Genomic DNA, 57,671 nt, shown 5'->3' with positions numbered 1-57,671 from the left:
TCCTATTCTATTATCCTTCTTTAAAATATTAAATAACAAATAAAACAATAATTTCTAGTTTTTATCAGTATAACAATCAGACAATTTTTGCATTCACCTGTCTTTTTAAATAACTAACAATATAAAAAAGCACAGAATTTAATTCTGTGCTTTCGGTTTATTTTTTTGGTTTAGCTTCGTTACTTAATTCTTTACCCAGTGCAATGATATAATCTTTTAATTTTACTTTGATTTCAGGATGCGTTAAACCATATTCGATGCTGGTTGTCATAAATCCAAATTTATCGCCGACATCATAACGTTTGCCGTTGAACTCATGGGCAAAAACTCGCTGTGTGCGATTCAATGCATCGATGGCATCCGTTAATTGGACTTCTCCACCTGCACCTGGTTTTTGTTTTTCTAAGACTTCGAAAATCTCAGGGGTCAATAAGTAGCGACCAATGATTGCTAAATTACTTGGTGCTTCCTCTGCTCGTGGCTTTTCAACGAAGTTTTTAACATTGAATAAGCCTTTCGATACTTCTTCGCCTGGATTTATGATGCCATATTTGGATGTATCTTCTTCTGGAACACGCATCACAGCAATGGTTGATGCATGTGTTTTTTCAAAGTCATTCATCAATTGTTTCGTCAATGGCACGCGGTCTTCCATCAAATCATCACCCAGCATGACGACAAAAGGTTCGTTTCCTACAAACGCGCGAGCTTGCAGTACCGCATCGCCTAACCCTTTAGGATGTGATTGACGAATGAAATGCAGATTGACATTGGTTGTCTCTTCAACCAATTTTAAAAGATCTGTTTTACCTTTTTCTTTCAAATTCATTTCTAGTTCGACATTTGAATCAAAATGATCCTCGATTGGACGTTTTGCTTTTCCAGTCACGATCAAGATATCTTCGATTCCAGAATTCAATGCTTCTTCAACAATAAATTGAATCGTTGGTTTATCAACAATTGGTAACATTTCTTTTGCCATCGCTTTTGTTGCTGGTAAGAATCTTGTACCCAGACCAGCTGCTGGAATAACTGCTTTTTTCACTCGCATATCTACTACCCCACTCTTTCTATTAAAATTCATTTTCAAATGTTCCTTCACGCATCATCAGTTCACGACACGCTTCTCGAACGTCTTTATCATTGTAAAGTACATCGTAGATTGTTTCAGTGATCGGCATACTTACATCTAGGCGATCTGCCAATTCTTTCGCCGCTTTTGTTGTTGAAACACCTTCTACGATCATCCCCATATTTTCTAATACTTCATCTAATTTATGGCCTTTGCCTAATAAATTACCAGCGCGCCAGTTTCGTGAATGAACAGATGTACAAGTTACGATCAAATCACCTACACCACTTAAGCCGATAAACGTTAATGGGTTGGCACCCATTGCAACACCTAAACGGCTGATTTCTGCCAAACCACGGGTCATAATGGCTGCTTTAGCATCATCGCCGTAAGAAAGACCATGTAATGCACCTGCACCTAAAGCAATAATATTTTTTAATGCCGCACCAGTTTCTACCCCGATCACATCCGGATTGGTATAAATCCGAAAATAATCATTCATGAATAATTTTTGAACATACTCTGCTAATTTTTTATCTCCACAAGCAGCAGTGATCGTTGTAATATCATGAACTGCTACTTCTTCCGCATGGCTTGGTCCAGAAAGAACAACTACACCTTTGCGATGTTCTTCAGCAATTTCTTCGGTTAAAACTTCAGAAATACGTTTGTGAGAACCTTGTTCTAATCCTTTACTAGCATGGATGATCACTGGTTGATTTTCTGCCACACGAGAAAACTCTTGTGCAACTGAACGAATCGCTTTTGTTGGAACAACAAATAGTACCGCATCAACATCTTTCACAGCAGCTTTTAGTTCTGTTTCACCTTTAATCGTGGCTGGAATTTTTAAATCTGGCAGATAATGACGATTTGTATGATACGTGTTGATTTCATTGATTTGCGCTACGTTATTTCCCCAGAGTCTTACTTCATGACCATTTTCAGCAAGAACTTGCGCTAACGCGGTTCCCCAAGATCCTGGTCCTAAAACTGCAACTTTTTGTTTCACAGAGACTTCCTCCTAGTTTCTATTAAGGGATGTGTCCATTAAAAATGAGACGAGCATAATGATTCCCTGTGTTGATTTTCTTTTCTAATATCATAGCATAAATAACATTATATTTGTCTTAAATTAAAGCCTGATTAGTTCCTTTATCCCGCTCATAAGGCTTGATATTCACTAACCTTTTGCGGCGATAGACCAATAAGATGATGGCGCCTACAAAAAGAATCAATGATAACATTTGCGACACACGGATACCGCCAAATAAATAGAGGCTATCTGTCCGCATTCCTTCAATAAAGAAACGACCGAAACTATACCACGTGACATAGGTCAAAAAGATTTCGCCGCGTTTCAAGGACATTTTTTTTCGTAATACAATAATGACGATGAATCCCAATAAACTCCACAGTGATTCATATAAGAATGTCGGTTGGCGATAAGCACCATCGATATACATATTATTGATGATAAATTGTGGCAAATGAAGACTTTCTAAAAATTGGCGAGTAGTAGCCCCACCATGAGCTTCATGATTCATAAAATTTCCCCAACGGCCGATTGCCTGAGCGATAATCACGCTAGGAGCTACAACATCAAGAAAGAGCCATGGATCAATAAAATGATGGCGAGTATAAATGATCAGCACAATAATTGCGGCGATCAAACCGCCATAAATCGCTAAGCCGCCACTTCGAATATTGAATATTTGAATCGGATCAGCAAGGTACGGGCCTAGATCAAATAAAATATAATATAGGCGGGCACCAATGATCGCGATCGGTAATCCCCATAAAATAAAATTCGTCATATCGTCTTCTTTTAATCCGACTCTGACTGCTTCACGGCTTGCTAGCCACAATGCTAAGGCAATACCTGAAACAATAATGATCGCGTACCAATAGATTTGAAGACCAAACAATTCAAATGCTACGCGATTTACTTGCCCAGCCATTTTACTGCCCTGAGTTTTCTTCGATTAATTGGGTCAAACGGTTTTCAAAGGTCTTAGTTGCGTCATATCCCATCGTACGTGCTCGGAAATTCATTGCAGCTACTTCAATAATGATCGCCACATTTCGCCCAGTTTTTACTGGAATTTTAACTTGTGGGACTTTGACTTCAGCAATTTCCACTTCCGTATTTCCACTACCTAGACGGTCATACTTTTTATCTTTCGACCAATTTTCTAAGTACACGACTAGTTGGACCGGCATTGATCCGCGAACGGCACTCGCACCGAATAAGTTCATAACATCGATGATTCCGATTCCTCGAATCTCGATCAGATGTTGTAAAATCCTTGGTGGTTCACCCACAAGCGTCAATTCATCTTGTTGATAAACGTCCACTCGATCATCGGCAATCAGACGATGGCCTCGTTTCACTAATTCTAAAGCTGTTTCACTTTTCCCGATGCCGCTATCCCCTTGGATCAAAACTCCTAAGCCATAAACATCGACCAACACACCGTGGACACTTGTCCGTGGTGCCAAGCCGCCATTTAAGAAACTTGAGATTTCACCGAGTAGACGCGATGTTGAAATCGGTGAACTTAAGACTGGAATATTTCTTTCACTCGCTGCTTGGATCATTTCTTTAGGTGGTGTCAATCCACGAGAAATGATAAAGGCAGGTGTATCATCACTACACATCCGACGCAATACCATTAATCGTTCTTCAGGAATCATTCGCTCGGCAAATGTGATTTCTTTATTTCCAAAAAGTTGTAAACGATCGTGGGAATAATAATTGAAATAACCAGTCAATTCTAGTCCGGGACGTGAGATATCACCCGTGGTGATCACTCGTTCCAAGCTTTCTTCATCACCAGTTACTACTTCCAACGAAAGTTTTTCAACAAGTTCTTTTACTTTTACTGTTTCAGCCATATTATCCCTCTTTTCTACACTACCGCTCTATTTTATCATTTTATCAAGAGAGTGACTAGGTGGATGGCATCATCTGAGACAATAAAAAAAGCGCTCTATAAATTGGACGCCGGCAATCACTAAAATAAAAAACGGACAGACTTAATGTCCATCCGTATATTTATCCATATTATGTTCAGAGACGATTCCATTGATGATCGCCATAACGATCGAAACTAAGATCGAGACACCAAAACTTGAGAAACCAAAACGATAATTTCCTAATAAGTGGGAAGTCAATTGCAACATACCAGCGCTGATCACAAAGCTGAACAATCCAAACGTTAAAATATTCAACGGTAGCGAAAGCAATGTTAAAATTGGCTTGACTAGCGTATTTAGTAAGGATAGAACAAAGCTTGCGGCAATAGCTATTGTTAAACTCTCTACAAAAACTTGTTGTGGAAAGAGTACGGACAGTGATATAAAAATCAATGTATTAGCTATTAAGCGCTGTAGGTAAGTCATTAAAAGTCGCTCCAGTCATCATCGTCGATTTTCTCCGCTTTCTTGCGTTGAGTAGACGATTTTTTTTCAAACTTATTGTAATTATTGTTCCCATAATAGGGATTATTGTGTCCATAAGAATCACTTTTTCTTGAGCCTGCTGGAATCAAAAGTGCCAACAAGATATATAAGATGACCGGTGCGCCGATCAAACCAAAACTCAAGAAAACATAAATCACTCGCACGATAGTAGGATCAATTCCGAAGAATTCAGCGATACCAGCTAGAGTCCCAGTTAATACCACATTTGATCGTGACTTTTGTAATCTTTTTTGCATATGAATCTTCCTTCCTTATTATTTCTTATTTATCGAAATCTTTCAAGAATATACTACCTGTTGTTGTTGAGAGATCCAACTTAGCCATTTCATCAGCTACTCGACGAAATTGCAATAAACGATTGGTTTTTTCCTTTTTCTCACGTACAACTTCGTAATCTGATAAGCGATCATTGATGCTGCCTAGACTTGTCTTGGCTACACCTTCTAATCCGATTTCTTTATTCACAGATACTTTTACATTTCCATTGACCGAACTTGCTTTGATTTTTTGCACGTTCGAATGTCCTGCTGTTACTTTGATATCGCCATTAACCAATGAGATCCCATAATTTTGAATAGCAGCTTTTGTTGAGATCGTTCCATTTACGGTTTCAATGATCGAGTCTAAAATCTCACCTTTATCAATCTCGATATTTCCATTCACACCTTGGATTTCTACCATCGTTGCATTGACTTTTTCAAAATCGATATGGCCATTCGTTGATTTAGCATATACATCTTTAGCATCTAATTCTTCAACGATCAAATCACCATTCAATAACTTAACTGCTACGTGATCATAAGTGCGTTTTGGTAAATAGAAAACTAGATCTGCTTGGACACGTTTATTAGGGATTTGGAATGAAATATGTTCATCGTTCACTTCGATCTGACTACGTTCCATCAATGATTGTAAAGGACTTGCTTCACTCATTTTACCATAAAGTTTTACTTTGGCATCGACTTTGATAGCTTCATCGTCCCAAGATTTCAAAGTTACTTTTCCGTTTGCTAACTTGATATCCAACAATGTTGGTTCGACATCCGTATATAAAAATTGATGTTCAAACTTAGACGTAACTAAACCGGGAACTTTTAGATTGAAATCTTTCCAGTCAACATTTTCTTCGACAGTCTCAGAAACAGTCTTGAATGTTTTTTTCATCAAACGACCTAATTGAATTCCAGCTTCGCCCAATTTTTCACTCATTTGATTGAATGTTTCACTAGCTTGATCTTTTAAGTCATCTGGAATATCAAAACGGGCACGAGCTCGTTCCTTGCGAGTATTACTTTGGTTGTCTTGAACATTTTTCAATTGTTCTTCTTGATCATCCGCATTTGCTTTTAATTCAGCGATTTGTGCTTTTAATTCATTCACTTCTTCAGCTACGCTTTTGCGGATACTTTCATCTTCTTCAGATAAGGTATCAAGTTCTTCTTTAGTATCTAATTCCATCAATACTTCTTCTTTTTCATGAAGTGCTGCTTGTAATTCTTTCTTTTGTTGATTGATTTCATCAAGATGAGCAGACAATTGATTAGCTTCTGTTGCTAAATCATCAAAGTAAGCTTCTAAATCTTCCAAGTCCTGTTCGTCAGAACGAGAAGCTGATTGCTGGTCTTCTTCTGTTTCATTGCTCGTTTGGTCACGGTGATAAGAATCCACTTTATCTGCGGCTTGTTTGATCTGCGCTTCATCCTTTGCCTTGGCCATACTTTCTAATAAATCTAAACCTTCTTCAGTTGATAAGATTCCTTTTTTAACTAATTCTAAAATTCGTTGTCTTTCATTCATAGAAATTGCCTCCTTCAAAAAGCAAATACATTACTGTTGTTTACATTACATATTATGCCTTCTTTTTAGTTGTTTGTCATAGGACTAAAGACCCATCTTTTTATCCGACTTCCTAAATAGCTAAATAAGTATAAAAAAAAGATAGGAAATTTCCCTATCTTTTTAAACTTAAAAATTCTCGTTATGATTACTGTTTAATTCAGTGATTTTTCCTGTTGCTAGATAAACGATCCATTCACAGATATTGGTCACATAGTCTCCTACACGCTCTAAATAACCTGCTACATGTAGATAATCAGTCCCACTGATGATCGTATCCGATTCTTTTTCCATCGTATTTGTAGTCATGTCATAGATTTTTTGGAAATAATCGTTCACTCGTTCGTCCATTTGGGCGATCATTCGAGCATCTTTTTGATCAGTTTTAACATAAGCGACTAAAACATTATCGACCATTTTCTTCACATAGTTAGACATCTCGTTGATTTCTTTTTCAACTTCTAAAATACGTGGCAAACCTTTTAACCGAATCGTTGATTTAGCGACTGAAACTGCATGATCTCCCATACGTTCCAAATCAGAGCTGGCTTTCATGATTGTAATGATCGTTCGTAAATCCGTCGTTACGGGTTGTTGTAATGCAATCATCTCAAAGCTTTTTTTCTCTAATTTAACTTCCATATTGTTGATTTCAATATCGTGATCGATGACCTCTTGTGCTAATTTCTTATCGTGATCGATATATGAACGAACAGATTTATGCACAGCGCTAGAAACCATCATACCCATTTCGTAGAACTGATTGTGAAGATTCAATAAATCTTCTTCAAATTGTGTACGTAACATCGTTGCCCTCCTTCAGTATATTGTTAAACGAATTATTTTCACCTGTCTAAGGTTCTAGCTAAAAATAAATACTAGCCAAATTTGCCTGAAATATAATCTTCTGTTTCTTGTTTTGCCGGGTCTAAGAAAATTTTCTTCGTTTTATCGAACTCAATCAACTCGCCTTGTAAAAAGAAAGCCGTACGATCAGAAATACGAGAAGCTTGCGACATATTATGTGTTACAATGATGATCGTATAATTTTCTTTCAATTCTAGTAACATGTTTTCGATTTTACCAGTTGAAACAGGATCCAACGCACTCGTTGGCTCATCCATTAAAATCACTTCTGGATTGACGGCTAGTACCCGTGCGATACACACCCGTTGTTGTTGTCCGCCAGATAATGATAATGCACTTTCATGTAATTTATCCTTCACATCATTCCACACAGAAGCGGCTTTCAGACTCTCTTCGACTACTTGATCCAATTTATTTTTGTCTTTTTCGCCTTTTAATTTTAACCCATAGATAACATTCTCGTAAATAGAAAATGGAAATGGATTGGGTTGTTGAAAAACCATCCCAATTTCTTTGCGTAGTTCTACTGTATCTGTTTTGGGGCTATAGATATCTTTTCCCTTATACATCACGCTGCCAGTGATGGTCACACCAGGAATCAAATCATTCATTCGATTCAAGGAACGTAAGTAAGTAGACTTACCACAACCGGAAGGTCCGATCATTGCAGTGATTTCACCTTTTTCGATTTCCATATCGATGCCTTTTAACGCTTCTTTTTTACCATAGTATAAATGAAGGTCTTTTGAAGTAATAATCTTCGACATTCAATTTCCTCCGTCTCTTAACCAAAATGTCCTGATACATAATCTTCTGTCGCTTGAATCTTAGGTCGAGTGAAGATTTTTGCTGTTTCATCATACTCGATTACATTTCCTAAATAGAAAAAGGCGGTGTAATCACTGATCCGTGCTGCTTGTTGCATGTTATGAGTCACGATGATGATCGTATAGTCTTCTTTTAATTTGATCAATGTTTCTTCCACTGTCCCAGTAGAAATCGGATCTAAGGCACTTGCAGGCTCATCTAATAATAAAATATCTGGTTTCATGGCTATCGCACGAGCGATGCATAAACGTTGTTGTTGTCCACCAGAAAGCGCCAAAGCACTTTTATCTAAATTATCTTTTACTTGATCCCATAAAGCGGCTTGCTTCAAACTTGTTTCTACGATTTCATCTAATTGTTTTTTATCTTTTAATCCATGCTGCTTCAAAGCAAACGTAATATTTTCACGAATCGATTTACTAAATGGATTTGGCCGTTGGAAAACCATTCCGATACGTTTACGCATTTCATAAACATCAACGTTTGATGCATTGACATCGACATCTTTATAGACAATTTTTCCGGTCACACTTGCGCTAGCAATACCATCGTTCATTCGATTTAACGAACGTAAATACGTCGATTTCCCACAGCCTGAAGGACCGATCAAGGCAGTGATTTTATTTTTTTCAAATTCTAGATCAACACCTTTGATGGCTTCGTTGCTGCCATAATACACGTGTAAATCTTCTGTGTGCAACGCAATTTCACCAGGCATTCTAATGATGTTGCGTTCCTCCCAATTATATTCTTTCATCGAATTTCTCCTTGCTCAGAGTAATCATTTTATTCTTTGATTTTCAAATAGCTCATTAGCTACCGTGAATTTTACTATATCTTACTTTCAGCCAATAATTTTTCAACGTGAATTATTTGAAAAATCAAGCAGATGTCATTCTTCTGTGGAGACGTTTGCCGATAGCACGTGCGCCGAAGTTAAAGAGTAAGACTGCTAAAATCAAGACAGCAGAAGCACCTGCAGAGACGGCATTTCCATCTGGCATCGTTCCTTCTGTATTGATTTTCCAAATATGAACTGCTAATGTTTCCGCCTGACGGAAAATACTCAACGGACTTGAAACACTTAAAGGATTTAAGTTAGTAAAATCTAAAGCTGGTGCACTTTGTCCAGCTGTATAGATCAAGGCAGCAGCTTCACCAAAGATACGCCCTGAGCTTAAAATGACACCCGTCAAAATTCCCGGTAACGCGTCAGGTACAACAATTTTGGTAACTGTTTCCCAACGTGAAAGTCCTAAAGCTAAACCAGCTTCCCGCTGTGTATAATGAATCGCTTTTAACGATTCTTCAATATTTCTAGTTAAAAGCGGCAAATTAAAGAGTGTCAGTGCTAATGCCCCTGAAAGAATCGAGAAACCATAACCAAACTGGATAACAAAAATCAAGAAACCGAACAAACCAACTACTACTGATGGCAATGAACTTAAGATTTCGATCGACGTACGGATTAAACCAGTGACCCAATTTTTCTTGGCATATTCCGATAAGTAAATCCCCGCACCTAGTGAAATCGGTAGACTGATCAGCATCGTAATAAACAATAGATAAATCGAATTGAATAATTGAATCCCGATTCCGCCGCCTTCTTGATATGCTTTAGACGTTGATGTCAAAAACTTCCATGAAACATGGGGCAATCCGCGAATCAAAATATACAATAATAGGAAAGCTAAAATCGCTACGATCAAACCAGAGACAGCATATAGGACAGCCGTAGCGATTTTGTCTGCGCGTTTTGCTTTATCCATGTGTTATCTCCCCTTTCTTTCCGATGTAGCGAATCACGATATTGAATACTAAAGACATAAATAATAAGATCAAAGCCAATGACCATAAAACATTATTTTCAACTGTTCCCATGATCGTATTCCCGATACCCATCGTTAAAATCGACGTCAATGTCGATGCTGGTGTGGTTAAGCCCGTCGGCATCAACGCAGCATTTCCGATCACCATTTGAATCGCTAATGCTTCACCAAAAGCCCGAGCCATCCCAAAGACGACTGCTGTCAAAATTCCCGGTACAGCCGCTCGCAATACTACTTTGTAAATCGTTTGCCAGCGCGTCCCCCCTAATGCGAGAGAAGCTTCACGATAATGACGCGGTACTGACTTTAATGTATCGACAGTCATCGTCGTAACTGTGGGTAAAATCATAACAAATAATACGAATGTTCCTGATAAAATACCAAATCCTGTTCCGCCAAAGACTGAACGAATAAAAGGCACGATGACAGACAAACCGATAAAGCCGTAGACGACTGAAGGAATCCCAACAAGCAATTCAATAACTGGTTGTAAGAATTTTTGCCCTTTAGTGGGCGAGATCTCTGTCATAAAGACTGCTGCTCCAATCGCAAACGGTGTAGCTACGATCGCTGATAAAAAAGTCACCATAAATGAGCCTAAAATCATCGGCAACGCACCGACCATAGGTTTTCCATCTGGTCCGGTTGCACTTGGATTCCAAACTGTACCAAATAAAAAGTCGAATACATTGATTTTATCTACAAAAAAGGTCGATAACCCTTTACTAGCTACAAAATAGAAAATCGCTCCTACCACAAGTACGATCAGTGCGATACAAATAAAACTGATAAAACGGCCACGTTGTTCGATTCGGGCGCGCTTTGATTTTGTTGTCAGTGCTTTTTTTACATCTTCATTATTCAAGGCCTAATCCTCCTGATTCTTTCAAACTTGTCTACTCGGTTTTTACAAACCAACAAAACCATTTTACCTGTTGAAAATCAATTTCTCTTTAACCTACTGTAACGCTTCCATGACAATTGTAAAGAAAGTGTAAACCACAGAGAAGGCTCTCTGCAACTGAACTGCTTACTCGGGAAAAATAAGCAGAAATATATATCTATCAATTATTGAAAAAAAATAAAAAGCACAGAAAAAAATCTGTGCTTTTTATTCGTTTATTTCATTTCCTTGCCAATCGCGTTCAACTTTCATATCTGAGATCGGAATATATCCTAATTGAGGGACTACTTTTCCTTGGACTTCTGTTGAAAGCATGTAATCAAGAAAATCTTTGACTAATTCAGTCGGTTGACCTTTTGTATACATATGTTCATATGCCCAAATCTTCCATTTGTTAGTCGTAACATTTTCATCCGTAGGTTCAATATTATCAATACTTAATGTTTGAACGTCTTTTGTAACATAAGAGAACGCTGTATAACTGATTGCTCCTGGCGTATCAGAAACAATTTGGCGAACCATCCCACTAGAATCTTGTTCTTGTGCACGGACGGCTGTTTTACCATCTAAAACCCATTGTTCAAAAGTTGAACGCGTTCCACTACCAGTCGCACGATTCAAAATAACGATGTCTTGATCTTTACCACCAAGCTCTTTCCAATTTTTGATTTCACCTAAAAAAACTTTGCGTAGGTCGTCTAAGGAAATATTAGTAATGCCTACACCTTTGTTAACAATTGGAGTAATTCCAACTACGGCTACTTTATGATCGACTAGTTTGTTAGCATCGATCCCATTTTTTTCCTCAGCAAATAAATCTGAATTACCAATATCTACCGCACCAGACTGTACTTGACTCAAACCAGTCCCGCTTCCGCCCCCTTGAACATTAATAAAACGGCCAGGGTTTTTGTTTTGATATTCTTCTGCTACCGTTTCAACTAAAGGTTGCAATGCCGAAGAACCTACTGCTGTGATTGATTCGCCTCGATCGATCCATTTTGAACAACCAGACAAAAGTAAAAGTATTCCAAACAGGGGAATTAACCATTTCTTCATGAGAAATCTCCTTAATTATAGTTATCTTTTTAAACAAGCTAGTCTATTTTATCCTATCAAACCATGAAAGCGCAAATAATTTTTATAAGAGCGGCGAAACCAAACGGGCAATTCCCTCTTTAAACTTGATAACAAGGCCTCGCTGATCATATTTTTCTTGAGTCAATATTTCTGATTTGAGAGAATCACCATAGAAATCTGTCCGTAGTTCGGTGGCAAAGACTTCATCGTAAATCAGCGTATTGACTTCAAAATCAAGTTTAAAAGAGCGGACATCGATATTTGCCGAGCCAACAGATGCGATTCCAGAATCAATGATCATCGTTTTAGCGTGAATAAAACCATTTTCATACGTTTCTATAATAGCTCCATACTCCAGTAATTCTGCTGAAAATGAATACGTCGCCCAATAAACCAGCGGGTGATCCGGTTTGTTCGGAATCTGTATCCGGACATCTACGCCAGACAATAAAGCTAATTTTAACGCTTCATGAATCGAAGCGTCAGGAATGTAGTAAGGCGTTTGAATCAAAATTTCTTTTTTAGCTAAATTGATCATTTTTAAATAGGTCAATTTGATTTGTTCGTGTTCGCTATCTGGCCCACTGCTAACGATCTGTAAGGCTAATTTACCATCTGAAGAGAAATCAGGAAAATAATCGGATTGAAAAGCTATATCATTCTTTTGTTGAGAATTCCAATCCATCAAAAAACGATTTTGTAATGTATAAACGGCATGCCCTCTGATTCGCAGATGGTTGTCCCGCCAATAGCCAAATTTTTCGACCAATCCTAAATATTCATCTCCGACATTAAAGCCACCAGTGTAGCCGATCTCACCGTCGATAACTACGATTTTCCGATGATTACGATAATTCATTCGTGGATTTATGTAAGGTAAAAATAGCGGAAAGAAGAATTCTACTTCGCCACCAACTGCCGTCAATGGTGCAAAAAAGTGTCGATTGGCTTGTGTGGAACCCCATGCATCCAAAAGCAGACGGACCTTTACTCCGCGCTTCGCTGCTGCAATCAATGCATCACGTACTTCATGACCTAAATTATCCGCTCGATAAATATAATATTCCATATGAATATGGTACTGTGCTTCACGAATATCGGTTAATAATGCATCAAATTTTTCACGCCCATCAGAATATAATTTTACTTCATTATTGGTCGTGTATAGTGAACTTTCAAACATCGTCAACATATAAATCAGTTGACGGGGATCGACCTGATTGGTCGGTGGTTTTGGGAAAAGTCTTCGTGCGAGTGCGCGTTGCTGCCGTTGGACCTCTACGTTCATCCCGATTTTTGTTTGCATCTTCAAATCAAAAATTCGTTCTTTAGAGATCCCGCGTCCTAAAAAGATGTACAGGATAAAACCTACTACTGGGATAAACGTCAAAACTAATAGCCAGGCCCATGTATTGACCGTGTCTTTTCGTTCTCGAAAGACAATAATAACTGATAAAAATGTATTGATAATGACAAAAACTAACCCTAAGTGTTCTGCCAAAAACGACATACCTTACAACTCCTTCAACTAAAGAATAGCTGAGAAAAAGTCGATTGTAAACAAGCGACTTCTGCTTTATTTTTGTAAGCGCATATCCACATGAGGAATATCATCTTCTAAATAGACATCTGAAGTAGTTAGAAAACCAAATGCCCCATAAAATTTGGTTAAATGAGCTTGCGCCGAGATAATGATTGGACGTTTTGGATATCGACGTTCGATCTCAGCCAGTGTCTCAGAAACAATTTTTTTGCCTAGTTGTTTTCCGCGAAACTCTTTCAAAACTAAAACACGTCCAAAATGAATGGCCTCTGGTTCTGCCAATATGCGTGCATAAGCAGCTAGTTTTCCTTTTTCTTCTAAGCAAACATGAATCGCTTCACGATCAGCTTCATCGACTTCTTGATAAGGACATTCTTGTTCGACTACAAAAACAGCCGTCCGCGCTTGAAAAATCGTGATTAATTCTTGTGGGGTCAATTCATTCGTTGATTTGATCATTTTTTACTTCACACCTTTTCAAAATTATTCTTATGATTCATTGTAGCTTATTACTACCTTAATGTCCGCTCGTAAATTTGATTCCGATAATTCCAATGATTAATAAAATGACAAAAAAGAGCGTTACTACCGATAATCGGTCTTTAAATAATAAGACACCAATCAAAATTGAACCCACTGCTCCAATACCTGTCCAAACCGGATAGGCCAAACTCATCGGTAACGAATGCAATGCTTTTGCTAAGAAATAAAAACTAGCGATCATTCCGACTACTGTCAGAAGGGAATAATTTAATTTACTGAAGCCTTCACTCAATTTCATTGTCGTTGCCCAAAACATTTCAAAAAATCCTGCTGCAATCAAAGATACCCATGCCATAATTCATTCTCCTTTTCGCCAAAGAACAAAAAAAGGGAGACCAATTTCTTCAAAGACCTACGAAATTGGCTCCCTTGCTCGGTAGCGTTTATATTTATTTGATTATTATCCTAATGCTTTTGATTAAAAAAGACAAGTATAAGCACTAAAAAAACTTCTTCGAAAAAATCCGAAGAAGTTTTTTATTATATTTTTAAGAAACGACGCATTGAAATAACTGAGCCTAATGAACCAATCAAATAGCCGCCGACTGCCATAACAATATCTAAGATCCAAACAACTTGATTTGGACGCAATAAAGCTAAATTAGATTGCAATAGATACGGTGCTGCAAGACCATAAACTTGTTGGTACCCATAGGTTAAGATCAGAATTGGAACGATTGAGCCGATCAAACCGATCCAACCACCTTCTAGGAAGAATGGCCAACGAATATAACCATTTTTCGCTCCCACAAGTCGCATGATTTGGATTTCTGTTTTTCTTGAAAGGATCGTGATTCGAATCGTATTTGAAATCAAGAAGATAGCGACGAATACTAACAAAGCAGCCGCAGCTAAGCCCCAAGTACGAACGAATTTAGCCATTTGAATGATGCGGTCGGCAGAATTACCGCCATAATTCGCTCGAAAAACATTGGTCATTTGACTAGCTTCATTAGTGATTGAACGAATGTATTGAGCATCTGTAGATTCAACGACGTACACATCGTAAAGCGGGTTGCTGTCCCCTTCAAATAAATCCCAGGCATCGCCCATTTGTTCTTGTAATTTTTTCAATTGATCTGCTTTACTTGAAAAAGTTACTTTGTCCACATGGTTGATATCTTGTAATTCTGTTTTTAGTGTTTTTAATTCTTTTTCCTTTGTACCAATATCAACAAAAACAGTCACTTCAACATTGCCTTCAACATCTTGGGCTAATTTTGTTGCATTCATGATCACTGCTAAGAAGATCCCAGCGAGTGTCAATGTGATTGTTACCGCACTGACAGAAGCCAACGTCATCCAGCCATTACGTTTCACACTCTTGATACTTTCCAACAAGTGCCGGAAGAAATTTCTAATCATCAAACTCGTATTCTCCTTCCGCTTCATCTCGTACGATCAACCCATTTTCAATCGCGATCAAGCGATGACGCATCGTATCAACGATCGTTTTATTATGAGTGGCCATTACGACAGTTGTTCCTTGGTTGTTGATGCGTTCTAACAAATGCATGATTTCCCAAGAAGTTTCCGGATCCAAGTTACCTGTAGGTTCATCTGCGATTAGAACTTTTGGTGTATTTACGATGGCACGAGCAATCGATACACGTTGTTGTTCCCCACCAGATAATTCACTTGGAAAGACACGAACTTTATGTTTCAGACCAACAAGGTCCAAAACTTCCATGACTCGTTTTTTGATTTCACGTGGTTTACGCCCGATTACTTGCATCGCATAAGCAATGTTTTCATAAACGGTTTTTCGTGGTAATAATTTGAAATCTTGGAATACAACACCGACGTCACGGCGTAAATAAGGAACATCTTTATTTTTGATTTTCAACAAATCATGACGTGCAACTTCAAGCTTTTGACCAGAAGTCGCTTTTTCTTCGCGATACATTAACTTAATGAAAGTAGATTTACCACTTCCAGAGGGACCAACAACATAGACAAATTCGCCTTGGCTTATGTGGACAGAAATCCCACGAACCGCAGTTGTCTTGTTAGGATATTTTTTTGTTACATCCTGCATTTCAATCATGCTTTATCTCTCCAAATCCTTTAAATTCTTTGTTATTATAGCACGTCAACATTGCAACTGGCTTTCACAACTTTACAATTTGATTTCAATTTAGTTTAGGCTTGCTGACCCAAACGCCATTTTAAGTACGCATCGATAAACGGATCCAAATCTCCATCCATTACAGCTTGGACGTTCCCCGTCTCATAATCCGTCCGATGATCTTTTACCATTGAATATGGGTGGAAAACATAGGAACGAATTTGCGAACCCCAGCCAATTTCTTTTTGCTCACCACGAAGAGCGGCAGCCTCTTGCTCTTTTTTCTCGATTTCTAATTGATATAGTTTTGCTTTCAACATCTGCATTGCTGTTTCCCGGTTATGAAATTGCGAACGCTGTGCTTGACTTGCGACAACGGTTCCTGTCGGTAAATGAGTGATCCTTACAGCAGAAGAAGTCTTGTTGATATGCTGTCCACCAGCACCACTTGCCCGATAAACATCGACTTTTAAATCATCTGGATTTACGTCCACCTCGATCGTATCGTCTAATTCCGGCATAACATCAACGGAACAAAATGACGTATGACGACGGCTCGCTGAATCAAAAGGAGAAATTCGGACTAAACGATGAACACCTTTTTCAGATTTTAAATAGCCATAAGCATTAAGTCCTTTGATCATCAAGGTCACGCTTTTGATTCCCGCTTCGTCACCAGATTGATAATCAAGTGTCTCAACCGAAAAACCATGTTGCTCTGACCAACGTGTATACATTCGTAACAGCATCGAGCCCCAGTCTTGTGATTCCGTTCCGCCTGCACCTGGATGCAATTCGATGATTGCATTATTTTTGTCATATGGTCCGTCTAATAATAAAGACAATTCAAAAGCGGAAACTTTTTCTTGTAGCTTCTTCAAGCGTTCTTCGAGTTCAACTTGCAATTCTTCATCAAAATCTTCCTGCTGCATTTCCCACATTACATTTAATTCTTCGGTCTCATTAGCAATAGCTTGAAATTGATCATAAGTGTCTTTCGCTACATTATTTTGGTTGATCAAAGCTTGGGCTTTTTCAGTGTCGTCCCAAAAATCAGGCGCACTCATTTGATTTTCAGCTTCTGCGATATCTTCTTCTAGCTGTTCAAGGTCAAAGAGACCCCCTGAAACTAGTGACTTGCTCTTGCATCTTATCTAATAAATTTCGTATTTCTGCATTTTCCAAATTTATTCCTTCTTTCTACCGACTGATCACTCATTCGGATAACTCAACATTACTTTATTAACTGATTTTATCTGCTAAACTTTCGACTAATTGCCTTTTTTATTATACTATCCCAGAAAATTATTACTACTGATAGTCAGTAAACTGTTCCAAGTTTAAGAAATTATTGTAGTTTAATTCATCTCTCTGATAAATAATTGGCAAAAGACGAGACATAGCAACTATGTCCCGTCTTAAATAATCATCGATTGATTGGCCGATTACAAGCCTTTACCATGACAATTTTTATATTTTTTACCGCTTCCGCATGGACATGGATCATTACGTCCAACTTTTTCTACATGAACCGGTTTTGATTTTGTTTCAGTCAAATTTTTGGGATCGCCATCTGTTTCGACTGGATGTTCTTCTTGTGTTTGAGCAACTTGTTCTCTTTGAACATTTTGGCGGATCTCAGCCTTCATAAAGAGACGTGTTACTTCAAATTCGATGCTACCAACCATATCTTCAAACATCTTGTAACCTTCTGTTTGATATTCAACTAATGGATTGTTTTGTCCATATGCACGCAAACCAACCGATTGACGTAATTGATCCATCGCATCGATGTGATCCGTCCACTTCATATCTACCACACGTAAGATAACAACTTTTTCAAATTCCAATAATTGTTCTGGACTTTGTAATTGGGCCACTTTTGCATCGAATACTTCTTTCGCACGGTCATACAAGTATTCTTTCATTTCTGCTGGTGTCTTACCTTCAAAATCAGCTTTAGAAATACTTTCTTCATGAACTAATGTTGAACCGGCAAAATCAACCAAGGCATCTAAATTCCAATTATCTTTATCTAACTGAGTATGACTATCGACCACACGTGAAATCGTACGACGAACCATATTCAATAGTTGCGGTGATAAATCTTTTTCACCCATGATGACATCTTGACGTTGTTTATAGATGACCTCGCGTTGTTCACGCATTACATCATCATATTGCAAGACATTTTTACGCGTATCGTAGTTATTACCTTCTACTCGTTTTTGGGCAGACTCTACTTGACGACTCAACATCTTACTTTGGATCACTGCATCTTCATCTTCCACTTTCATTCGGTCTAAGAAAGCTTTGATCCGTTCTGAACCAAAACGTTTCATCAAATCATCTTCCAATGATAGATAGAATTGAGAAACTCCTGGATCGCCTTGACGACCGGCACGTCCACGTAACTGATTATCGATCCGGCGCGATTCGTGACGTTCAGTACCAATAACAGCTAATCCGCCAACTTCGACAACTCCAAGACCTAATTTGATATCCGTTCCTCGACCAGCCATGTTGGTAGCGATCGTAACCGCGCCTTTTTGACCGGCGTTCATAATGATCTCTGCTTCTTTGAAGTGATTTTTTGCATTTAAGACTTCATGCGGCACTTTTTCTTGATTCAATAAGTTTGAAAGCAATTCTGAAGTTTCTACCGCAACCGTACCAACTAAGATTGGTTGACCTTTACGATGACGTTCTTTGATATCTTGAACTACCGCTTTAAATTTACTTTCTAGAGTTGGATACAATAGATCCGCATGATCTTCACGCAAGATCGGACGGTTCGTTGGGATTTGAACAACTTCAATATTATAGATTTCGCGGAATTCTTCTTCTTCAGTTTTCGCTGTACCAGTCATCCCAGATAATTTTTTATACATCCGGAAATAGTTTTGGAATGTAATAGTAGCCATTGTTTTTGATTCGTCTTCGATTTCGACGCCTTCTTTGGCTTCGATCGCTTGGTGCAGTCCATCCGAATATCGACGGCCATCCATGATACGTCCCGTAAATTGGTCAACAATCAAGACTTTACCTTCTTGAACAACGTAATCAAAGTCACGAATCATAATAAAGTTCGCACGTAAGGCTTGATCCAAATGATGTGTCAACGCTGTATTTTCTAAATCATATAGATTCTCTAAACCAAAATTTTCTTCAGCTTTTTCAATCCCTTGCTCTGTCAAACCAATCGTTTTTGATTGGATATCGATTTTGAAATCATCTTCCTCTTTCAAACGTTTTACAAAATTATCTGTTCTGGTGTATAGCGCTGTTGATTTTTCAGCTGCACCAGAAATAATCAATGGTGTCCGAGCTTCATCGATCAGAATCGAATCCACTTCATCGACGATGGCATAGTTCAATGGTCGTTGAACCATTTGGCTTTGATAAACTACCATGTTATCACGTAAGTAATCAAATCCTAATTCATTGTTCGTGCTATAAGTGATGTCGCAATTATAAGCTTCACGTTTTTCATCCGCTGTTTTAGAGTTGATATTCAAACCTACGCTCAAGCCTAAGAAATTATACAGTTCGCCCATTTCGGTTGAGTCACGTGTAGATAAGTATTCATTCACTGTCACAACGTGGACACCTTCGCCTGATAAAGCATTTAAATAAACTGGCATCGTTGCTGTTAAGGTTTTACCTTCACCAGTTTTCATTTCAGGAATATTTCCATCATGCAAAACGATCCCGCCCATCAATTGTACATGGTATGGGTATAAACCTAAGACACGTCGTGCAGCTTCACGAACTACTGCGAACGCTTCAGGTAAAAGTTCATCTAATGTTTCTCCAGCTTTATAGCGCCCTCTGAACTCGTCAGTTTTCCCACGTAATTGTTCATCGGTTAGCTTTTCCATATCACCAGAGAATTCTTCGATTTTATCAGCAATACTGCTTAATCGTTTTAATTCTTTTTTATCATTCTCAATCATTCTTCTTAGAAAGTTCGCCATTCGTTTTTCTTACTCCTTTGTGTCAATTCATTTTCTATTTTATGATAGAAACCCGCTAGTCTATTTTATCATTAGTCTTTAAGAAAAGAAACTTTTGGTAGCGAATAAACTGCGACTTATAGAATGATTAAGTTTTTTATACTTTTCGCTAGCTTTAAAAGCTTTTCTATCATCTTTTTTATTTTCAAAAAAAGTAAATATTCTAAAACTTTATTCCAATTGAAAATAAAAAAAGAAAGTGAGCCAAAAGTAGCTTCTACCTTTGGCTTACTTCCTCTAAAATTTATGGTTTTAGAACAACTTTGATATTTTTATCGGCTTTTTTATCAAAAATATCATACGCGGATGCTGCTTCTTCTAATGGCATCGTATGTGTAATAATCGCCGTTGGATCAATGTCGCCTTTTTGGATCATTTCGTAGATTTTAGGCATCAAATGAATTACCGGTGCTTGCCCATGTTTCACCGTCACATCTCGCATAAAGAATTCCTGTAATGGATAAGATGAAGCCGGTGTCATATACACTCCAGTGATTTGAAGTGTTCCAAATTTTTTGACTGCTTTAGCTGCCATTTGAATTGGCGAAATCGTACCGCTTTGAAGACTGACTAAATTTTTGGCCTTTTCTTTGGTCGGTTCGATTCCATCCATCCCAACGCAATCAATAATCACATCTGCCCCACCTTTAGTTAGTTCATATAAATCATCTCCACTAGTGGATAGATCATCTAATTGGAAGGTTTCTACTTGATTGTAACTACGGGCTTTATCCAGCCGGTGGGTCACCGGATCCACCGCAATCACACGTTTTGCTCCAGCCATCACAGCAAATTTTTGAGCAAATAATCCAACTGGCCCAGAACCTAAAACAATAACCGTATCGTCTTTTTTGACGCCTGCATTTTGAACACTCCAATAAGCTGTCGGTAAGATGTCGGATAAAAACAATACCTTTTCATCTGCTATTTCTGTATCTGGTACTAAAAAAGAAGTAAAATCCGCAAAGGGAACCCTTAAAAATTCGGCTTGACCTCCCCAGTGATTGCCGTTCAATTTACCAAACCCAAAAAGTCCGCCATAAATTTGATCGGGGTTGGAATTATCGCATTGGCTTTCCATCTCGTGTTGACAAAAATGACAATGTCCACAACCAATATTAAAAGGGATGACGATTCGATCGCCTTTTTTCAAGGTTGTAACTTGAGATCCTACCTCTTCCACGATACCCATTGGCTCATGACCCACGACATAGCCTTCTTCTAATACTGCACCGCCATGATGGTATAGATGTAGATCCGAACCACAAATCGCCGTTGCTGTGATCCGAATGATGGCATCTGTTGGTTCTAAAATCGTTGGATCTGCTACATTCCGAACTTCCATTTTCTGTTTTCCTTGCCAAGTTACTGCACGCATTTAATTTCCTCCTTTGATTAGATCATTTTTAGCACGATGTTCTGCAAATAATTTTCGAAAGTGTCAACCAAATACATATACCTTTGTTTCATTATTAATTGTGGCTTAAAAACGTTCTTTTAGCAAAAAAATTGCTCAAAAAAAGGAATGGCTGATTTTTTTCGGCCATTCCTTTTCATTAGATGCCTTAATTTTAAGGCGTTACATTTTTAATCAGTCTCAATCAATCCGTATTTTCCATCTTTACGACGATAGACAATGCTTGTACCGTTTGTTTCTGCATCTTCAAAGATGAAGAAATTATGGCCTAGCATATTCATCTGTAAAACAGCTTCTTCGCTGCCCATTGGTTTCAATGACAAACGTTTTGTACGAACGATTTCTAATTCAGACTCTTCAGTGTCTTCTACTTCTGCGTTCACTAATACTTCAACGTCACGCTCAGGTACACCTGTTTCGCGCGCTTTGCGATTAATTTTAGTCTTGAACTTGCGGATCTGACGTTCTAATTTATCCACAACCAAATCAATACTTGCATACAAATCTGGTGAAGTTTCTTCCGCACGTAGAACTAAGTAAGGTAATGGAATCGTTACTTCTACTTTAGCTGTTTTTTCTGTATAAACTTTTAAATTAACATAAGCAGTTGCGTCCGGAACATCAGTGAAGTAGCGTTCTAACTTTCCTACTTTCTTTTCAACGTAATTGCGGATAGCCTCTGTAACTTCGATGTTTTCTCCACGAACATTATATCTAAACATACGTATTGCCCCTTTCGTCTTACCAACTGAAGATGGGAGGAAGGACCACTCTTACCTCTTCTTCTTAACACCATTATATCGAATTCTAATCCGTTTGCAAAGTAAATCGCTATCAATTTCATAATTTAAAAAACGCACTTTAACGCGCAAAAGTCAAGCTATTCACCACTTTAGCTCCATTTTTATAAAGTAATTCCGCTCCATGGAGCAATGTTCTTCCAGTCGTGTAAACATCGTCGACTAATAAAACTTTCTGATTTCTAATCTTTTCAGCTGGTTGAATTAAATAAAAAACTTGCGGCATATTTAAACGCGCCACTCGTGTTTTTTCTGATTGAGGTGGCATTTCTTGACGACCTAACAATAGTTGATGCGAACAGCCCGTTATAGCTAAGCAGCCGCTGACTTGATTGAACCCCCTGGAAGAAAAGCGCTCAGCAGAAAGGGGCATCGGGCAAATAATGTATTGTCGATAAGCTTTTAAGCTTTGTTGAAGTTCTGTAGCAAATGCTCCCCGCAAGCGATAATCCCCCTTAAATTTATAAGCAGTAATCCACTCTTTAAAGCCTTCAGTATAAGAAAACAAGGCTTTGTTATTCAATACAAATCCAACTTCTTTTTCCCATTGTTGACAATCATGACAAAGTCCACTAATATCTGGCCGCCCACACCCTGCGCATGCTGAAGCTGGATCGATTTTAGAGAAATATTTTTCACAGTGAAAACAACGAAAACTGCCTGTAATAAAAATTTCTCGCAAGGTATAATTACGTATAAGTATCGTTTGGCAACAACTACAACGCATCGATTAAGCCCTCCGCTAGTGCACGCTGGTTATTCTGCTTGATTTCTTTGATCGCTTGTTTGATAGAATATGTCATTTCACTAGTAACGAATACCACTTCTCCACAACTCGTTTCCCCTTTACGATCCACACGCCCGGCAATTTGAACCAGTGCGGCTTTGGTAAAAATCCGATGTGAGGCTTGCAATACCACAACCGAAATGTTTTCAAAAGTCACTCCTCTTTCTAAAATCGTGGTCGTTAATAACAATTGATACTTTCCTTTACGCATATTCTCTACTTTAACTAAACGTTCTTGATCTTGTGAAAAGACAGTTGTCAAAGAAACCTCCGACATGAGTGTTTTTAAATAATTGCCAAGTTGTTCGATCAAAAAAATATTTGGACAAAACAATAATAGATTGGTTTCTTCTAGCAATGAAAAGAGTCTATCCAAAATTTTTTTAGGCAATTTATTTACCTTCAGCTGACGTTCTAAATTCCAAGAAAAAAGCAATCTCGGCACTGGCAATGGACGACGATGGTAACGTGCCGGCAAATGGTAGCAATGTTCAACTACTTGTTTGATTTCTTTAGAGGGGGTTGCGCTCAAGTAAACTAAACGTCCATCAACTGCCAATGCTCGCTTGACTGCTTGCGCCAAGAAAGGATCGCCCGCATACGGAAAGGCATCGACTTCATCGATGATGATCACATCAAAATAAGCAAAATAACGAAATAATTGATGGATCGTACAAACACTAAATGAATCTCCTTGATCTTTTCTTGTTTGACCATGAAATAAATTGATGGCTTCTTTAGGAAAAGCTTGGCAAAACCGTAAATAAATTTCATTGCAGACATCCACACGGGGTGAAGCAACTGCGATTCGTTCACCATTTTCCAACGTATTTTTTATCAAAGCAAATAAAAGTTCTGTTTTCCCAGCACCGGTCACAGCCCAAAGTAAAAAACGCTTGGCAGGTTGCTGATCAACTACTAATTTTTTTGAGATCTCGGCCTGAGCCGGAGATAGTTTCCCTGACCACTCCAACGTCACTTCACGCGAATTTTGTTTATTGGGCAAAAAATAATATAGAAACTCTTGACTGCTGATACGACCAAGATCGATGCAATAAGGACAGTAGTAAAAATCAGCAGGTAATTTTTCTACTGACAAACTTCCACACCGTTGGCAAAACCATTGGTCATCCCTTTCAATCATCGCCGGTACTCTTCTAGCTGCTTTTAAATCGATCTGAGGATAAAACAATCGCCATTCATTCAGTAATAAGCGCTGACCTAAAATATTCATCATCTTCTTTCGGACTTTTTTTTAAAGGTACGCAGAAGGTATAAGGATGAAAATTTGCAATTGAGATAAAAAAATAGCTAAGCTTAGAGAAGCTTAGCTATAGAACCAATTAGATTTCACTAATTTATTGAAGACGATATATTCTTTGGCTAAATTGACCTGAACTACTTCATAGTTTGCATTGAGCCAACCGTAAGCGCCTTTTTCTGGATGACGATAATCATTGGCCCACCAATCCAAATCTTGTCGTGCTGTTTGCGGCAATCCACTGCGTGGAAAAAGTAATTCATCAAACTGAGTGAACGTTAATGTCACTTGAGAACCATTGTTCATTTTCAAGTAGTGAGTGATGCCATCGTATTTTTTTGCCCGGGTCATCTCTGCACCTCTCCTTTCAAGACACAAGCAGTCTTTAGTTGAAACCTCACCTACTTTTCTCCTATACTATCATTAAGAGACACAAACAAAGCGAGGCAAAAATATGTTGCAAACTTATCGAACCATCAAAGAAGATTATCAACACGAGATCGAAATCAAAAAATCTCGATTTATCTGTTTTTTAAAGCGCATCTCTTCTGAAGAAGAAGCCAAAGAATTCATCCAGCAAATCAAAAAGGAACATTGGAAAGCCAACCATAACTGTAGTGCGTTTGTGCTAGGTGAGCGCAATGAAATCCAACGCTCTTCTGATGATGGTGAACCTAGTGGAACTGCCGGAGTTCCTATCTTAGAAGTTTTGAAAAAAAATGACTTGATCAATGTCTGCGCTGTCGTCACTCGGTATTTCGGCGGGACGAAATTAGGCGCTGGCGGTTTGATCCGTGCTTATTCCGGAGCTACAGCTCAAGCAATTTCGACTGTTGGGATCGTTGAAGGACGATTACAACAAGAAATCATCGTTCAAATCGACTATCAAAACTGGGGAAAATTAGAGAATTTTCTTACGCAGGAAAAAATTGCGGTCAAAGAAACTCAATTTACTGAACAAGTAATGCCTACTTGTATGGTAGATGAGTCTTCAGTCGCAAACTTTGAATCCCAAGTGACTGATTTATTGAATGGACAAGCTCAATTTACGACTGGAGCTGTTACCTACTTTGAACAATTAATCCAAGAAGACTAACTTCTTGGATTATTTTTCTAAATAAAATTCAAATCGACTGCCAACATATTGCGTCCGTACATATTCGAATGGACGTCCATCCGCTAAATAAGAAATTTGGCGCAAACGTAAAATGGCATCACCGCGTTTGACAGCTAAATAATCAGCGATTTGTTCCGAAGCTAAAATAGCAGTCACGGTTTGGTTTGCTTGCCCGATTTCTAATCCTTTTTCTTTTAAAGTATGATAGAAAGATTCCGTAATTTCTTCTTTACTGAATCCCTCGACTAATTCAGCCGGAATACTCGCTTCCTCAAAACAAATTGGTATATCATCCGCATAACGAATCCGTTCCATCCGTAAAACTTGGTCTCCTTTTTCTAAACCCAGTTTTTCAGCTTCACTTGAACTAGCCCGTGAATGAAAGAAAGAGATAGTTTTACTAGATGGCACCTTATTCAAGGACTCCATAATATCGGTAAAACTTGTCGTTCCGCTCATTTTTTCTTGAACTTTTTCACTTGCAACGTACGTTCCGGAGCCAATCTTCCGTTCTAAGATTCCTTCATCAGATAACGTTTGGACCGCTTGACGCAATGTCATCCGGCTCACACCAAATTTCACTGATAAATCACGTTCAGAAGGTAAGCGATCGCCCACTTTCCATAGACCATTTTCAATTTCATGTTTCAATTGATCATGTATTTGAATATAAACAGGCACTTGATTCGCCATGTCTCATCACCTCATTAATTTATTAGTTTCATTATAACTGGTATATACCTAATTCACAACAATAACCGTGTTGTCTGTAATTATTCATAATAATTAAAAAGAGTAGACCTATTTGACAGGTCTACTCTTTTGCTTAATTTTTAACTTCTTCTTTTAGTTGTTTATTGGCTGTTGCCATCATCAAACGGATTCGATTCAATTGGTTAACGATGGAAACACCTGGATCGTAATCGATTGCTGCAATATTGGATTTAGGGTATTGGTGACGTAATTCTTTAATTACCCCTTTACCGACAACGTGGTTTGGTAGACACCCAAATGGCTGCATGCAGACGATATTATTGACACCGGTCTTCAAAAGATCAATCATTTCACCGGTTAAGAACCAGCCTTCACCTGTATGATTTCCGATAGAAAGAATCTTACTAGCATCTTCAGCCAATTGATAAATCGAGTGGATTCCAGTAAAACGTTCTGAAGCACGTAAGGCTTTATCCATTGGTTTTTCGACAACTTCAATTAACTTGATAGCCATTTCAGCAAGATTTTTACTCTTCTTCGGCATCCCCATATTGTCATATTTCCAAATCTGATTATACAGCGAGTAATTCATAAAACCGATCAAATCAGGTACAACTGCTTCAGCACCTTCTTCTTCTAATAAACGAACAATATCATTATTGGCTGTCGGTGAATATTTGACTAAGATTTCTCCCACCACACCGACTTTCGGCTTGATCTCATTTGAAATCGGTACAGTATCAAATGCTTTAACAATTTTTTTCATATTACGATTAAAGATCGTCAAAGAACCATTACGGACGTTACTCTCGACTTTTTTCAACCATTCTTCATGTAAAGCATCGATTTGGCCTTTTTCTAATTCATATGGACGTGTCCGATAAACCACTCGCTCAAATAGATCTCCATAAAGAATCGCTACAACGATCCGTTTTAACATCGGTAACGTAAATTTGAATCCTGGGTTACTTTCCACCCCTTTATTACCTAATGAAACAGAAACAACGGGGACTTGAGGGAAGCCGGCATCATTCAGAGCTTTTCTCAATAATGGGATGTAGTTTGTCGCACGACAACCCCCGCCAGTTTGACTCATCATGACACTTGTATTGTTTAAATCATATTTTCCACTTTCCAAAGCTTCTACTAATTGGCCAATTGAAATGATTGCTGGATAACACGAATCATTATTGACATATTTCAAACCGACATTAACAGCTTCACGATCCATTGCTGGCAAACAAACCACATTATAGCCCGAAGCTTCCAAAGCGATATCAAACAAGCCTGATTGATGGATTGGACTAAGCATTGGCAACAACAAGGTATGCTTTTTACGCATTTCTTTTGTAAAGACGATTTTTTCAGGTTCTTCAAATCGTTTGACTGGTTCATAATTAGATTTATCTCGTTCATTGACCGCTGCTTTTAACGAACGTAAACGAATTCGAATAGCACCTAGATTAGATCCTTCATCGATTTTCAAAACTGTGTAGATTTTTCCATATTGATCCATGATTTCTTCGACTTGGTCCGTTGTTACAGCATCTAAACCACAACCGAATGAATTCAATTGCACCAACTCAAGATTTTTTGTTTTAGCGACTACTCGTGCTGCTGCGTACAGACGAGAATGGTAGACCCATTGATTGACTACACGTAAATTACCTACGTCACTTAAATGAGAAATACTGTCTTCAGTCAAAACATGGAAGCCTTCTTGCGTAATCACTTCTGCGATACCGTGATTGATCTCTGGATCCAAATGATAAGGACGGCCCGAGAGAACGATTCCTCGTTCATTTTTTTGATTTAGCATCAACAACGTTTCTTCACCCTTTTGGCGAATATCTTGTTTGAATGCTTCTAACTCTTCGTAAGCGTGATGCAATGAGTCATCAATTTCATTTTGTGTGATTCCTAGATCTTGGAAGCAACGGCCTAATACTTTCGCTACAGAGGCTTCATTTCCAAGATTTAAATAAGGATTGCGATAATCCACTTTTCCATCGCGAATATCATCAACATTGTTTCGAATAACATCTGGATAACTTTGGACGATTGGACAATTGAAATGGTTATCAGCTTCTTTTGATTCTTCCCGTTCAAATACAACACCAGGATAGAAAATCATTGGTACACCACTATCAATCAACGCTTGGATATGCCCGTGAGCGATTTTGGCTGGGTAACAAGCAGTATCACTAGGAATTGTCTCTATACCTTGTTCATACAGTTCTTTGTTTGAACGAGGAGACAATTTAACTCTAAAGCCTAGATCGCTAAAAAAGGTATGCCATAATGGATAATTTTCATACATGTTCAAGACCCGCGGAATTCCGATTTCTCCACGGACAGCCTCTTTTTTACGCAATGGGCGATACTTGAACAAACGACGGTATTTATAATCAACCAAGTTGACCTTTTTATCTTCACGTTTCACTTTGATCCGCGCACCACGTTCACAGCGATTGCCTGTAATAAATTGACGGCCATCAGAGAACAATGTCACAGTCAACATACAATTGTTTTCACACAACCCACAATGCGTAAATTCTTTTTCTGCTGTAAATGAATCGATTTCCGCTAGTGATAACGTTTCAGTCGTTTCGCCGACTTCATAATTTTCTAACGCAATCAATGCAGCCCCAAAAGCTCCCATCAATCCAGCAATCGATGGACGGACAACTTCACGACCCGTAACCAATTCAAATGCTCTTAAAACAGCTTCATTATAAAATGTTCCACCTTGACAGACGATTTTTTCTCCAAGCTCCTCCGGACGACGAACCTTGATTACTTTATAAATTGCATTTTTTATAACTGAATAAGATAATCCAGCAGAAATATCGCCTACAGAAGCACCTTCTTTTTGTACTTGCTTCACTTTAGAGTTCATAAAGACTGTACAACGAGATCCCAAATCGACAGGACCTTTTGAGTGCAAAGCAGCTTCAGCAAAGTCTTCTACTTTGTAATTCAATGATTTCGCAAATGTTTCAATAAAAGATCCACAGCCAGATGAGCATGCTTCATTCAACTGGATCGAAGATAATGCGCCATCTTTGATCGTCATGGCTTTCATATCTTGGCCACCAATATCTAAAATAAAATCGACACCTGGTTGGAAGTGATTAGCTGCTTTGTAATGAGCCATTGTTTCAACTTCACCAATATCAACCTTCAAAGCGTTTTTGATCAATTGTTCACCATAACCCGTTACAGCAGCTTTGCCGATAAAGACGTTCGCTGGTAGTTGTTGATACAAGTCTTTTAACACGCTCATCGTTGTTTCCAATGGCTGCCCCTGATTATTTCCATAAAAAGAAAATAGTAAGTTGCCATCAGAATCAATTAAGGCAACTTTAGTAGTCGTTGAGCCCGCATCGATCCCTAAAAAAGCCACGCCTTCATGTTGTGCCAAGTCTTTTGTTTTCGCTTGTGCTTGATTGTGGCGTTCACGAAATACTGCTAGATCTTCATCATCTTTAAATAATGGTTCCAACGTATCAGACGGTGATAAATGGCCTTCTTCAGCTGTTGCTAAGCGATGTAATAATTCAGTTAATGAAGAAACTGGTGCTTCTTCCGAATAAAAAGCTGCTCCCATGGCCACAAATAATTGTGGATTTTCTGGAAAAATCACATTTTCAGGAGCAATGTCCAATGTCTCGATAAAACGTTGACGTAATTCAGACATAAAGAACAATGGTCCGCCAAGAAAAGCGATCTTACCTTTGATTTTACGGCCAGCTGCTAAGCCAGCAATGGTTTGATTGACAACCGCTTGGAATATACTCGCTGCGATATCTTCTTTTGCAGCGCCTTCATTGATCAAAGGTTGCACGTCTGTTTTAGCAAAAACTCCACAACGTGATGCAATTGGATAAATTGTTTTATAATTCTTAGCTAATTCGTTAACGCCGTTTGCATCTGTCTTTAGTAAGACAGCCATTTGGTCGATAAAGGCTCCCGTACCACCAGCACAGCTACCATTCATCCGTTGTTCTAATGAACCCTCGAAAAAGGTAATTTTAGCATCTTCTCCTCCTAGTTCAATGGCTACATCTGTTTCTGGAATTACTTCTTCAACTGTGCGTGTACACGCGATAACCTCTTGGACAAAAGGAATCTCTAAGACATCTGCTAATCCCATACCACCAGAACCAGTGATACTCATCGTCATCGCTTGATCTCCAAGAATGTTTTCTGCTTCTTTGAGCACTCGTTCTGTGGCAGCTTTCACATCTGAGAAATGACGTTCATATTTTGCAAAGAGACTTGTATTTTGTTCATCTAAAATGACTAGCTTTACGGTCGTAGAGCCAACGTCGATTCCCGCTCGTAATGTCATAATTATTCCTACCTTCCATTTTTAACAACACCTGTTGATTAAAATACATAGTGTTTGTTATACTACTCACGTATATTCTAAAAAGATTTTAACCTTTATGCAATACGCAAATGCACTTCATCCGTGTGATAAACAACAATCAATAAAGATTTGTTGTTAAATGAAAGGGAAAATTTATGAAAAAGAAAATTGATCTTCGAGTAAAACGAACGCGCAAAATGATCGTAGAAGCTTTTATTCACTTAGTAGAAGAAAAGGGATATGATAACATCACGATTCAAGAAATCGCTGATGAAGCAATGATCAATCGTGCAACTTTTTATTCGCATTTTAAAGACAAACAAGATTTATATGATGCGATTTTCAAGCAAGCTATCGATGCATTCGCAGCTGTATTAGATCCTGATCAGATCGTCCAAGGAAATCGGTTAAAAGTTCGACAAATCGAAATGGTACTTAAAATTATTTATGAACGTATCCAAGAAAATCGAAAATTTTTCTTAACTATCATGGATGCTTCAGGTAATGAAATTCTCCGAAAAAAAATTGCTGAGATTTTAGATATTAAGTATGCGCATATTTTTAATCAACTTAAGATCACCGAGAATGACATTGAAGTTCCTTTAGATTTCATTATCGAATATATGACTTCGATTTTTGTTGGCACACTTCATTGGTGGATCACCAGTGATACCGATATGGATGCTGATGATTTATCAAAACTTGTAGTCAAGCTAGTCGGTAATGGCCATTTGACGATTTTAGGCATTGAAATCGATCATTAAAAAACCGTTCAATTAATGAACGGTTTTTTTTAATGATTTTTTGCTTTCCATTTAATGGTATGACGCGTTGGTCGTAATGTCCGAATTCGTGGCGCTAATTTTTTTTCTTCTTTGGTGATCTCGATTGAATTATCTTTGACTGTATTATAAATTTTGGTTACAGTATCTGTTACCATTTCTTTCATATCATCGATTTTACTCATCTTATTTCCCCCTTCTTTCCAATTGCATAAGTCATTTCTTTTACTGTAGCTCAATTCTGGTTCAGCTTCAAGTTAGAAACATTTTTGAATAAAAAAATAAGACGTCTTCACGTCTTATCTTTTTTATATTACTGGGGTAGCTGGATTCGAACCAACGCATGAGGGAGTCAAAGTCCCTTGCCTTACCGCTTGGCTATACCCCAATGGTGGAGGAGAGTGGATTCGAACCACTGAACCCTAAGGAACGGATTTACAGTCCGTCGCGTTTAGCCACTTCGCTACTCCTCCAAGAGGTTTTTATTATTTAAAAACCTGACTCAGTTATAATACCGAATATTTCAAAAAAATGCAAGTACTTTTTTGAAAAAATTATTCATGTAAATTCCAATTGCGAATCAATGCTTCGATTCCATCATCCAATGTCTTAAAACCGCCTAGCAAATGGTCGTCTGCATACGTTTGAAAAACTTTATTTTCAGGAATAATCTCACCAATTAATTTTTTTCCAATCACTAATTGAGTCACTGTTTCTTTATTTCCATTGATTGAACGTTCTTCTTCTTTGATCTGAACTTGAATATCTTTGTTTTTTTTAGACATAACTTTCACACCACCTGCAGATAGTTTATCATATTCCAAAAGAAAAGGACAACTGCTTTACGCGCGTTGTCCTTAGATCATCATTAAGGATTTGTGACTGCTGCACGACGCACATCATAGCCATTGTCTGTCAATAGCTGTTTGATTTTATCGGCTTCTTTACTTTGCAAATGAATTTCTAAAATCGTAGCATGCTCTTGATGATCGACTACAACATTTAAAATACTATACTCATTGTCAGCTAAAAGCTTGGCCACCGATGCTAAAACACCTTTTTTATCCTCTAAAATCTTCAATTGAAGACGCGTGCCACCTTCGTGATAACCCGTTAATTTTAGAAACGCATCGAAGATATCATTATTAGTAATAATTCCGACCAATCGCTCGCCCTCTAACACTGGTAGCACGTTGATTTTATTGTGACGCATTAAATAGATCGCATCCTCTAATTCTGCATCAGGTTCAACCGTTTTAACATCTTTGATCATCACATCTGCTACAACTGTTTTATTCAATAGATAATTCACTTCATGGACACTTAAGCTCGTTGCTTTTGACGGTAGTGCTTCCTGAATTATTCCTTCCGTGATCAACCCAACTAATTGATCCTTATCCACTACAGGTAATCTGTGAATATCATACTTTTTCATTAAATCAATAGCATCAAAAATTTTAGTATCTGATGGTACTGTGACTAATTCTGCGGTCATAAAATCTTTTACACTCATTTTTTTATCCTCCTAGATAAGCTTTCTTCACTTCTTCACTTTCTAGCAATTCTTTTCCCGTTCCCGATAACACGACTTTACCCGTTTCTAAAACATATCCGCGATCCGCAATCGACAGTGCCATCTTAGCATTCTGTTCAATCAATAAGACAGTCGTCCCTTGCTTTTGGATTTCTTGGATAATATTAAAAATTTCTTTAATGAAGATTGGTGCAAGTCCCATTGATGGTTCATCTAGTAATAATAAGCGTGGTTTAGACATCAATGCTCGGCCCATTGCTAGCATTTGCTGTTCACCACCAGATAATGTGGAGGCATCCTGACTCAAGCGTTCTTTCAGAATCGGAAATTTTTCATAAATATGGTCATAATCTTTTTGCGTATCTCCGTCTTTTCGTAAATAAGCTCCCATTTCTAAGTTTTCTAAGACCGTTAAACCAGAAAAGACATGGCGCCCTTCTGGAACTTGAGAAATTCCTTGTGCAACAATTTTTCTAGGAGCTTTCTTTTGAATCGGCTGTCCCTCGAAGGTGATTGTTCCATTCGATGGTTGATTTAAGCCAGAGATCGTTCTTAAGATCGTTGTTTTACCCGCACCATTGGCTCCGATCAATGAAACGATCTCGCCTTGATTGACTTCAAAACTAACATCTCTTACCGCTTGGATCATGCCGTAATGCACCGAAAGATTTTCGATTTTCAACATTATAGCTCACCTCCAAGATAGGCTTTGATTACTTCGGGATTATTTTTGATTTCTTCAGGTACCCCTTCTGCTAAGATGCGACCATACTCTAATACATAGATTCGTTCACAAACATCCATGACTAGACTCATATCATGCTCAATCAACAAAATCGTAATTTTGAATTCTTCTTGGATTTTACGAATCAAGATCGTCAGTTCCGCGGTTTCTTGAGGATTCATACCAGCGGCTGGTTCATCTAAAAATAAAATCTTTGGTTTCGTCGCTAATGCTCGAACGATTTCTAGTCGACGTTGTTCTCCATACGGAAGATTTTTTGCTAAATTTTCAGCTTTATCTTGAAGATCAAAAATTTTCAGTAAGGCCAATGCTTCTTCTCGTAAAGTCTCTTCCTGATTGTAAAAGGCTGGCAATCTAAGGATACTAGAAAGAAAGCCTTCTTTATTTTTACTATTCATCGCAATCAAGACATTGTCTAAGACCGTTAAATCTTTGAATAAACGAATATTTTGAAACGTTCGGCTTAGACCTAGATCAGCGATTGCATAGGGTTTTTGACCATTCAATCGGTGCTCTTTCCCCTCTGATTTTAACAACACATCTCCCTCACTTGGTTCATAAACACCTGTGATTAAGTTAAACAATGTCGTTTTACCCGCACCATTGGGACCGATCAATCCGACTAATTGGTTTTCTTCTAATGCGATATTAACATTGGAGACAGCTGCCAAGCCGCCAAAGTTTTTAGTTAAGTCTTTAATTTCTAACAGAGGCATCTCGGTCATCTCCTTTTTTGAACTTAGTAAAGATTTTTTTCACTGATAATTCTTTCGTGCCTAATAAACCACCTGGTTTGAAAATCATCAAAATAATCAATGCCAATGCGTAAATGATCATACGTAAAGTTCCAAAATCTTGAAGGTACATATTGATGATTCCTAAAAGAATCGCTGCAATCACTGTACCAGTAATACTGCCGATTCCACCTAATACTACAAGGATCAAAATATCTACAGATTTAGTGAACGCAAAGTCTTTAGGGGCAATCGATTGTAAATAACCGGCATAAAGAGATCCCGCAATACTAGCAGTCATTGCTCCAAAGGCGAAAGCCATCACTTTATATTTAGTCGTATTGACACCCATTGATTCTGCAGCAATCTCATCCTCACGAATCGCCATTGTTGCTCGGCCAGCGCCAGAACGAATGTAATTGACAATAAATAGCGTAGTAATAGCCACAAATCCATAGACCATCTGCCAATCAACGAACGGTTGAATCCCAAACAAGCCTGAAGGTCCATTGGTAATATCTTTAAAATTGATCAATAAAATACGGATAATTTCTGCTACACCAAGGGTTGCGATTGCTAAATAATCACCGCTTAGACGCAATGTTGGAATACCCACGGCTACTGCGACGATTCCCGCAATAATCACACCAACGGCCATTCCTAAGAAAAAGCCCGCATAAGTTGGCATACTCATTGAGACTAAGGCTGCTCCATAAGCACCGATTGCCATAAAGCCCGCATGACCTAAAGAAAATTGTCCTGAAAACCCAATAATCAGATTTAATCCAACTGCTAAAATAATATTGATTCCGATCTGAACCAATACATTATCTAAAAATAGATTGACCATGCCTGCAGAATACGCAATATAAAGCGCAGCATATCCTAGCACAATTAAAGCCAGCCAAATCAAATTGTATTTTAAATTCTTTTTCATTTGATTCACCTACACTTTCTCTTTCACATGTTTTCCTAGAATACCCGCCGGACGGATCAATAAAATCAAAATCAGTACAGCATATACTACAGCATCTTTAAAGTCAGAGAAGCCCAGGGCTGTTGTGATCGTTTCAATCAAGCCAATCACAAATCCTCCAATTGCTGCACCAGGTATAATACCGATTCCGCCAAGTACTGCTGCGATAAATGATTTCAATCCGGGCATATATCCCATCATCGGATCGATCGAGTTGTAATACAAACCGATCATCATTCCGCCAGCTGCCGCTAAGGCTGAACCTAAGGCGAAAGTAAATGAAATCGTACGATTCACATCAATTCCCATTAATTGTGCCGCATCTGTATCGACACTTACTGCGCGCATCGCTTTCCCCATTTTTGTTTTTTGTACAATCAGATTTAAAGCAATCATCAAGAATAATGACAACCCTAAAATCAATAATTGAATATTTGAAACACTCAAAAAGCCGATTTTATACACATGCATCTCGATGACTTGCGGAAACGGTCTAGTTGATGAACTAAAAAAGTAAATCATCGTATTTTGTAAAAGATACGAAACACCGATTGCTGTAATCAAAGCTGCGATCCTTGTTGAATTTCTCAATGGTCGATAAGCTAGAAACTCAATAACAACACCTAATATCGCACTGCCGATCATTGACAGAATCAAGGCTGGAAAAAAGCCCATATTGAATTGATTAATCAAAAAGTAGCCAATAAATGAACCAATCATATAAATTTCACCATGAGCAAAGTTAATCAATTTGATAATTCCATAAACCATGGTGTAACCTAAGGCCATCAGTGCGTAGACACTTCCGAGAAAAAGGCCGTTGACGATTTGCTGAATAAATACTTCCATCTTTATCACATCACTTTTCTAAAAAATAGAGTGGTCAAAGGACCTTGATTTTTAAAAAGGAGCATGCCAACAAGTATTGGCACACCCCCTTGTCTGCTTTTTCTGAGTAATTATGGATTTACAGTTTCAGCAGAAGATTCTTTTCCATCTGTTAGACCAAGTACAACCGCTGATTTCACTGGGTTATGCTCATCGTCCATTGTGATCTTACCAGTAACACCTTCAAAATCTTTTAGTTCTGCCAAGCCTTTGTTGATCGCTGCAGGTGTTGCTTTTCCTTGATCTTCAATTGCTTGTTTGATCATGTAGACTGCATCGTATGCCAAAGCATTGAATGAAGACGGCTGTGTTCCGTATTTTTCTTCAAAAGCTTTTACAAATGGTTCAACTTTATCTGTTGCTGGTGCTTTTGTTGAAAAGTGTCCAGTGTAATAAACATTGTTTACATTGCTAGCACCGGCTGTTTCAACTAATTTTTCATCTCCAAAACCATCTGCACCAATAATCGGTTGTTCAATCCCCATTTCACGTGCCTGTTTGATGATCAAACCAGCTTCTGTGTAATAACCTGGGATATAGATGACATCGAAATCTTTACCTTTGATTTTTGTTAACATCGCTTGGAAATCTTTATCACCAGCCGTAAAGTTTTCTTCTGCAACAATTTTACCTTTATATGTTTTTTTGAAGGCCTTAGTCAATCCAATTGCATAATCACTAGAATTATCACCCAAGATTACAGCCTTTTCAGCTTTCAAATTTTCTTCCGCATATTTCGCTAATACAATACCTTGGAAACTATCTTGGAAACATGCCCGATAGATGTAATCTTGAACTTTTCCATTTTGGACAGTGATTGCATCATCAGTTCCAGAAGGCGTTACTGCTGGAACTTTCGCTTTAGACAAGTTTGGTAAGGTTGCTTTCGTTGCTCCGGACGTTGCCGGTCCAACAATAGCTACTACATTATCTTTTGTCGTTAAATTAGCAGTAACAGAAGCTGCTTCATTATTATCTGATTTATTATCTTTTGAAACATATTCGATTTTTTTACCATCGATTCCGCCATCTTTATTGATTTGCTCGACGGCTAATTTAGCTCCTTCATTTTCAGCCTCGCCATACGCAGCGATGGCACCTGATAATTCAAAGTTTCCGCCGATTTTAATCGTTTTTGCATCCTCACTACTACTATTATCGCTGGCTTTAGGAGCCCCACAAGCACCAAATAAGAACAACCCTGCTGCTAGTGCAGCCAATGTCCGTTTCTTCATTCCTTTTCCTCCCTAATAAATCAATTATAGTTTGTTAAGATAATAAAGAATATATATGAAAAAACTCTCACTGTCAATTAAATTTTCTGAATATTTTAACTATTGCCAATAATCAAATAACTATTAGCGCTTACATTGAATGTTGGTTGGATGAAATGAAAAAAGCTTTAGCTATTATTAGCTAAAGCAATAATTAGTTGTTCATTTGAGGATACTTAGGTTCTTCCTGATCTGTCTTATTTTTACGTAAAGAAAAAGTTGTAGGAACATAATCCAAACCACCTTTTGCAAATGGCTGGCAGCGCAAGATCCGAGATATTCCCATTAAAAATCCTTTAGGTGCTCCATGGACTTGAACGGCTTTGATCATATAACTAGAACAACTTGGATAATAACGACAAGATGGTGGAAATAAAGGCGAGATGAAACGCTGATATCCTCGCACTAAAAATATAATACTTCTTCCTATTAGATTCATGGACTTCCCTCTTATTCTCTTTCGTACAGCAATCAAAATTGGATAAATTATCGATATAAAAAAGAATGCACCTAAAAGGCACACTCTTTGATTGTATTATTGTTTAATGAACAAAGTCTAAAATATGACGCCAGACATCAGGAAATAAAACTTTAAATGGATTGCCTCCGCCCATTACGCCGTAACCGATCATGCTACCAATAATAAACAGCACGACACCAGCCAGTAAAATAGCTACGATTCGGATAAGGTTTCGTAAAATATGTTCACTTGAACTCATAGATACACTCCTTAAGCTAAAACAGTTGTTTTATCAGCTACTTTTTTACCATCCGTATCAACACGTTCAACATCTGCACCTAATAATTGCAATTTTTTATGGAATTGATAATAACCCCGGTCTAAATATTTTAAATTGCGAACACGCGTGATTCCCTTTGCACGCAAGCCAGCCAAGATTAAGGCAGCTGCAGCACGTAAATCTGTTGCATAAACTTCTGCTCCTTGTAAATCGGCTGATCCTTGGATCAAAGCAACATTATTATCGATTTTAACTTGAGCATTCATACGACGCATTTCTTCTAAATGTTGGAAACGATTTTCAAAGACTGTTTCTGTCGTTGTACTGATCCCTTCAGCAACTGCTTGGATAGCGGTCATCTGTGCTTGCATATCTGTTGGAAAGCCTGGGTGTGGCATTGTCTTCACATCTGTTGCTTTGATCGTTTTTGGTCCGATTACTCGTAGACCCTCGTTTTCTTCACTGATCGTTACACCCATTTCGATCAATTTAGAAATAAGAGGACGATTGTGTTCAGGAATAGCTCCATCAATCAATACGTTACCTTCTGTCATCGCTGCAGCCACCATGAATGTTCCAGCTTCGATCCGGTCTTGAACGATTGGATGAGCTACCGCATGTAATCGTTCTACCCCTTCGATACGCATTGTTTCTGTACCAGCACCATAAATGTTTGCGCCCATTTTGTTTAAGAAATTGGCTAAGTCAACGATTTCAGGTTCGCGAGCAACGTTTTCAATGATTGTTGTTCCTTTAGCTTTTACAGCTGCCATCATAATATTTTGTGTTGCTCCAACACTTGGGAAATCTAAATAAATCGTATCACCGATCAATTCGTCTGCAATAGCTTCAATATAGCCATTTTTTTGAATAATTTTTGCACCTAACGCTTGGAATCCTTTTAAATGTAGATCGATTGGACGTTTACCAATTGCACAACCACCAGGCATCGCAACTTTTGCATGACCATTTCGAGCTAACAATGGACCCATCACAACGATTGATGCACGCATTTGACTGACATATTCATAGGGTGCTTCCACATTCAATTGACGAGTCGCATTTACTGTAATTTCTTTCTTCTCTTCATCGAAATCTACATCTGTATTAAGATAACGAATAACTTGATTCATAGTAAAAACATCTGATAAAACAGGAACATTGCTTAATGTAGTAGTTCCTTCTTCTGCTAATAATGTAGCTGCTAAAATAGGTAAGACGGCATTTTTTGCGCCTTCAATATGTACGGTTCCTTTTAATTGCTTACCACCACGAACGATGATTTCTTCCATTGTATTCCCTCCAAAAAAACTAGTCGACTTCACGTATATGTACCTTAGTTAAATGTCAAAAAAATATTTTTACATAGCATGATGATTTCTAAAAAGAACGTACTGCAGGTAAAGCCAATTGCGATCGCCAACATAGTGATTGCAATACGGATTTGCGTCTCTTTAAGTGGTCGAAACAGCGTATCTACTCGTAAGGACCTTAACGCCCAAAAAGCTAAATAAATAAACGAAAAATGTGAAACAATTCTAACGATAGCATCAATTCCATATACTTGCATCATTCTTTTCCTTTCAAGAAAATCAACAGTTGGATTATATCACAGTTTTACATAAAGAAGAATAGTTTGTCTCGCTATCAGACTTCATAAAAATTTTTAAAAAACTTAAATAATAAAAAAAGATAATTATTGATGCTTAAATAGCCGGTTTGTCAAAAATACAAAAAAAAAAGATTGTTTCAACAATTGAAACAATCTATATTTACCATTTAATTGGCTGTATTTTCAATGGTGACCTTATTTTTAATGACGCCTTCTTCATAGAATAAGTCAGCAATCGCTTGTTGTTCATCTAAAATTGCTTGATTGATTGTTGTTAACCCATAGGTACGAAGTTCTACCATTTTCTTAACGATTTGATTAGACAAATTTAGCGCTTTGCTCAACATCGAAATAAGTTTCGTATGATTTTGATTGGCCCATTCCATATCATTGCTCATATATTCGACTAGATATTTAGAAATATCTGTATGGTTTTCGGCATACTCACTAGCTGCAACGATATATTCGCGATTATTACTGATGCCATTATTTCCAATTATTAGTAATGTAGCGTCTTGTTTGACCTCAGCAGTAGCAGTCATTGGATCCCAAGTCGCCCAAGCAGCCACTTTCCCTTTTGAAAAAGCCGCACTTGCATCAGAAGAGTCTAAATTTACCAAATCGACTTCATCACTTGAGATTCCTGCTTTTTTTAACGCATTTCGAACAAAATATTCTGAACTTGTTCCTTTTGTGTAAGCAATTTTTTTACCTTTTAAATCATTTAAAGAAGTAATCCCAGAATCTTTAGCCACTAAAATACCAGACCCGTTTGACCGAGTTGAACCGGCTGCGATATAGCTTAGCTTTGTGCCATTTGCCTGCGCAACGACTGGCGGCGTATCTCCCAAACGAGCATAATCTACTTTCCCCGCTTTAACAGCCTGCATCAAAGAAGAACCATCTTGGAATTCTTTCCAAATAATTTTATACCCTTTGGCTTTCATCTTTTTTTTCAAAGACACCACGTTCTTTTGAAATATCCATCATATCTGCCTTTTGATAACCTAAAGTTACTTTAGTCAATGAGGTCGCTTCGCCAGAGACCTGTCGAAATCCCATATAAGCTATGCCGATCCAAAAAAGAACTAAAATATTTAATCCCCATTTACGCACTCGCTGTTTCATTTTCCACCCTCTCACTGATTTTTGTTTGAATGATTTCTTTCAGCTTTGCTCGGATAACTTTTCCCGTTGGATTTGTAGGAAATTCTTTCACAAATTCTACCCGTGTTGGACGTTCATAACGTGCCAGCTTACGTTCGGAATAATCAAAAATTGCTTGTCGCTGCTTAGCTTCACTGATACCGCTTGCTCGACTGATAACAACCGCGGTTACTTCTTCACCATATAAAGGATCATCTAGTCCTACCACGGCTATCTGTGCAATAAAAGAAAGTTTATTCAATGCACCTTCGACTTGCACTGGCGCGATTTTTTCTCCTCCCCGATTGATCATTTCTTTTTTACGACCTTTGATGTATAAATACCCCTCTTCATCAAAATAACCAAGATCACCAGTCAAAAACCATTCTCCAAAGAAGGAAGTCGGATTAGGATCTAAATAATCTGTGATCACATGATCGCCTCTTACAGCTATCTCACCCAGTTGTTGACTGTCTTCGATTAATTCTGTACCATCAAAAATCTTGATTTCTGTTCCGTAAGGTTTTCCTACAGAGCCTGCTTTCGGTGCATCATGAGGATTGATCGCAACTTGACTAGCTCCTTCGGTCAAACCATAGCCTTCAATTACTGGAACATCAAAGACCGTTTGAAATTCTTCTAATTTGTTTTTTGGTAAAGAAAAAGATGCACTTCTGATAAAGCGTAGTTGCAATTTTTTTTGATATTTTTGATATTCTTTTTGCGCAGAAAGATTCATTAAAAGAATGCTGATAATAGTAGGTACAACTGAGGCCCATGTCACTTGATTGTCTGCGACTTGCTGCCAAAATTGGTGTGCACTGAATTTTTTTGCTACCAATAATCGGCCATCAGTTAAACGTGTAGCCAAAATCGAAATCACTTGAGCATTAATATGGAACATTGGCATCGTTACAAGCGTCGTATCCCTTTCAGTCAATTGATGCCCGTTAGCAATATGTTTAGCGCCGTTAAATAACTGTTCATGTGTTAATCCGACTCGTTTTGGTTTTCCCGTTGTGCCTGAAGTATTCATCACCAAAGCTAAATTAGCTTCGCTCAGTTTCCCCACTGGCGAAGTAGTTCTTAGCGCCAATTTTTCTTTATCACCATAGATAGTTAATTGCTTTCTTGAAAGTTGGCTCGTAATCGATACGAATACTGTTTGTTTCAAGTTGATTTGTTCACCAATGATTACTCCGACACAGTGGTGAATTTGATATTCATCCAACAATTGATCAACTGGTGTCGATTCTGAGACTGGATGAACGATAACACCTTGTTGCCATAACGCTTGTAGAATGGCTGGATAAACACTGCTGTTTTCTAAACTAACTAAAACCATATCCTGATAACCAATTTTTAATTCTGTTAATTGTTGTGTGATCCTTTTTACATCTTCAGCAAATTCTTGTTTACTGATCCACGTCTTGTCAGTTACTTCTTTAATGAAATCATCCATCGGTTGATTTTTTAATTGTTGATTGAGTTTATTGGTTAACTTTGTCATGTACGAACACTTCCTTAACTAAATATCGACGTTTTTGAGGACGGCCGATTAAACGTCCAAATGGTGGTACTTTATAACAGAAATAGGCGATTCCAAATGAAATGAGCCATACAAATAGATAGCCGATTGGTACTAGTAATATAAAGCCCCAAGCTGGCAAGAAGGTTAAACGACTAAGAATCATTTTTAAAATTGTTAATGGGATTGTTTGAGCCAAATACAGTCCAAACGAAACTTTAGCGATCAAATTGATTTTAGCTGTTACTTGTTCAGCCATTTTATTTCTTACCTTTGCATAATGTAAACCAATCAAAAAGACTGCTGCTACCATTGAAATGGCATAGAAAAGCATATATGGTTGATGGATGCTCATTGTTTTAGCAGCACTTAGTTTTAAAATATCACGATTGAAATAATATAGTCCGACAGTTCCAATTGCTAGGAGTACAGCTAATGAGCCGATCCACTTTTGATATTTTTTTATTCTGCTAGTTACTTGTTGATAGTGGATTGCTGTATAAGCTCCCATTGTAAAATAAATTTGATAAACAAAGAAATTCATTCCATAAGAACGGAAGATAAACCACCAATTGCTAGTATCTACCACAGGCAATTCATATTTGATCAAAAAAAGTAGGCTTAACTGAAGCATGAAACTGATCAATAAAATGATATTGTGCTCTTTGGGGAACCGTTTGAATAATTTTACTAACAGCGGAAAAAGTAAATATAGCTGAAACGTTACATATACATAATAGAGATAAAAATGATTACCATGAATCAATGCATCCACTAATTCATTGAAAAAATTTCCTTTTGAAAAGAGAGTTCCTGCTACCCCTTCAGTAAACAGTAACAATAAGATATTCCAAGCTATATAAGAAAAACCAACACTAGAATAACGTTTTTTCCAGAAAGCCAACCAACTATTTTCTTTGTCGTAATAATTCAAAAACAATACTAACCCTGTCATAAACATGAAACCCATTCTAGTAAAATGAAGGGACAAATGTGTCGCCTGTAAAACAGTTTTACTAATTGATGCAGGCATAGCATTGGAAAAAGCCGTTGTCACATGATTTAAGAGTACTCCTGAAATAAAAATGATTCTCATCAAATCAACTTCATACAGATATGGCCGCTGTTTATTCGTGCGTTTTGCTGTATCCATATTAAAGAGCCTCCATCAGCTCGTTGTAGATTTGCTGAGTGACTTTGACTTCTGTTTTTACATCACCGCTAAAATCTGCTGCTTCATAATGATTCTGACCATTTTTCATAATAACAACTCGTTGGCCCATTTTTACAGCCTCATTCACATCATGCGTTACGATCACTAAAGTCACTTGTTGCTCATTACAAATATCTAAAATCAATTCTTGCATTTGACTTCGAGTAAGTGCATCCAAAGCACCTAGTGGTTCATCTAACAATAATAAATCAGGTTTAGCCATCAATGCGCGAGCCAAGGCAACTCTTTGACGTTGTCCACCGGAAAGCTGGTCCGGATATTTCTCTGCAAAATCACTTAGTCCAACTTGTTGTAATAGTTTTCTTGCTAAAGCATAGTGATCTTTTTCTCTAAAACAAACATTGTCAATAACTGTCATCCAAGGCAGTAAACGGTCGTTTTGAAACATCACCCGGATAACTGGAGCAGCCGGATATTCGATTGAGCCACCATCATTTTTTTCCAAACCAGCAATCAAGCGTAGCAGTGTACTTTTTCCACCCCCGCTTTTTCCAACTAAACTAACAAATTCACCTCGTTGGATTTTTAAATTTACATCGGTCAGTACTTCTTTTTCTTCATATTTTTTTCCGATATGTTTTAATGATACTAGCTCATTAGACATGTTCATCCATCCTTTCTTGATCTTGCCACGCTAGAAAAACTTTTTCTAAATTTTTAGCGATGATATCGGAAGCTTTACCTAACAATGCGTAGATCAAAATGCATAAGATAATCGTCTTCATATCTAAAAAGTCTTGAGCGGTTACCGCAAGATAGCCAATTCCAGAATCTGAAGCAATCGTTTCAGCAACGATCAATGTTGTCCACATTACACCTAGCGCATAGCGAACACCCATCAAAATCGTCGGCAAAGCGGCTGGAAAGATCACTTTTTTGAATAATTCCCAATTGTGCAATCCATAAGATTTTCCCATTTCTAAAAGTTCTGAATCAACTGACCGGATACCATGATACGTATTGATATAGATTGGAAACATGACACCGACAGCTACAAGAAAAATCTTAGCTGGTTCACCAATTCCTAAAACTAAAATCACTAATGGCGTCAACGCGACATGAGGAATATTTCGAAACATTTGAATCGTTGTATCAAAAAGTTGGCAACTTAATTTTGAAACGCCATTGATGACACCTAAAATAAATCCGATACTTCCCCCAATAATCAATCCGACGGTAGCACGATATAAGCTGATACTGATATGTTTGAATAATTCTCCACTTTGAAATAATTGGATACCGTTCTCTATGATCGATAGTGGAGATGGCATTGTTTCACTAGCCAACCAGCCTAACTGACTACTGACTTGCCAAGCTAAAATCAAACTAATCGGAATAATCCATGGAATTATTTTTTTTATATACGGTTTAATCGAGAGTTGTGCTGTATTTTTACGATAGCTTTTTATTTTATTAATTTTTGTAGATTGGGCACTTTCCATATTCTCATCTCCAATGACTGATATTTATTTTCTATAGTCTTAATTTAATTGAATAGTTCGAATATTTTAGCTAGTAAAGAAGAAGAAAATACAAAAATATTTGATAACAAATGTATTATTATGATTTATTTGTTAAATGAACTTAATATTTATAGCTTTTTTTGAATAAATACCCTTATATTAAAATTAAAAAAAAGGAGAGCTAAATCCTAAGATTTAGCTCTCCTTTTATAAGTAAGTTTGAAATTCAAACTAACTATGTTTTGAAACTTTGATCCGATTCATAGCACGGTGTAAAGCAACTTCGGCACGACTCAATTGGTCTGTGTCTTGTTTTTCACGTGCTTCTTGGATTCGTGCTTCCGCACGTTGTTTTGCTCTTTCGGCACGTGAGACGTCAATATCACGTTCACGTTCTGCTGTATCAGCAATAATCGTCAAAACATTGTCCCGAACTTCCATGATTCCACCGTTGACTGCAATCCAATCCACGTGTGTATCCGAATCCGTACGACGAATACGAACTTCATCGATTACAAGAGGCGCAATAATTGGCGCGTGATTTGGTAAGATCCCAATTTCACCAGCAACCGTTCTTGCAATAACGATGGCTGCATTGTGTTCATAGACGTTACCATCTGGAGTAACAACGTTCACTTGCAGAACCTTGCTTTTTTCTTGTTCCATCGGGCACCTCTTTCTAGTAGCCTAAAGTTTTCGCTTTTTCTATTACGTCTTCGATTGGACCTACACTACGGAATGCTTCTTCTGGAAGATCATCGTATTTACCATCTAGAATTTCTTTAAATCCTTCGACAGTTTTTTCTACGGGTACGTAAGAACCTGGTAGACCAGTGAATTGTTCCGCTACGTTAAAGTTTTGTGATAAGAAGAATTGAATTCGACGAGCACGAGAAACGATAACTTTTTCTTGATCTGATAGTTCATCCATCCCTAAGATAGCAATGATATCTTGCAATTCACGATAACGTTGTAAAACACGTTGAACTTCAGTTGCTACGCGGTAATGTTCTTCACCAACGATTTCAGGTGCTAACGCACTTGAAGATGAAGCTAATGGATCCACAGCAGGATAAATACCTTGTTCTGTCAATTTACGTTCCAAGTTAGTTGTTGCATCTAAATGGGCGAATGCTGTAGCTGGCGCTGGGTCAGTATAGTCATCGGCTGGCACATAGATAGCTTGGATAGATGTAATTGATCCTTTTTTCGTTGAAGTGATACGTTCTTGTAATTGACCCATTTCAGTTGCTAACGTTGGTTGATAACCAACGGCTGATGGCATACGTCCAAGTAACGCAGAAACTTCTGATCCGGCTTGAGTAAAGCGGAAGATGTTGTCGATAAATAGCAACACATCTTGTCCTTCTTCATCACGGAAGTATTCAGCTAATGTTAAACCAGTCAAGGCAACACGCATACGTGCACCTGGTGGCTCATTCATTTGTCCAAACACCATGGCTGTTTTTTCAATAACGCCAGAATCTTTCATTTCATAATAAAGGTCGTTCCCTTCACGAGTACGTTCACCAACACCGGTAAATACAGAAATACCACCGTGTTCTTGTGCAATATTATGAATCAATTCTTGAATCAATACGGTTTTACCAACACCGGCACCACCGAATAGTCCGACTTTACCACCTTTTAAATAAGGAGCTAATAAGTCGATAACTTTGATCCCTGTTTCTAAGATTTCATTACTTGTACTTAAGTCTTCAAAAGCAGGAGCTTTTTTATGGATCCCACTTCTTTCAGCATCCTCTGGGAAAGGTGCTTCTTTATCGATCGTTTCACCTAATACGTTAAACACACGACCTAAAGTTTCTTTACCCACAGGAACAGAAATAGATTTGCCTGTATCGACAACTTCCATTCCACGTTGCAATCCGTCTGTTGATTCCATGGCGATTGTGCGGATAACACCATCACCTAGTTCCAAAGCGGCTTCAAGCACAACTTTTGTTTTATCATTTTTATAAACAATCAACGCATTGTTGATGTCTGGTAAGGATTGATCTAAAGAAAATTCCACGTCGACAACGGGACCAATAACTTGAACAATCTTGCCTGAACTCATGTTTTTTCCTCCAATCTCGAAATTATTCTAATGCGGAAGCCCCGCCGACAATTTCAGTAATCTCTTGGGTAATCGCTGCTTGACGCGCGCGGTTGAATGAGATAGTTAAGTCATCGATGATCGCGCCAGCATTATCTGTTGCGGTCTTCATCGCAGTCATTCCGGCTGCATGTTCTGCTGTTTTGGCATCAACGATCGCACCATAAATCAAACTTTCTGCATATTGAGGAAGTAATTGATCTAAGATTGCTTCTTTTGATGGTTCGAAAAGGTATTCCTCGCGATATGTTTGTGCTTCGCTTGGATCCAAATCTGAAATTGGCAGCATTTTTTCTACACGGAATTGACTAGACAATGAATTAACATGGTGGTTATAACAAACGTATAACTCATCAAATACTTCATTCTCATACATACTTGTCGTCATTGAAACGATTTTTCGTACTTCATCAAAGCTTGGTTGATCCGATAAATTGCGTAATTCATACGCTAATTTAACTCCGCGAGCTTTGAAAAAGTCCGCTCCGGTTCCACCAATGGCCAGTAAAACATACTCATCGGCAGAATCATGATCATCTTCAAGCATCGTCATGGTCTGTTTTAAGATCGAACTATTGTAGCCGCCTACCAAGCCACCATCTGAAGTAATAACAATATAACCTGTTTTTTTGACTGGACGATTCAACAACATACTGTGATAGTTGATCCCGCCTAACGAACCACCAGAATTAGCTAATTCCGTTAATTGACTTGCTGTCAAATGCGTTAAGACTTCACGCACTTTTGAAGCATAGATTTGGAATCTAGCTGAATACATTTCTGATTTCGTTAATTTAGAGGCTGATACCATTTGCATAGCTTTGGTGATTTGGCTAGTTTTCTTCGTCGATGCAATCCGTGTTTTGATTTCATTTAAGGATGCCATGATTTTCTCTCACCTCGATTATGCTTTTTCTTGGTTAGCGTTTGAAGCATCAAAGATTTCTTTGAATTCTTGGATTGCACTGTCTAATTTATCAGTATCAGGAAGATCTTTTGTATCGCGGATAGTTGCGAATAGATCTGAATGATTTGTTTCCAAGTATTCAAATAATTGAGCTTCGAAATCTAAAATACTATTGACTGGAATACTATCAAGTACGCCATGAGTCAAGGCATAAAGAATCACGACTTGTTTTTCAACAGGAAGTGGTTCATGAAGTTTTTGTTTCAATACTTCTACAGTACGGCGTCCACGATTTAGTTTTGCTTGTGTTGCAGCATCTAAATCAGAACCGAATTGTGTGAAGGCTTCTAGCTCACGATAGCTGGCAAGGTCTAAACGCAAAGTTCCGGCAACTTTTTTCATTGCTTTGATTTGTGCAGAACCACCAACACGTGATACAGATAAACCAGCATCAACAGATGGACGGATACCTGCATAGAACAAATCACTTTCTAAGAAAATTTGTCCATCAGTAATAGAGATAACGTTCGTTGGGATATACGCAGAGATATCTCCGGCTTGTGTTTCAACGAATGGTAAGGCCGTCAATGAACCGCCACCTAGATCGTCTGAAAGTTTCGCAGCACGTTCTAATAAACGTGAATGCAAGTAGAAAACATCCCCTGGGTAAGCTTCACGACCTGGCGGACGACGTAATAGTAATGACAGTTCACGATAAGCAACCGCTTGTTTAGATAAATCATCAAACACAACTAATACGTGTTTACCGTTATACATGAATTCTTCACCCATAGCTGTACCAGCATAAGGAGCAATAAATAATAATGGCGCTGGTTGAGAAGCTCCGGCTGTAACAACGATGGTGTAATCCATTGCACCGTATTTACGTAATGTTTCAACTTGTGAACGAACAGTTGATTCTTTTTGTCCGATCGCAACATAGATACAGATCATATCTAATCCTTTTTGATTGATGATCGTATCGATAGCGATAGATGTTTTACCCGTTTTACGGTCACCGATAACTAATTCACGTTGGCCGCGGCCGATTGGAACAAGTGCATCGATAGCTTTCAAACCAGTTTGCATTGGTTCTGATACTGATTTACGTTGCATAACGCCTGGCGCCATAGCTTCAACTGGACGTGTTTTTGATGTTTCGATTGGGCCCATTCCATCGATTGGTTGACCTAATGGGTTTACAACGCGACCGATCATGTTTTCCCCAACAGGTACTTCCATGATTTTACCAGTACGTTTTACTTTGTCTCCTTCACGAATGGACTCAAATTCACCTAGAACGATGATACCAACATCATTGCTTTCTAAGTTTTGTGCCATGCCGTAAGAGCCATTAGAAAACTCTAAAAGTTCTCCACTCATTGCATTTTCTAAACCGTGAGCACGAGCAATTCCGTCCCCAACGTAAGTGACTGTTCCGATTTCTTCAACAGACAACTTGTTATCATAATTTTGAATTTGTTCTTTAATTAAAGCACTGATTTCTTCTGCTTTGATGGCCATTCATTTCACCTCTTCTTCTCTACTTTTTACTAAGTGCTGCTCGTAGACCATTTAATTGGCTGGCGAGGCTGCCGTCGATCACTTGATGATCGGCTTCAACAATGACACCGCCGAGAATCGATTCATCAATAATCGGGGTTAAAGTGGCCTTCTGGTAGCCAAAAACATCAGCGACTTTTGCTTCAAGTTCGTGTTTCTTTTCTTCAGAGAGCGGTACAGCAGTAGTAACTGTCCCGTGAGCGATTTTATTCATCGCATCATAACGTTGTTCAAATTCTTCGATCATAAATGGTAGATCGTCGCTACGATTGTATTCAAAAACAACTAGTAAAAAGTGTTTGACGATGCCGTCAAAACCACCGGTAAAAGCATCCATAATCGCTTTTTTCTCAGCGCCTTGTAAACGGACATCCGTCAAGATATCGCCTAGATCCGGAATTTCTTTACAGATTTCTCGAATCGTCAATAACTCTTGATAAACGCTATCGGCAACTTTATTTTCGATCGCCAATTCAAACAAAGCTTTTCCATAACGCTTACCAACAGTGTATTTATCAAGCTTCATGTTTTGTGTTACCTAGCTTAGTCATATATTCGTTGATCAAATCTTGATGAGCATCTTGTGAAAGCTCTTTGCTCAAGATTTTTTCCGCGATTTGTAGGGAAAGTGTCGCAACATCATCTTTAACAGAAGTCAACGCATTGTCACGTTCGTCTTTGATTTCGGCTTGTGCCCGATCTTTTAGACGAGAAACTTCTTCTTTTGTATCTTTAATGATGTTTTGACGGCTTAATTCGCCGCTTTCCTTCGCGTTTTTAATGATATCTGCCGCATCACTACGAGAGCTCGCTAATTGTGTTTCACGTTCTTTTTCTAATTCAGCTGCTTTTTTACGTGATTGTTCGGCAGAATCTAGATCGTTGGCGATCTTGTCTTCACGTTTTTTCAGAATGTCTTGAACGGCACCCCACGCGAATTTTTTTAGTAACGCCATTAAGATCACGAATGATGCAGTAACGGCGATTAAATTACCGAGCGTTGTATTGACGGTCTCAGCAATAACTAGATTCAGCATACTCGGTCTTCCTTTCTGTGCGTCTTCCTCATTAAAAAACTGTTAAACAGTTCTTTCGCTCATTCTTTGAAATGAGACTAAACAAAAAAGCATTAAATTTTATTGGAAAACCATTAACATACCTAAAACTACACCCAAGATTGGCACAGCTTCGATCAAACCAACACCGATAAACATTGTTGAACGAATTTGTCCTGACATTTCTGGTTGGCGAGCCATAGATTCAATTGCTTTTGAGATTACTTGTCCGTTACCATAACCAGCCCCGATTGCGGCCCCCATAATTGCGATTCCTGCACCGATAAAGTTCATAATAATTTTCCTCCTAAAAGTGTATTAATTTTTTTATTCTACCTCGATTTTATGACTGATATAAACCATAGATAGAGTTGTGAAAACAAATGCTTGGATACTACCGATAAATAGTGAGAATGCGATCCATATCATTTCTAGTGGGATAACTAATGGCAAGGTGATCCACCCTGTACTTGTTACAACACTTGCAATCAATGAAAGCAAGACTTCACCAGCAAAGATATTCCCGTAAAGACGTAAACCTAACGTGATAACATTCGTAAATTCTTCCATCAATTTAATAGGAAATAGTCCTGCAGGTGTAAAGAAAGAATTTTTGATGTATCCACCTAGACCCATTTTTTCGGTACCTAGGTAATGTGATAAAGTCAAAACGAGTAGTGCCAATCCCATTGTTACAAAAGGATTAGCAGTAGGACTCTTCCAATAGGTCACGTCGTTTCCAGTGACGATCTTTGTGACAAGTCCGATTTGGTTCGCTACAAAAATAAATAAGAACAACGTAAATGAGAACAAACTAAAATTTCTGACTTCATTGCGAGGCATGTTGTCACCAACAATATTCGTAGTGAAATCTATAACCCACTCAATTGCGTTTTGCTTTCCTTTGGGTTTCAATGTTAGGTTGCGGGTAAATGCAAAGACAAGGAAAAAGACGATCACACACGTCACGATGATCATTGTCGTCACCGTCCCATCAAACCATACCGGCCCAACATGGAAAAACCAAGATTTTTCATCCAATCCAGTTCACCTCTCTTCCCAGCGACTAGCGTCAACTCGTGCTGCTTTGCGCTGCTCCTCAAAATACTCTCGTATGTTACCACCAGAGCAAGAAAATTTCAAAGAATTTTCCTAAAATTTTTTGAATAAGTTAAAAAGATTTTCTGATTCGTTATTTTATATTCTATGAAATCGCTCTGATAGTTATCTTAGCCCGAAAAACGGCTAGTATAGATTGTAGTTAATCGTATCAAAATACAAGGGCAAGTAAAGAAAGTCTAACTAAATATGCGAAAAAGAATATTTTATTAGCGCGAATAATTTTTTAGCGTTCGACTGATTTGGCGATCCACATCTTTACGTTTCAAACTTTCCCGTTTGTCATATTGATGCTTCCCTTTTGCTACCCCAATCAAGACCTTGGCATAGCCGTCTTTTAAATAAACTTTTAATGGAACTAATGTGATTCCCGTATTCTTAAGCTCTTCCGCTAAACGCGCAATTTGTTTTTTATGCAGTAATAATTTGCGGGTTCTAACCGGATCATGATTAAAAATATTTCCTTGTTCGTACGGACTGATATGAACATTGTATAAAAAAGCCTCGCCGTTACGAATTCTTGCAAATCCATCTTTTAAATTGATCCGGCTATTACGAATCGATTTGATTTCTGTTCCTTGTAAAACGATCCCCGCTTCGATCGTATCAGTGATCGTATAGTCATGACGTGCTTTCTTATTTTGTGCGACTAGCTTTCCTTCACCTTTTGGCATGTTACCCCTTCTTTCTACCCGGCTTGTTCTTTTTAGCGACTGATTTATAAAAAGGTTTCTTCCCTTTTTTCTTTTTCTTGTCTTTTTTTCCTTCATTTGGACGATCTGATGAATATTTTGAAGTATTTTTCGACGTCTTATTAGACATTTTCTTCGATTTGTCGTAATTATTTTGACGTCCACCAGTTGGTTTGCGGCGTTTATTTTGCTGATTATTCTTTGGAACATCTAATGCCGGGATTTCTTCTGCTTCTAATAACTCAAAATCGATTTCTCGAGTCACCGGATCAGCTTTCGTTACTTTGATGCGAACTTTCTGACCGATTTTAAAGGTTTGACGCGTACGTTCACCTACTAAAGCCAATTGGTTTTCAATAAAGTGATAATAATCCTGTTTCATTTCATTTAGATGGATCAAACCTTCTACGGTATTTGGCAACTCGATAAAGATTCCAAATTTGGTCACTGAACTAATGATTCCATCAAATTCTTCACCAACTTTATCTGACATGTATTCGGCTTTCTTCATGCTGTCTACTTCGCGCTCTGCCTCTACTGAACGGCGTTCCATTTTAGAACTGTGATCAGCGATTTCAGGTAATGCTTCTGCCCATTTTTCTTTTGTTGCTTCACTTTGATCTTGACTATACGTACGGATCAAACGATGAACGATCAAGTCAGGGTAACGACGGATCGGTGAAGTAAAGTGCGTATAGTATTCAGCAGCTAATCCATAATGACCATAGTTGTCCTCAGAGTAGCGCGCTTGCTGCATACTCCGTAGCAGCATTGTATTGATTACCGCAGCTTCTGGTTTTTCTTCTACTTCATGAATGACTTGCTGTAAATCTTTGGGTGTGATCGAATCTTTGGTACCTTTCACTAAAATCCCCAAAGCCGCAGCAAAATCAAAGAAGCGTTGCATTTTTTCTTCTTTCGGTTGTTCATGAATTCGATAAATAAACGGCAATTTCAACTTGTTAAAATGCTCTGCCACTGTTTCATTGGCTGCTAACATGAAAGATTCAATCAAGCGTTCTCCGACTCCACGTTCTCGTAATTCGATATCTACCGGACGACCTTCAGGATCGACTAAAATTTTGGCTTCACGATCTTCAAAATTGATAGCACCGCGGCTATTACGACGAGCTTCAAGAATCTCATGTAATTCCTTCATCAATCGGAACATCGGTACTAATGATTGGTAACGTTCCATCGTTTCTGGCGTTTCAGTTTCTAAAATCTCATTGACAGCAGAATATGTCATTCGTTCCGTCGTTTGGATAACACTTTGGAAAATTTCATGCTGGACAACCGTTCCATTCGTATCGATTTCCATCTCACAACTCATCGTTAAACGAGGAACTTTTGGATTCAGTGAACAAATCCCGTTGGACAAACGTTGCGGAATCATTGGAATTACCCGATCTGTCAAATACACGCTTGTTCCACGCTCGAAGGCTTCTTTATCTAGAACACTACCTTCAGTCACATAGTTAGAAACATCGGCGATATGTACGCCTAAGAAATAATTACCGTTGGCTAACTTTCTCACAGTCACAGCATCATCTAAATCTTTTGCATCTGCACCATCGATCGTGACGATCTGTTGCTCGCGTAAATCACGACGACCGATTAGATCAGCTTCAGAGATCGTATCTGGGACTTCTTCAGAAGCTGTTTGAACTTCTTCAGGAAATTGGGTCGGGATGCCTTGGGCAATTACGATCGATAAAATATCCATACCGGGATCATTTTTATGTCCGATAACTTTCGTTACAAGTCCTTCTAAACTTTCTGCATAGCCTCTTTCTGGATAGTGCGTGATCTCTACGATAACGACACTTCCATCCACCGGTTGGACACCTTCTGCTGTAATAAATACTTTGAATTGTGCGCTTTTTTTATCTTTTGGTGTCACATAACCATATAAATCTGATTCGGCGATTTCAGCTACATCAAAAGCCGTAAATTCACCAACGAGTTGCTGAATTTTTCGCTCTTTAATAGAAACAACGCGTCCTTCTGCTCCGCGATCCGAAAATAAATCGGCTGTTTTTTGGATATCGATCATTACAATATCGCCATCCATCGCATAATTCGTTGCATCTTTGGGAATAAATACATCCGGCTCTTCAGGATCGATCGTCACAAAACCGAATCCTCGTTCATTCCGACGGAAAATCCCTTCTACTTCTACGGGTTTAAACGGTAATTTAATTTTGCCCTTTTTATTAAACTCCAATGTCTTTTCTCGTTCCATCTGTGCAACTGTTTTGACTAATAATTTATAGTCATCGCTTTTACGCATCTCTAAAAGCTCAGCTAATTCTTCCATTGAAAGACTTTTTTTGTTTGCAGCTTTTAAACTTGCTAATATTTCTTCTTTAATTGTTTTTCTCTCCATTTTCTTCTCTCCAGCCAAGTGCAGCTAAAAAATCAGCCACATCTTGTTCAAATTGTCTTCTTTCTGGTCCCACAGTGATCACATGGCCACTCGCAGGATACCATTTCAATGTAAAAGCAGTCTGTTTTAGGCGTGCCGCAGTCTCAAAAACACCTGAAGCTTCAATCATTTGATCTCGTCCAGCTTGTGCCATAAAAAAAGGCACAGTAATTTTTTCAACTTTTTCATACGCATATTCGGCTTGTTCCTCAATTGAGCTCAATTGTCGGTCGACTAAAGGGCGATAACTTTCTAATTTCTCCTCAGCCACTTGTTCACCGTTACGTTCTAGAACTTTTTTTGTATATAGTAAAAAATTTTCCGTCACTTTTGTTTTGACCGGTGCGATTGGAGAACAGAAAAAACCGCCACCAATAATTTTTTCAAACTTTTCACCTAATAATCGAGTCGCATAGATGCCACCCATCGACAAACCTAATACAGCAATCTCATAATACTCTTTTTCTTGTAAAAAGCGTACTGCTTGTTTGCTATCTTGCCACCATGTCTCTGCGGTTTCATTTAAAATATCTAACGGATCTGCAGTGCCATGACCTGTGTATAATGGTGCGTAGACTGTATAATTCAAATTTTCTAAAAAACGTGCCAACATCCGTACATCATTGGGACTTCCTGAATAAGCATGCAGCAATAATACCGCACGTTTTCCTCTAGGCAAAAATAAGGATTCTGGTGCTTGAGCCATTGACTTCACTCCTCAATTTTAAATTAGACTGTCGTATTTCTGTCCTTACTTGAAAGATATTTTCTTGATTTTAATGCTTTATCTTTAAGTGTACTTGATTTATTAGAAATACAAAATAAAAAAGACCTCTCAGTTGAGAGGTCGATTTATTTGCTAGATAAAAACATTAATACGAAGAGCAAAATCATCCAAACCGCTCCTAAAACTGCGGTTGATCGTTGCATCACAGCTTCAAAGCCACGTGCTTTTTGCTTTCCGAACAATTGATCTGCACCGCCAGTAAAAGCACTCGCAGCACTATTTTGTTTGCTAGGTTGCATCATAATCGTGATAACAATGATCACAGATATAACCAAGATAACACCTAAAATAAAATTGTACAAAGAATGACCCTCCTTATTTCCAAACTGCCTCAATTTCACTCTAGCACAATTGAAGCGTTTTGGCTAGAGAAGATCTACAACTTATTTCCTTAAAACATCAGCGTATTCTGATTTTTGATCAAATTCTTTTTTGGCAAAAGGACACAATGGAATGATTTTCTTCTGCTCGTTCCGCGCTTTTTCAACTCCGGCAGCCACTAGCTTTTCTGCTAGCCCTTGACCACGATAGGTTGGATCCACAAATGTGTGATCAATGATCATGATTTCAGAACCTGCATTAGACCAAGTCATTTCTCCAGCTTCTGCTCCTTCATCATTCAATAGGACAAAACGATCTTTTTCTTCTTTGATTTCCATAGGAACACTACTCTACTTTTTAATGGATCGATTATTTTTTGATCACGTACTTTAAAGCCCCACTAGGACAAGTATCTACAACATAACTGGCATTTTCTACACTGCCATTATCTGGGATGATCCACGGGCGACGTCCAACTTCAAAAATCTCTGGATTTCCGCGAACGCAATTTCCAATATGGGCACAGATATTTTTATTGTAATAAATATCGATTCCGTCCCCATGATATTTGCGATACCCTTTCGCAATTAATTCTTCTTCATTAACTGGTTCTTGATTCATTTTACTTCCATCCATATTATCCACTTCCTTTAAGTAAGATTATATAGGTATTCCCAAATAATTCACAATAAAACCTCTCCAAACATGCAAAGGAACGGATCGAATGTTTGTCCTCGATCCGTTGTGTAATCACCATTTAATCTTTTTGCTGATATTTTAGGATTTCTTCATTTAAATACGCATTTCCTAATTGATAATAATGCTCTGCGTTTGCATGGTTTTTTTCGATTTCTGCTGGTGTCAATGAACGGGTCACACGAGCAGGCGCGCCGAAAGCTAGTGAATTCGCCGGAATGATTGTTCCTTCAGTCACTAAAGAACCCGCTCCGATCAAACTATTTTCTCCGATTATTGCATGATTCAAAATCGTTGCGCCCATCCCGACTAAAGCACCTGACTTGATCGTGCAACCATGGATAATCGCTGCATGGCCAATCGTTACATGATCTCCGATTAATGTTGGAGCATCTTGATCAACATGCACGATCGTGCCGTCTTGAATATTGCTTTTTTCTCCAATTGAGATGGTATTGTTATCACCTCTCAGGACACTTTGAAACCAAATAGTCGAACCTTCTCCGATTATTACATCACCATATACATCTGCACTCTTTGCAATAAAATTTGTCATACTACTCACCTCAAAATCAGTATAGCATCTCACTTCTGCCTTCTCCTATTTTATTAACCAAAAGATCCATTCTATCCTTTAAAATAAAAAAGGTATGAGCTTTGAAGTGAGACCCAATAGTTAGACCATATACCGATTAGATTTTTCTAGTCGGTATTTTTATGCTGTCATTCGTTCTCGATATTGAACCGGACTACATCCAAGCTTCGTTTTGATCCGCTGATGATTG

At 38.2% G+C, this 57,671-nt stretch carries 60 protein-coding genes, 2 tRNA genes and 1 pseudogene; 2 read left to right on the top strand and 61 right to left on the bottom strand.

Annotated features, from left to right (window positions below):
* Nucleotides 1-157: 157 nt before the first annotated feature.
* From galU to ACKTSC_RS08635, 25 genes are all read right to left on the bottom strand, one after another.
* Nucleotides 158-1,051 carry a UTP--glucose-1-phosphate uridylyltransferase GalU gene (gene galU, locus ACKTSC_RS08755; protein WP_332581467.1) on the bottom strand — a complete coding sequence of 298 codons (894 nt, stop codon included), beginning with the start codon at nt 1,049-1,051 and terminating at the stop codon, nt 158-160.
* Between the two features lie 22 nt (nt 1,052-1,073).
* Entirely contained in the window at nt 1,074-2,084 is a 1,011-nt protein-coding gene (locus ACKTSC_RS08750) for an NAD(P)H-dependent glycerol-3-phosphate dehydrogenase (RefSeq protein WP_332581458.1), read from the bottom strand.
* A gap of 118 nt (nt 2,085-2,202) precedes the next feature.
* Nucleotides 2,203-3,033: a prolipoprotein diacylglyceryl transferase gene (lgt, locus tag ACKTSC_RS08745; RefSeq protein WP_407855481.1), complete on the bottom strand. Its 831-nt coding sequence runs from the start codon at nt 3,031-3,033 to the stop codon at nt 2,203-2,205.
* Nucleotide 3,034: 1 nt separating this feature from the next.
* Complete coding sequence (hprK, locus tag ACKTSC_RS08740) at nt 3,035-3,970, bottom strand: HPr(Ser) kinase/phosphatase (RefSeq protein ID WP_071857532.1); 936 nt, start codon at nt 3,968-3,970, stop codon at nt 3,035-3,037.
* A gap of 141 nt (nt 3,971-4,111) precedes the next feature.
* Complete coding sequence (locus ACKTSC_RS08735; protein ID WP_332581460.1) at nt 4,112-4,477, bottom strand: phage holin family protein; 366 nt, start codon at nt 4,475-4,477, stop codon at nt 4,112-4,114.
* Nucleotides 4,477-4,794, bottom strand: coding sequence for a PspC domain-containing protein (locus tag ACKTSC_RS08730; RefSeq protein WP_332581461.1), 318 nt, complete (start codon nt 4,792-4,794; stop codon nt 4,477-4,479). Before ACKTSC_RS08730 ends, ACKTSC_RS08735 begins: the two co-directional genes overlap by 1 nt.
* Before the next feature lie 25 nt (nt 4,795-4,819).
* Nucleotides 4,820-6,355: a daptomycin-sensing surface protein LiaX gene (gene liaX, locus ACKTSC_RS08725; protein WP_332581462.1), complete on the bottom strand. Its 1,536-nt coding sequence runs from the start codon at nt 6,353-6,355 to the stop codon at nt 4,820-4,822.
* A 168-nt stretch (nt 6,356-6,523) separates the two neighbouring features.
* Nucleotides 6,524-7,201, bottom strand: a complete 678-nt coding sequence (phoU, locus tag ACKTSC_RS08720) for a phosphate signaling complex protein PhoU (RefSeq protein ID WP_071857528.1) — start codon at nt 7,199-7,201, stop codon at nt 6,524-6,526.
* A 71-nt stretch (nt 7,202-7,272) separates the two neighbouring features.
* On the bottom strand, nt 7,273-8,028 hold the full coding sequence (gene pstB, locus ACKTSC_RS08715; protein ID WP_207109352.1) for a phosphate ABC transporter ATP-binding protein PstB: 756 nt from the start codon (nt 8,026-8,028) through the stop codon (nt 7,273-7,275).
* A gap of 17 nt (nt 8,029-8,045) precedes the next feature.
* On the bottom strand, nt 8,046-8,846 hold the full coding sequence (gene pstB, locus ACKTSC_RS08710) for a phosphate ABC transporter ATP-binding protein PstB (protein ID WP_407857380.1): 801 nt from the start codon (nt 8,844-8,846) through the stop codon (nt 8,046-8,048).
* Nucleotides 8,847-8,970: 124 nt separating this feature from the next.
* Nucleotides 8,971-9,858, bottom strand: a complete 888-nt coding sequence (pstA, locus tag ACKTSC_RS08705; RefSeq protein WP_407855486.1) for a phosphate ABC transporter permease PstA — start codon at nt 9,856-9,858, stop codon at nt 8,971-8,973.
* Nucleotides 9,851-10,783 carry a phosphate ABC transporter permease subunit PstC gene (gene pstC, locus ACKTSC_RS08700; RefSeq protein WP_332581465.1) on the bottom strand — a complete coding sequence of 311 codons (933 nt, stop codon included), beginning with the start codon at nt 10,781-10,783 and terminating at the stop codon, nt 9,851-9,853. Before pstC ends, pstA begins: the two co-directional genes overlap by 8 nt.
* Before the next feature lie 246 nt (nt 10,784-11,029).
* The gene (locus ACKTSC_RS08695) at nt 11,030-11,881 is read right to left on the bottom strand and encodes a phosphate ABC transporter substrate-binding protein PstS (RefSeq protein WP_407857379.1); all 852 of its coding nucleotides are present in this window, start codon (nt 11,879-11,881) and stop codon (nt 11,030-11,032) included.
* Nucleotides 11,882-11,963: 82 nt separating this feature from the next.
* Nucleotides 11,964-13,412 (bottom strand): cardiolipin synthase, encoded by a 1,449-nt coding sequence (gene cls / locus ACKTSC_RS08690; RefSeq protein WP_407857378.1) that lies wholly within the window; start codon nt 13,410-13,412, stop codon nt 11,964-11,966.
* Between the two features lie 66 nt (nt 13,413-13,478).
* Nucleotides 13,479-13,904: a GNAT family N-acetyltransferase gene (locus tag ACKTSC_RS08685; protein WP_407857377.1), complete on the bottom strand. Its 426-nt coding sequence runs from the start codon at nt 13,902-13,904 to the stop codon at nt 13,479-13,481.
* A gap of 58 nt (nt 13,905-13,962) precedes the next feature.
* Entirely contained in the window at nt 13,963-14,283 is a 321-nt protein-coding gene (locus ACKTSC_RS08680; protein WP_407855491.1) for a DMT family transporter, read from the bottom strand.
* A gap of 185 nt (nt 14,284-14,468) precedes the next feature.
* Nucleotides 14,469-15,353 (bottom strand): permease-like cell division protein FtsX, encoded by an 885-nt coding sequence (gene ftsX, locus ACKTSC_RS08675; protein WP_407857390.1) that lies wholly within the window; start codon nt 15,351-15,353, stop codon nt 14,469-14,471.
* Nucleotides 15,346-16,035: a cell division ATP-binding protein FtsE gene (gene ftsE, locus ACKTSC_RS08670; RefSeq protein ID WP_332581480.1), complete on the bottom strand. Its 690-nt coding sequence runs from the start codon at nt 16,033-16,035 to the stop codon at nt 15,346-15,348. The genes ftsX and ftsE overlap by 8 nt, the downstream gene beginning before the upstream one ends.
* A gap of 95 nt (nt 16,036-16,130) precedes the next feature.
* Nucleotides 16,131-17,241, bottom strand: a protein-coding gene (prfB, locus tag ACKTSC_RS08665; protein WP_407857376.1) for a peptide chain release factor 2 whose coding sequence is annotated in 2 segments (ribosomal slippage) — nt 16,131-17,168 and nt 17,170-17,241 — 1,110 coding nt in all. Because the reading frame shifts where the segments join, the coding sequence is not laid out codon by codon here.
* Nucleotides 17,242-17,501: 260 nt separating this feature from the next.
* The gene (gene secA, locus ACKTSC_RS08660) at nt 17,502-20,033 is read right to left on the bottom strand and encodes a preprotein translocase subunit SecA (RefSeq protein WP_407857375.1); all 2,532 of its coding nucleotides are present in this window, start codon (nt 20,031-20,033) and stop codon (nt 17,502-17,504) included.
* A gap of 283 nt (nt 20,034-20,316) precedes the next feature.
* Nucleotides 20,317-21,450 carry an alcohol dehydrogenase catalytic domain-containing protein gene (locus ACKTSC_RS08655; protein ID WP_332581477.1) on the bottom strand — a complete coding sequence of 378 codons (1,134 nt, stop codon included), beginning with the start codon at nt 21,448-21,450 and terminating at the stop codon, nt 20,317-20,319.
* 209 nt (nt 21,451-21,659) lie between these two features.
* A complete protein-coding gene (gene hpf, locus ACKTSC_RS08650; RefSeq protein ID WP_332581476.1) occupies nt 21,660-22,211 on the bottom strand; it encodes a ribosome hibernation-promoting factor, HPF/YfiA family in 552 nt (183 codons plus the stop codon).
* 139 nt (nt 22,212-22,350) lie between these two features.
* A complete protein-coding gene (locus ACKTSC_RS08645) occupies nt 22,351-23,016 on the bottom strand; it encodes a ComF family protein (protein ID WP_407857374.1) in 666 nt (221 codons plus the stop codon).
* A complete protein-coding gene (locus ACKTSC_RS08640; protein ID WP_407857373.1) occupies nt 23,006-24,313 on the bottom strand; it encodes a DEAD/DEAH box helicase family protein in 1,308 nt (435 codons plus the stop codon). The genes ACKTSC_RS08645 and ACKTSC_RS08640 overlap by 11 nt, the downstream gene beginning before the upstream one ends.
* Nucleotides 24,314-24,403: 90 nt before the next feature.
* Nucleotides 24,404-24,688 carry a DUF7662 domain-containing protein gene (locus ACKTSC_RS08635; RefSeq protein WP_332581473.1) on the bottom strand — a complete coding sequence of 95 codons (285 nt, stop codon included), beginning with the start codon at nt 24,686-24,688 and terminating at the stop codon, nt 24,404-24,406.
* A gap of 103 nt (nt 24,689-24,791) precedes the next feature.
* Here ACKTSC_RS08635 and ACKTSC_RS08630 point away from each other — a divergent pair, with 103 nt between their 5' ends.
* On the top strand, nt 24,792-25,433 hold the full coding sequence (locus tag ACKTSC_RS08630) for a YigZ family protein (protein WP_332581472.1): 642 nt from the start codon (nt 24,792-24,794) through the stop codon (nt 25,431-25,433).
* A 9-nt stretch (nt 25,434-25,442) separates the two neighbouring features.
* Here ACKTSC_RS08630 and ACKTSC_RS08625 read toward each other — a convergent pair whose 3' ends face one another.
* Entirely contained in the window at nt 25,443-26,147 is a 705-nt protein-coding gene (locus ACKTSC_RS08625; RefSeq protein WP_407855494.1) for a GntR family transcriptional regulator, read from the bottom strand.
* A 133-nt stretch (nt 26,148-26,280) separates the two neighbouring features.
* Complete coding sequence (locus ACKTSC_RS08620) at nt 26,281-30,522, bottom strand: acyl-CoA dehydratase activase-related protein (protein WP_407857372.1); 4,242 nt, start codon at nt 30,520-30,522, stop codon at nt 26,281-26,283.
* 176 nt (nt 30,523-30,698) lie between these two features.
* Between ACKTSC_RS08620 and ACKTSC_RS08615 the strand changes: the two genes are divergently transcribed.
* Complete coding sequence (locus tag ACKTSC_RS08615) at nt 30,699-31,307, top strand: TetR/AcrR family transcriptional regulator (protein ID WP_407855496.1); 609 nt, start codon at nt 30,699-30,701, stop codon at nt 31,305-31,307.
* 29 nt (nt 31,308-31,336) lie between these two features.
* On the opposite strand, the gene ACKTSC_RS08610 is transcribed toward ACKTSC_RS08615, so the two are convergent.
* The 34 genes and pseudogenes from ACKTSC_RS08610 to ACKTSC_RS08445 all read right to left on the bottom strand — a co-directional run bounded on the left by ACKTSC_RS08610 (nt 31,337) and on the right by ACKTSC_RS08445 (nt 57,442).
* On the bottom strand, nt 31,337-31,510 hold the full coding sequence (locus ACKTSC_RS08610) for a hypothetical protein (RefSeq protein ID WP_407855497.1): 174 nt from the start codon (nt 31,508-31,510) through the stop codon (nt 31,337-31,339).
* 131 nt (nt 31,511-31,641) lie between these two features.
* Nucleotides 31,642-31,713 (bottom strand) — tRNA-Gln (locus ACKTSC_RS08605).
* Nucleotide 31,714: 1 nt separating this feature from the next.
* Nucleotides 31,715-31,798, bottom strand: a tRNA-Tyr gene (locus ACKTSC_RS08600).
* Nucleotides 31,799-31,879: 81 nt separating this feature from the next.
* Nucleotides 31,880-32,110: a DUF2969 domain-containing protein gene (locus ACKTSC_RS08595; RefSeq protein ID WP_332580791.1), complete on the bottom strand. Its 231-nt coding sequence runs from the start codon at nt 32,108-32,110 to the stop codon at nt 31,880-31,882.
* 83 nt (nt 32,111-32,193) lie between these two features.
* Complete coding sequence (locus ACKTSC_RS08590) at nt 32,194-32,838, bottom strand: CBS and ACT domain-containing protein (protein ID WP_332580792.1); 645 nt, start codon at nt 32,836-32,838, stop codon at nt 32,194-32,196.
* Nucleotides 32,839-32,842: 4 nt separating this feature from the next.
* Nucleotides 32,843-33,544, bottom strand: a complete 702-nt coding sequence (locus tag ACKTSC_RS08585) for an ABC transporter ATP-binding protein (protein WP_332580793.1) — start codon at nt 33,542-33,544, stop codon at nt 32,843-32,845.
* A complete protein-coding gene (locus ACKTSC_RS08580; protein WP_407857371.1) occupies nt 33,544-34,320 on the bottom strand; it encodes an ABC transporter ATP-binding protein in 777 nt (258 codons plus the stop codon). Before ACKTSC_RS08580 ends, ACKTSC_RS08585 begins: the two co-directional genes overlap by 1 nt.
* Nucleotides 34,301-35,275, bottom strand: coding sequence for a branched-chain amino acid ABC transporter permease (locus ACKTSC_RS08575; protein ID WP_407855502.1), 975 nt, complete (start codon nt 35,273-35,275; stop codon nt 34,301-34,303). Before ACKTSC_RS08575 ends, ACKTSC_RS08580 begins: the two co-directional genes overlap by 20 nt.
* Nucleotides 35,276-35,284: 9 nt before the next feature.
* Entirely contained in the window at nt 35,285-36,163 is an 879-nt protein-coding gene (locus tag ACKTSC_RS08570; RefSeq protein WP_071857505.1) for a branched-chain amino acid ABC transporter permease, read from the bottom strand.
* A gap of 110 nt (nt 36,164-36,273) precedes the next feature.
* Nucleotides 36,274-37,437: an ABC transporter substrate-binding protein gene (locus ACKTSC_RS08565; RefSeq protein ID WP_407857370.1), complete on the bottom strand. Its 1,164-nt coding sequence runs from the start codon at nt 37,435-37,437 to the stop codon at nt 36,274-36,276.
* A gap of 193 nt (nt 37,438-37,630) precedes the next feature.
* On the bottom strand, nt 37,631-37,915 hold the full coding sequence (gene yidD, locus ACKTSC_RS08560; protein ID WP_332580797.1) for a membrane protein insertion efficiency factor YidD: 285 nt from the start codon (nt 37,913-37,915) through the stop codon (nt 37,631-37,633).
* 103 nt (nt 37,916-38,018) lie between these two features.
* Entirely contained in the window at nt 38,019-38,195 is a 177-nt protein-coding gene (locus ACKTSC_RS08555; RefSeq protein ID WP_407857369.1) for a DNA-directed RNA polymerase subunit beta, read from the bottom strand.
* A gap of 11 nt (nt 38,196-38,206) precedes the next feature.
* The gene (gene murA, locus ACKTSC_RS08550) at nt 38,207-39,508 is read right to left on the bottom strand and encodes a UDP-N-acetylglucosamine 1-carboxyvinyltransferase (protein WP_407857368.1); all 1,302 of its coding nucleotides are present in this window, start codon (nt 39,506-39,508) and stop codon (nt 38,207-38,209) included.
* 44 nt (nt 39,509-39,552) lie between these two features.
* A complete protein-coding gene (locus ACKTSC_RS08545) occupies nt 39,553-39,786 on the bottom strand; it encodes a DUF1146 family protein (RefSeq protein WP_332580844.1) in 234 nt (77 codons plus the stop codon).
* 209 nt (nt 39,787-39,995) lie between these two features.
* Nucleotides 39,996-40,956: pseudogene (locus tag ACKTSC_RS08540) on the bottom strand (aliphatic sulfonate ABC transporter substrate-binding protein).
* Entirely contained in the window at nt 40,937-42,484 is a 1,548-nt protein-coding gene (locus tag ACKTSC_RS08535) for an AMP-binding protein (protein WP_407857367.1), read from the bottom strand. The pseudogene ACKTSC_RS08540 and the gene ACKTSC_RS08535 overlap by 20 nt, the downstream one beginning before the upstream one ends.
* A complete protein-coding gene (locus ACKTSC_RS08530) occupies nt 42,465-43,655 on the bottom strand; it encodes an acyltransferase (RefSeq protein ID WP_407857366.1) in 1,191 nt (396 codons plus the stop codon). Before ACKTSC_RS08530 ends, ACKTSC_RS08535 begins: the two co-directional genes overlap by 20 nt.
* A 1-nt stretch (nt 43,656) precedes the next feature.
* Nucleotides 43,657-44,340 carry an ABC transporter ATP-binding protein gene (locus tag ACKTSC_RS08525; RefSeq protein WP_332580803.1) on the bottom strand — a complete coding sequence of 228 codons (684 nt, stop codon included), beginning with the start codon at nt 44,338-44,340 and terminating at the stop codon, nt 43,657-43,659.
* Nucleotides 44,333-45,178, bottom strand: a complete 846-nt coding sequence (locus tag ACKTSC_RS08520; RefSeq protein WP_407857365.1) for an ABC transporter permease subunit — start codon at nt 45,176-45,178, stop codon at nt 44,333-44,335. Before ACKTSC_RS08520 ends, ACKTSC_RS08525 begins: the two co-directional genes overlap by 8 nt.
* A gap of 252 nt (nt 45,179-45,430) precedes the next feature.
* A complete protein-coding gene (locus tag ACKTSC_RS08515; RefSeq protein ID WP_332580805.1) occupies nt 45,431-45,865 on the bottom strand; it encodes a F0F1 ATP synthase subunit epsilon in 435 nt (144 codons plus the stop codon).
* 13 nt (nt 45,866-45,878) lie between these two features.
* Nucleotides 45,879-47,279 (bottom strand): F0F1 ATP synthase subunit beta, encoded by a 1,401-nt coding sequence (atpD, locus tag ACKTSC_RS08510; RefSeq protein ID WP_332580806.1) that lies wholly within the window; start codon nt 47,277-47,279, stop codon nt 45,879-45,881.
* Between the two features lie 22 nt (nt 47,280-47,301).
* On the bottom strand, nt 47,302-48,207 hold the full coding sequence (locus ACKTSC_RS08505) for a F0F1 ATP synthase subunit gamma (protein ID WP_071857495.1): 906 nt from the start codon (nt 48,205-48,207) through the stop codon (nt 47,302-47,304).
* 15 nt (nt 48,208-48,222) lie between these two features.
* Complete coding sequence (gene atpA, locus ACKTSC_RS08500) at nt 48,223-49,749, bottom strand: F0F1 ATP synthase subunit alpha (RefSeq protein ID WP_407857364.1); 1,527 nt, start codon at nt 49,747-49,749, stop codon at nt 48,223-48,225.
* 19 nt (nt 49,750-49,768) lie between these two features.
* Nucleotides 49,769-50,314 (bottom strand): ATP synthase F1 subunit delta, encoded by a 546-nt coding sequence (gene atpH / locus ACKTSC_RS08495; protein ID WP_332580808.1) that lies wholly within the window; start codon nt 50,312-50,314, stop codon nt 49,769-49,771.
* Complete coding sequence (atpF, locus tag ACKTSC_RS08490; protein ID WP_407855507.1) at nt 50,304-50,825, bottom strand: F0F1 ATP synthase subunit B; 522 nt, start codon at nt 50,823-50,825, stop codon at nt 50,304-50,306. The genes atpH and atpF overlap by 11 nt, the downstream gene beginning before the upstream one ends.
* A 99-nt stretch (nt 50,826-50,924) precedes the next feature.
* Entirely contained in the window at nt 50,925-51,137 is a 213-nt protein-coding gene (atpE, locus tag ACKTSC_RS08485; RefSeq protein ID WP_010743272.1) for an ATP synthase F0 subunit C, read from the bottom strand.
* A 33-nt stretch (nt 51,138-51,170) separates the two neighbouring features.
* Nucleotides 51,171-51,884 carry a F0F1 ATP synthase subunit A gene (atpB, locus tag ACKTSC_RS08480; protein WP_332580810.1) on the bottom strand — a complete coding sequence of 238 codons (714 nt, stop codon included), beginning with the start codon at nt 51,882-51,884 and terminating at the stop codon, nt 51,171-51,173.
* A gap of 287 nt (nt 51,885-52,171) precedes the next feature.
* The gene (smpB, locus tag ACKTSC_RS08475; RefSeq protein ID WP_332580811.1) at nt 52,172-52,636 is read right to left on the bottom strand and encodes an SsrA-binding protein SmpB; all 465 of its coding nucleotides are present in this window, start codon (nt 52,634-52,636) and stop codon (nt 52,172-52,174) included.
* Between the two features lies 1 nt (nt 52,637).
* Complete coding sequence (gene rnr / locus ACKTSC_RS08470) at nt 52,638-55,043, bottom strand: ribonuclease R (RefSeq protein ID WP_407857363.1); 2,406 nt, start codon at nt 55,041-55,043, stop codon at nt 52,638-52,640.
* Nucleotides 55,024-55,788, bottom strand: a complete 765-nt coding sequence (locus ACKTSC_RS08465) for an alpha/beta hydrolase (protein WP_407857362.1) — start codon at nt 55,786-55,788, stop codon at nt 55,024-55,026. The genes rnr and ACKTSC_RS08465 overlap by 20 nt, the downstream gene beginning before the upstream one ends.
* 146 nt (nt 55,789-55,934) lie before the next feature.
* Entirely contained in the window at nt 55,935-56,171 is a 237-nt protein-coding gene (secG, locus tag ACKTSC_RS08460) for a preprotein translocase subunit SecG (RefSeq protein WP_332580814.1), read from the bottom strand.
* Nucleotides 56,172-56,252: 81 nt separating this feature from the next.
* Entirely contained in the window at nt 56,253-56,528 is a 276-nt protein-coding gene (locus tag ACKTSC_RS08455; RefSeq protein ID WP_332580815.1) for a GNAT family N-acetyltransferase, read from the bottom strand.
* 31 nt (nt 56,529-56,559) lie between these two features.
* Nucleotides 56,560-56,826, bottom strand: a complete 267-nt coding sequence (locus tag ACKTSC_RS08450; protein WP_332580816.1) for a (4Fe-4S)-binding protein — start codon at nt 56,824-56,826, stop codon at nt 56,560-56,562.
* A 121-nt stretch (nt 56,827-56,947) separates the two neighbouring features.
* Nucleotides 56,948-57,442 (bottom strand): gamma carbonic anhydrase family protein, encoded by a 495-nt coding sequence (locus ACKTSC_RS08445; protein WP_407857361.1) that lies wholly within the window; start codon nt 57,440-57,442, stop codon nt 56,948-56,950.
* Nucleotides 57,443-57,671 lie beyond the last annotated feature (229 nt).

This window comes from Enterococcus hailinensis (assembly GCF_045862035.1).
Classification (GTDB): domain Bacteria; phylum Bacillota; class Bacilli; order Lactobacillales; family Enterococcaceae; genus Enterococcus_A; species Enterococcus_A hailinensis.
The sequence above is the reverse complement of the archived record's forward strand: the minus strand, read 5'-3'. Positions and strand labels throughout refer to the sequence as shown.

Bases quoted from the DNA above. Each gene is read 5' to 3' on its own strand.
- ACKTSC_RS08535 (WP_407857367.1), bottom strand. From the start codon at position 42,484: ATGACAAAGTTAACCAATAAACTCAATCAACAATTAAAAAATCAACCG.
- ACKTSC_RS08445 (WP_407857361.1), bottom strand. From the start codon at position 57,442: ATGACAAATTTTATTGCAAAGAGTGCAGATGTATATGGTGATGTAATA.
- ftsE (WP_332581480.1), bottom strand. From the start codon at position 16,035: ATGATTGAAATGCAGGATGTAACAAAAAAATATCCTAACAAGACAACT.
- ACKTSC_RS08630 (WP_332581472.1), top strand. From the start codon at position 24,792: ATGTTGCAAACTTATCGAACCATCAAAGAAGATTATCAACACGAGATC.
- ACKTSC_RS08610 (WP_407855497.1), bottom strand. From the start codon at position 31,510: ATGAGTAAAATCGATGATATGAAAGAAATGGTAACAGATACTGTAACC.
- pstA (WP_407855486.1), bottom strand. From the start codon at position 9,858: ATGGATAAAGCAAAACGCGCAGACAAAATCGCTACGGCTGTCCTATAT.
- smpB (WP_332580811.1), bottom strand. From the start codon at position 52,636: ATGCCAAAAGGTGAAGGAAAGCTAGTCGCACAAAATAAGAAAGCACGT.
- ACKTSC_RS08450 (WP_332580816.1), bottom strand. From the start codon at position 56,826: ATGGATGGAAGTAAAATGAATCAAGAACCAGTTAATGAAGAAGAATTA.
- ACKTSC_RS08735 (WP_332581460.1), bottom strand. From the start codon at position 4,477: ATGACTTACCTACAGCGCTTAATAGCTAATACATTGATTTTTATATCA.
- phoU (WP_071857528.1), bottom strand. From the start codon at position 7,201: ATGTTACGTACACAATTTGAAGAAGATTTATTGAATCTTCACAATCAG.
- ACKTSC_RS08640 (WP_407857373.1), bottom strand. From the start codon at position 24,313: ATGATGAATATTTTAGGTCAGCGCTTATTACTGAATGAATGGCGATTG.
- liaX (WP_332581462.1), bottom strand. From the start codon at position 6,355: ATGAATGAAAGACAACGAATTTTAGAATTAGTTAAAAAAGGAATCTTA.
- ACKTSC_RS08545 (WP_332580844.1), bottom strand. From the start codon at position 39,786: ATGCAAGTATATGGAATTGATGCTATCGTTAGAATTGTTTCACATTTT.
- ACKTSC_RS08590 (WP_332580792.1), bottom strand. From the start codon at position 32,838: ATGAGTGTAAAAGATTTTATGACCGCAGAATTAGTCACAGTACCATCA.
- ACKTSC_RS08635 (WP_332581473.1), bottom strand. From the start codon at position 24,688: ATGACCCGGGCAAAAAAATACGATGGCATCACTCACTACTTGAAAATG.
- ACKTSC_RS08625 (WP_407855494.1), bottom strand. From the start codon at position 26,147: ATGGCGAATCAAGTGCCTGTTTATATTCAAATACATGATCAATTGAAA.
- hprK (WP_071857532.1), bottom strand. From the start codon at position 3,970: ATGGCTGAAACAGTAAAAGTAAAAGAACTTGTTGAAAAACTTTCGTTG.
- ACKTSC_RS08595 (WP_332580791.1), bottom strand. From the start codon at position 32,110: ATGTCTAAAAAAAACAAAGATATTCAAGTTCAGATCAAAGAAGAAGAA.
- ACKTSC_RS08575 (WP_407855502.1), bottom strand. From the start codon at position 35,275: ATGAAAAAGAATTTAAAATACAATTTGATTTGGCTGGCTTTAATTGTG.
- ACKTSC_RS08570 (WP_071857505.1), bottom strand. From the start codon at position 36,163: ATGGAAGTATTTATTCAGCAAATCGTCAACGGCCTTTTTCTCGGAAGT.
- lgt (WP_407855481.1), bottom strand. From the start codon at position 3,033: ATGGCTGGGCAAGTAAATCGCGTAGCATTTGAATTGTTTGGTCTTCAA.
- ACKTSC_RS08585 (WP_332580793.1), bottom strand. From the start codon at position 33,544: ATGTTGAAAATCGAAAATCTTTCGGTGCATTACGGCATGATCCAAGCG.
- secA (WP_407857375.1), bottom strand. From the start codon at position 20,033: ATGGCGAACTTTCTAAGAAGAATGATTGAGAATGATAAAAAAGAATTA.
- ACKTSC_RS08555 (WP_407857369.1), bottom strand. From the start codon at position 38,195: ATGAGTTCAAGTGAACATATTTTACGAAACCTTATCCGAATCGTAGCT.
- atpH (WP_332580808.1), bottom strand. From the start codon at position 50,314: ATGAAGCTTGATAAATACACTGTTGGTAAGCGTTATGGAAAAGCTTTG.
- pstB (WP_207109352.1), bottom strand. From the start codon at position 8,028: ATGTCGAAGATTATTACTTCAAAAGACCTTCATTTATACTATGGTAAA.
- ACKTSC_RS08565 (WP_407857370.1), bottom strand. From the start codon at position 37,437: ATGAAGAAACGGACATTGGCTGCACTAGCAGCAGGGTTGTTCTTATTT.
- cls (WP_407857378.1), bottom strand. From the start codon at position 13,412: ATGTCGTTTTTGGCAGAACACTTAGGGTTAGTTTTTGTCATTATCAAT.
- ACKTSC_RS08655 (WP_332581477.1), bottom strand. From the start codon at position 21,450: ATGCGTGCAGTAACTTGGCAAGGAAAACAGAAAATGGAAGTTCGGAAT.
- atpD (WP_332580806.1), bottom strand. From the start codon at position 47,279: ATGAGTTCAGGCAAGATTGTTCAAGTTATTGGTCCCGTTGTCGACGTG.
- ACKTSC_RS08525 (WP_332580803.1), bottom strand. From the start codon at position 44,340: ATGTCTAATGAGCTAGTATCATTAAAACATATCGGAAAAAAATATGAA.
- ACKTSC_RS08580 (WP_407857371.1), bottom strand. From the start codon at position 34,320: ATGCCTCTGTTAGAAATTAAAGACTTAACTAAAAACTTTGGCGGCTTG.
- ACKTSC_RS08615 (WP_407855496.1), top strand. From the start codon at position 30,699: ATGAAAAAGAAAATTGATCTTCGAGTAAAACGAACGCGCAAAATGATC.
- atpF (WP_407855507.1), bottom strand. From the start codon at position 50,825: ATGCTGAATCTAGTTATTGCTGAGACCGTCAATACAACGCTCGGTAAT.
- rnr (WP_407857363.1), bottom strand. From the start codon at position 55,043: ATGGAGAGAAAAACAATTAAAGAAGAAATATTAGCAAGTTTAAAAGCT.
- ACKTSC_RS08645 (WP_407857374.1), bottom strand. From the start codon at position 23,016: ATGCGTTGTAGTTGTTGCCAAACGATACTTATACGTAATTATACCTTG.
- ftsX (WP_407857390.1), bottom strand. From the start codon at position 15,353: ATGATTAGAAATTTCTTCCGGCACTTGTTGGAAAGTATCAAGAGTGTG.
- atpE (WP_010743272.1), bottom strand. From the start codon at position 51,137: ATGAACTTTATCGGTGCAGGAATCGCAATTATGGGGGCCGCAATCGGG.
- ACKTSC_RS08520 (WP_407857365.1), bottom strand. From the start codon at position 45,178: ATGGAAAGTGCCCAATCTACAAAAATTAATAAAATAAAAAGCTATCGT.
- ACKTSC_RS08455 (WP_332580815.1), bottom strand. From the start codon at position 56,528: ATGGAAATCAAAGAAGAAAAAGATCGTTTTGTCCTATTGAATGATGAA.
- ACKTSC_RS08530 (WP_407857366.1), bottom strand. From the start codon at position 43,655: ATGGATACAGCAAAACGCACGAATAAACAGCGGCCATATCTGTATGAA.
- yidD (WP_332580797.1), bottom strand. From the start codon at position 37,915: ATGAATCTAATAGGAAGAAGTATTATATTTTTAGTGCGAGGATATCAG.
- ACKTSC_RS08730 (WP_332581461.1), bottom strand. From the start codon at position 4,794: ATGCAAAAAAGATTACAAAAGTCACGATCAAATGTGGTATTAACTGGG.
- atpA (WP_407857364.1), bottom strand. From the start codon at position 49,749: ATGGCCATCAAAGCAGAAGAAATCAGTGCTTTAATTAAAGAACAAATT.
- ACKTSC_RS08695 (WP_407857379.1), bottom strand. From the start codon at position 11,881: ATGAAGAAATGGTTAATTCCCCTGTTTGGAATACTTTTACTTTTGTCT.
- pstB (WP_407857380.1), bottom strand. From the start codon at position 8,846: ATGAAAGAATATAATTGGGAGGAACGCAACATCATTAGAATGCCTGGT.
- ACKTSC_RS08680 (WP_407855491.1), bottom strand. From the start codon at position 14,283: ATGGCATGGGTATCTTTGATTGCAGCAGGATTTTTTGAAATGTTTTGG.
- galU (WP_332581467.1), bottom strand. From the start codon at position 1,051: ATGCGAGTGAAAAAAGCAGTTATTCCAGCAGCTGGTCTGGGTACAAGA.
- ACKTSC_RS08465 (WP_407857362.1), bottom strand. From the start codon at position 55,788: ATGGCTCAAGCACCAGAATCCTTATTTTTGCCTAGAGGAAAACGTGCG.
- hpf (WP_332581476.1), bottom strand. From the start codon at position 22,211: ATGTTTAGATATAATGTTCGTGGAGAAAACATCGAAGTTACAGAGGCT.
- ACKTSC_RS08515 (WP_332580805.1), bottom strand. From the start codon at position 45,865: ATGGAACAAGAAAAAAGCAAGGTTCTGCAAGTGAACGTTGTTACTCCA.
- murA (WP_407857368.1), bottom strand. From the start codon at position 39,508: ATGGAAGAAATCATCGTTCGTGGTGGTAAGCAATTAAAAGGAACCGTA.
- ACKTSC_RS08685 (WP_407857377.1), bottom strand. From the start codon at position 13,904: ATGATCAAATCAACGAATGAATTGACCCCACAAGAATTAATCACGATT.
- ACKTSC_RS08620 (WP_407857372.1), bottom strand. From the start codon at position 30,522: ATGACATTACGAGCGGGAATCGACGTTGGCTCTACGACCGTAAAGCTA.